At 68.1% G+C, this 57,671-nt stretch carries 46 protein-coding genes and 3 pseudogenes (1 of these 49 running past the window's edge); 14 read left to right on the top strand and 35 right to left on the bottom strand.

Annotation, left to right across the window (positions count from 1 at the left end; genetic code table 11):
* The 4 genes and pseudogenes from ACFYMM_RS39955 to ACFYMM_RS39940 form a co-directional block, all read right to left on the bottom strand.
* Positions 1–733 carry the 5' portion of a serine/threonine-protein kinase gene (locus ACFYMM_RS39955; RefSeq protein ID WP_388396587.1) on the bottom strand. Its footprint begins 1,016 nt before the window's first position, so only the first 733 of its 1,749 coding nucleotides appear in the window; it begins with the start codon at positions 731–733; its stop codon lies beyond the left edge, outside the window.
* A 23-nt stretch (positions 734–756) separates the two neighbouring features.
* Positions 757–1,104, bottom strand: coding sequence for a WYL domain-containing protein (locus ACFYMM_RS39950; RefSeq protein ID WP_388396584.1), 348 nt, complete (start codon positions 1,102–1,104; stop codon positions 757–759).
* A gap of 86 nt (positions 1,105–1,190) precedes the next feature.
* Positions 1,191–1,427 carry an HTH domain-containing protein gene (locus ACFYMM_RS39945; protein ID WP_388396581.1) on the bottom strand — a complete coding sequence of 79 codons (237 nt, stop codon included), beginning with the start codon at positions 1,425–1,427 and terminating at the stop codon, positions 1,191–1,193.
* Positions 1,428–1,600: 173 nt separating this feature from the next.
* Positions 1,601–1,859, bottom strand: a pseudogene (locus ACFYMM_RS39940) (IS5/IS1182 family transposase); the annotation flags it as partial.
* A gap of 310 nt (positions 1,860–2,169) precedes the next feature.
* Between ACFYMM_RS39940 and ACFYMM_RS39935 the strand changes: the two are divergent.
* Positions 2,170–3,353 (top strand): annotated as a pseudogene (locus ACFYMM_RS39935) (IS110 family transposase).
* A gap of 133 nt (positions 3,354–3,486) precedes the next feature.
* Here the strand turns inward: ACFYMM_RS39935 and ACFYMM_RS39930 are convergent.
* Positions 3,487–3,657, bottom strand: a complete 171-nt coding sequence (locus tag ACFYMM_RS39930) for a hydrophobic protein (RefSeq protein WP_388396580.1) — start codon at positions 3,655–3,657, stop codon at positions 3,487–3,489.
* Between the two features lie 138 nt (positions 3,658–3,795).
* Here ACFYMM_RS39930 and ACFYMM_RS39925 point away from each other — a divergent pair, with 138 nt between their 5' ends.
* Positions 3,796–3,969, top strand: a complete 174-nt coding sequence (locus ACFYMM_RS39925) for a CsbD family protein (RefSeq protein WP_388396577.1) — start codon at positions 3,796–3,798, stop codon at positions 3,967–3,969.
* Between the two features lie 510 nt (positions 3,970–4,479).
* Here ACFYMM_RS39925 and ACFYMM_RS39920 read toward each other — a convergent pair.
* Positions 4,480–5,583 (bottom strand): hypothetical protein, encoded by a 1,104-nt coding sequence (locus ACFYMM_RS39920; protein WP_388396574.1) that lies wholly within the window; start codon positions 5,581–5,583, stop codon positions 4,480–4,482.
* Between the two features lie 585 nt (positions 5,584–6,168).
* Positions 6,169–6,666 (bottom strand): transposase, encoded by a 498-nt coding sequence (locus tag ACFYMM_RS39915; protein WP_388396571.1) that lies wholly within the window; start codon positions 6,664–6,666, stop codon positions 6,169–6,171.
* A gap of 477 nt (positions 6,667–7,143) precedes the next feature.
* Between ACFYMM_RS39915 and ACFYMM_RS39910 the strand changes: the two genes are divergently transcribed.
* Positions 7,144–8,355, top strand: coding sequence for an alpha/beta hydrolase family protein (locus ACFYMM_RS39910; protein WP_388396568.1), 1,212 nt, complete (start codon positions 7,144–7,146; stop codon positions 8,353–8,355).
* A gap of 319 nt (positions 8,356–8,674) precedes the next feature.
* Here ACFYMM_RS39910 and ACFYMM_RS39905 read toward each other — a convergent pair whose 3' ends face one another.
* Both ACFYMM_RS39905 and ACFYMM_RS39900 read right to left on the bottom strand, forming a co-directional pair.
* A complete protein-coding gene (locus ACFYMM_RS39905; protein ID WP_388396565.1) occupies positions 8,675–9,886 on the bottom strand; it encodes a hypothetical protein in 1,212 nt (403 codons plus the stop codon).
* A gap of 951 nt (positions 9,887–10,837) precedes the next feature.
* The gene (locus tag ACFYMM_RS39900; protein ID WP_388396562.1) at positions 10,838–11,779 is read right to left on the bottom strand and encodes a helix-turn-helix domain-containing protein; all 942 of its coding nucleotides are present in this window, start codon (positions 11,777–11,779) and stop codon (positions 10,838–10,840) included.
* Positions 11,780–12,210: 431 nt separating this feature from the next.
* Between ACFYMM_RS39900 and ACFYMM_RS39895 the strand changes: the two genes are divergently transcribed.
* The gene (locus tag ACFYMM_RS39895; RefSeq protein ID WP_388396558.1) at positions 12,211–13,176 is read left to right on the top strand and encodes a LysR family transcriptional regulator; all 966 of its coding nucleotides are present in this window, start codon (positions 12,211–12,213) and stop codon (positions 13,174–13,176) included.
* Here the strand turns inward: ACFYMM_RS39895 and ACFYMM_RS39890 are convergent.
* From ACFYMM_RS39890 to ACFYMM_RS39850, 9 genes are all read right to left on the bottom strand, one after another.
* Positions 13,155–14,246 carry a class I SAM-dependent methyltransferase gene (locus ACFYMM_RS39890; protein WP_388396556.1) on the bottom strand — a complete coding sequence of 364 codons (1,092 nt, stop codon included), beginning with the start codon at positions 14,244–14,246 and terminating at the stop codon, positions 13,155–13,157. The two genes, ACFYMM_RS39895 and ACFYMM_RS39890, sit on opposite strands and share 22 nt — an antisense overlap.
* Positions 14,247–14,340: 94 nt before the next feature.
* Positions 14,341–15,033 (bottom strand): iron-containing redox enzyme family protein, encoded by a 693-nt coding sequence (locus ACFYMM_RS39885; RefSeq protein ID WP_388396553.1) that lies wholly within the window; start codon positions 15,031–15,033, stop codon positions 14,341–14,343.
* Between the two features lie 68 nt (positions 15,034–15,101).
* Complete coding sequence (locus tag ACFYMM_RS39880; protein ID WP_388396603.1) at positions 15,102–16,319, bottom strand: cytochrome P450; 1,218 nt, start codon at positions 16,317–16,319, stop codon at positions 15,102–15,104.
* Between the two features lie 5 nt (positions 16,320–16,324).
* Entirely contained in the window at positions 16,325–17,353 is a 1,029-nt protein-coding gene (locus ACFYMM_RS39875) for a methyltransferase (RefSeq protein WP_388396550.1), read from the bottom strand.
* On the bottom strand, positions 17,350–18,693 hold the full coding sequence (locus ACFYMM_RS39870) for a PLP-dependent aminotransferase family protein (RefSeq protein WP_388396548.1): 1,344 nt from the start codon (positions 18,691–18,693) through the stop codon (positions 17,350–17,352). The genes ACFYMM_RS39875 and ACFYMM_RS39870 overlap by 4 nt, the downstream gene beginning before the upstream one ends.
* On the bottom strand, positions 18,663–20,009 hold the full coding sequence (dpgC, locus tag ACFYMM_RS39865) for a (3,5-dihydroxyphenyl)acetyl-CoA 1,2-dioxygenase DpgC (protein WP_388396545.1): 1,347 nt from the start codon (positions 20,007–20,009) through the stop codon (positions 18,663–18,665). Before dpgC ends, ACFYMM_RS39870 begins: the two co-directional genes overlap by 31 nt.
* On the bottom strand, positions 20,006–20,743 hold the full coding sequence (gene dpgB, locus ACFYMM_RS39860; protein WP_388396543.1) for an enoyl-CoA-hydratase DpgB: 738 nt from the start codon (positions 20,741–20,743) through the stop codon (positions 20,006–20,008). Before dpgB ends, dpgC begins: the two co-directional genes overlap by 4 nt.
* 46 nt (positions 20,744–20,789) lie before the next feature.
* A complete protein-coding gene (dpgA, locus tag ACFYMM_RS39855) occupies positions 20,790–21,854 on the bottom strand; it encodes a 3,5-dihydroxyphenylacetyl-CoA synthase DpgA (RefSeq protein WP_388396540.1) in 1,065 nt (354 codons plus the stop codon).
* On the bottom strand, positions 21,835–22,971 hold the full coding sequence (locus ACFYMM_RS39850; RefSeq protein ID WP_388396537.1) for a glycine amidinotransferase: 1,137 nt from the start codon (positions 22,969–22,971) through the stop codon (positions 21,835–21,837). The genes dpgA and ACFYMM_RS39850 overlap by 20 nt, the downstream gene beginning before the upstream one ends.
* A gap of 183 nt (positions 22,972–23,154) precedes the next feature.
* Here ACFYMM_RS39850 and ACFYMM_RS39845 point away from each other — a divergent pair, with 183 nt between their 5' ends.
* The 6 genes from ACFYMM_RS39845 to ACFYMM_RS39820 all read left to right on the top strand — a co-directional run bounded on the left by ACFYMM_RS39845 (position 23,155) and on the right by ACFYMM_RS39820 (position 29,409).
* A complete protein-coding gene (locus ACFYMM_RS39845; protein ID WP_388396534.1) occupies positions 23,155–23,484 on the top strand; it encodes a thiovarsolin family RiPP in 330 nt (109 codons plus the stop codon).
* Positions 23,485–23,616: 132 nt separating this feature from the next.
* Entirely contained in the window at positions 23,617–24,957 is a 1,341-nt protein-coding gene (locus ACFYMM_RS39840; protein ID WP_388396531.1) for a YcaO-like family protein, read from the top strand.
* A gap of 103 nt (positions 24,958–25,060) precedes the next feature.
* A complete protein-coding gene (locus tag ACFYMM_RS39835) occupies positions 25,061–25,729 on the top strand; it encodes a TfuA-like protein (protein ID WP_388396528.1) in 669 nt (222 codons plus the stop codon).
* Positions 25,726–26,970, top strand: a complete 1,245-nt coding sequence (locus ACFYMM_RS39830) for an MFS transporter (protein ID WP_388396526.1) — start codon at positions 25,726–25,728, stop codon at positions 26,968–26,970. Before ACFYMM_RS39835 ends, ACFYMM_RS39830 begins: the two co-directional genes overlap by 4 nt.
* Positions 26,967–28,271 carry a peptide ligase PGM1-related protein gene (locus ACFYMM_RS39825; protein ID WP_388396524.1) on the top strand — a complete coding sequence of 435 codons (1,305 nt, stop codon included), beginning with the start codon at positions 26,967–26,969 and terminating at the stop codon, positions 28,269–28,271. Before ACFYMM_RS39830 ends, ACFYMM_RS39825 begins: the two co-directional genes overlap by 4 nt.
* Before the next feature lie 79 nt (positions 28,272–28,350).
* Positions 28,351–29,409, top strand: coding sequence for a methyltransferase (locus tag ACFYMM_RS39820; RefSeq protein ID WP_388396521.1), 1,059 nt, complete (start codon positions 28,351–28,353; stop codon positions 29,407–29,409).
* A 1,132-nt stretch (positions 29,410–30,541) separates the two neighbouring features.
* Here ACFYMM_RS39820 and ACFYMM_RS39815 read toward each other — a convergent pair.
* The 8 genes from ACFYMM_RS39815 to solA form a co-directional block, all read right to left on the bottom strand.
* Positions 30,542–31,525 (bottom strand): D-2-hydroxyacid dehydrogenase, encoded by a 984-nt coding sequence (locus ACFYMM_RS39815; protein WP_388396519.1) that lies wholly within the window; start codon positions 31,523–31,525, stop codon positions 30,542–30,544.
* A gap of 1 nt (position 31,526) precedes the next feature.
* Positions 31,527–32,978 (bottom strand): NAD-dependent succinate-semialdehyde dehydrogenase, encoded by a 1,452-nt coding sequence (locus ACFYMM_RS39810; RefSeq protein ID WP_388396517.1) that lies wholly within the window; start codon positions 32,976–32,978, stop codon positions 31,527–31,529.
* Positions 32,979–33,019: 41 nt separating this feature from the next.
* On the bottom strand, positions 33,020–34,300 hold the full coding sequence (locus ACFYMM_RS39805; protein WP_388396515.1) for an NAD(P)/FAD-dependent oxidoreductase: 1,281 nt from the start codon (positions 34,298–34,300) through the stop codon (positions 33,020–33,022).
* A 338-nt stretch (positions 34,301–34,638) separates the two neighbouring features.
* Complete coding sequence (locus ACFYMM_RS39800) at positions 34,639–35,406, bottom strand: amino acid ABC transporter ATP-binding protein (protein WP_388396513.1); 768 nt, start codon at positions 35,404–35,406, stop codon at positions 34,639–34,641.
* Positions 35,403–36,338 carry an amino acid ABC transporter permease gene (locus ACFYMM_RS39795; protein WP_388396510.1) on the bottom strand — a complete coding sequence of 312 codons (936 nt, stop codon included), beginning with the start codon at positions 36,336–36,338 and terminating at the stop codon, positions 35,403–35,405. The genes ACFYMM_RS39800 and ACFYMM_RS39795 overlap by 4 nt, the downstream gene beginning before the upstream one ends.
* Before the next feature lie 25 nt (positions 36,339–36,363).
* Entirely contained in the window at positions 36,364–37,302 is a 939-nt protein-coding gene (locus ACFYMM_RS39790) for an ABC transporter substrate-binding protein (RefSeq protein WP_388396507.1), read from the bottom strand.
* A gap of 123 nt (positions 37,303–37,425) precedes the next feature.
* Positions 37,426–38,106, bottom strand: a complete 681-nt coding sequence (locus tag ACFYMM_RS39785; RefSeq protein WP_388396505.1) for a haloacid dehalogenase type II — start codon at positions 38,104–38,106, stop codon at positions 37,426–37,428.
* Positions 38,107–38,221: 115 nt separating this feature from the next.
* Positions 38,222–39,358 carry an N-methyl-L-tryptophan oxidase gene (gene solA / locus ACFYMM_RS39780; RefSeq protein WP_388396502.1) on the bottom strand — a complete coding sequence of 379 codons (1,137 nt, stop codon included), beginning with the start codon at positions 39,356–39,358 and terminating at the stop codon, positions 38,222–38,224.
* Positions 39,359–39,633: 275 nt separating this feature from the next.
* Between solA and ACFYMM_RS39775 the strand changes: the two genes are divergently transcribed.
* Complete coding sequence (locus ACFYMM_RS39775) at positions 39,634–41,256, top strand: PucR family transcriptional regulator (RefSeq protein WP_388396500.1); 1,623 nt, start codon at positions 39,634–39,636, stop codon at positions 41,254–41,256.
* Between the two features lie 113 nt (positions 41,257–41,369).
* Here the strand turns inward: ACFYMM_RS39775 and ACFYMM_RS39770 are convergent, their stop codons facing one another.
* The 3 genes from ACFYMM_RS39770 to ACFYMM_RS39760 all read right to left on the bottom strand — a co-directional run bounded on the left by ACFYMM_RS39770 (position 41,370) and on the right by ACFYMM_RS39760 (position 44,611).
* Positions 41,370–42,428: a tartrate dehydrogenase gene (locus ACFYMM_RS39770; protein WP_388396498.1), complete on the bottom strand. Its 1,059-nt coding sequence runs from the start codon at positions 42,426–42,428 to the stop codon at positions 41,370–41,372.
* Positions 42,429–42,501: 73 nt separating this feature from the next.
* On the bottom strand, positions 42,502–43,386 hold the full coding sequence (locus ACFYMM_RS39765; RefSeq protein ID WP_388396495.1) for a LysR substrate-binding domain-containing protein: 885 nt from the start codon (positions 43,384–43,386) through the stop codon (positions 42,502–42,504).
* Between the two features lie 541 nt (positions 43,387–43,927).
* Complete coding sequence (locus ACFYMM_RS39760; RefSeq protein ID WP_388396492.1) at positions 43,928–44,611, bottom strand: lytic transglycosylase domain-containing protein; 684 nt, start codon at positions 44,609–44,611, stop codon at positions 43,928–43,930.
* 411 nt (positions 44,612–45,022) lie between these two features.
* On the opposite strand from ACFYMM_RS39760, the gene ACFYMM_RS39755 reads away from it, so the two are divergent.
* Positions 45,023–46,747: an LCP family protein gene (locus ACFYMM_RS39755; protein WP_388396490.1), complete on the top strand. Its 1,725-nt coding sequence runs from the start codon at positions 45,023–45,025 to the stop codon at positions 46,745–46,747.
* Here ACFYMM_RS39755 and mgtA read toward each other — a convergent pair.
* The 4 genes from mgtA to rodA form a co-directional block, all read right to left on the bottom strand.
* Positions 46,744–49,395 carry a magnesium-translocating P-type ATPase gene (gene mgtA / locus ACFYMM_RS39750; protein WP_388396487.1) on the bottom strand — a complete coding sequence of 884 codons (2,652 nt, stop codon included), beginning with the start codon at positions 49,393–49,395 and terminating at the stop codon, positions 46,744–46,746. The genes ACFYMM_RS39755 and mgtA overlap by 4 nt on opposite strands.
* A complete protein-coding gene (locus ACFYMM_RS39745) occupies positions 49,388–49,750 on the bottom strand; it encodes an ArsR/SmtB family transcription factor (RefSeq protein WP_388396485.1) in 363 nt (120 codons plus the stop codon). Before ACFYMM_RS39745 ends, mgtA begins: the two co-directional genes overlap by 8 nt.
* A gap of 135 nt (positions 49,751–49,885) precedes the next feature.
* On the bottom strand, positions 49,886–50,986 hold the full coding sequence (locus ACFYMM_RS39740) for a TerD family protein (RefSeq protein WP_388396484.1): 1,101 nt from the start codon (positions 50,984–50,986) through the stop codon (positions 49,886–49,888).
* Positions 50,987–51,433: 447 nt separating this feature from the next.
* Entirely contained in the window at positions 51,434–52,630 is a 1,197-nt protein-coding gene (gene rodA / locus ACFYMM_RS39735) for a rod shape-determining protein RodA (RefSeq protein ID WP_388396600.1), read from the bottom strand.
* 1,289 nt (positions 52,631–53,919) lie between these two features.
* On the opposite strand from rodA, the gene ACFYMM_RS39730 reads away from it, so the two are divergent.
* Entirely contained in the window at positions 53,920–55,344 is a 1,425-nt protein-coding gene (locus tag ACFYMM_RS39730) for an FtsW/RodA/SpoVE family cell cycle protein (protein WP_388396481.1), read from the top strand.
* Between the two features lie 189 nt (positions 55,345–55,533).
* Here the strand turns inward: ACFYMM_RS39730 and ACFYMM_RS39725 are convergent, their stop codons facing one another.
* Positions 55,534–56,313, bottom strand: coding sequence for a hypothetical protein (locus tag ACFYMM_RS39725; protein ID WP_388396478.1), 780 nt, complete (start codon positions 56,311–56,313; stop codon positions 55,534–55,536).
* A 282-nt stretch (positions 56,314–56,595) separates the two neighbouring features.
* Here ACFYMM_RS39725 and ACFYMM_RS39720 point away from each other — a divergent pair.
* Positions 56,596–56,923, top strand: a pseudogene (locus ACFYMM_RS39720) (transposase family protein); the annotation flags it as partial.
* Positions 56,924–57,128: 205 nt separating this feature from the next.
* On the opposite strand, the gene ACFYMM_RS39715 reads toward ACFYMM_RS39720, so the two are convergent.
* Positions 57,129–57,599: a transposase gene (locus ACFYMM_RS39715; RefSeq protein WP_388396476.1), complete on the bottom strand. Its 471-nt coding sequence runs from the start codon at positions 57,597–57,599 to the stop codon at positions 57,129–57,131.
* Positions 57,600–57,671: the final 72 nt, after the last annotated feature.

Below are 57,671 nucleotides of genomic sequence, written 5' to 3'. Positions count from 1 at the left end.
GCACGAGCTTGGGCGGGACTCCGTGGAGCGTCGGCTCCTCGTGCACGATCCGGTAGAGCAGCTGTGCCGCCGAGGGATTCTCGCCCGGGTGCAGGAAGGGACCGTTGCCGGTAGCGGCGTACACCAGCGTCGCTCCCAGGGAGAAGACGTCGCCGGGCTCACCCGAGATCCCGGCCGCCGCCTGCTCCGGTGCCATGTATCCGGGCGAGCCGATGACACCGCCGGTTCTGGTGTGCCGGGTGTCGTCAGCGGCACGGGCGATGCCGAAGTCGATGAGCAGGGGGTGCCGACGGGCCAGCAGGACGTTGGACGGCTTCACGTCACGGTGGGCAAGCCCCGCCCGGTGTACGGCCCGCAGCCCCTCCGCCAGCTCCGCGGCGAGCGCCCGGACGGCGGGCTCGGGCAACGGGCCGTTGCGCTCAACCCAGTCCGCGAGGGACGGCGCGGCGACGTACTCGGTGGCCAGCCACTGGGGCCGCTGCCCCGCGGCGCTGTAGTCGACAACCGGCACCGTCCAGGCGGATCGCACCTGATCGCTGCTGGCGATCTCGCGGGCGAACCGCTCCTCGAAACCCTGGTCCAGCCCGAACTCGGTCCGCAACGTCTTCAGCGCCAGCAGCCGCCCGGAAGCCGTACGGGAAAGGAACACCCGCCCCATGCCCCCGGATCCAAGCACCGCAAGCAGCGCATAGCCGCCTATCGCTGACGGATCCCCGGGATCCAGTCTCCTCATGTTCTCTCCGGGCGGGACTCGGGTCACAGCAGGGCGGGACACTGCGGGCCGGTAGCACGTGGCTCCGCCCGGCGTTCGCGTGAGCTCAATCTACACATGACACGTTCACATCGGTTCACAAGGGGCTCGCCCAGCAGTCCTGCGACGCCGAGTAGCAGTTCGGCCAGCTCATGGGGCTGCGCTTGCTCACCCGTTGGAGCCGCTGCTGCGATCCGGTCCGGCCGGAAGCCTCGGCCGGCCCGCCGTGTGCGGCACCAGGCGATGAGATCCCAGCGGCCGTCGGCTGTGAGCAGTCCGGCGGTTGCGCTACGCGGTCGCTTTCGTGTCCTGTCCCGTCGTTGTAGGACAGCCGCAGCACCATGGTGTGACATCCGTGTGGCCAGTTCCCGGGCCGCCCCGGAGTGGGGGGGGGGCGGAGGCGTCGGCCGCGGCCAGAGCGGCGGCCAACGCCGAGGCTTCATCGGCGGTGAAGTGGATCGGGGGCAGCGTCGTCGCCGGGTCGATCGTCCCCGTCGCGTTCCGGTGTGGTGCGCACCGGGACACCGGATTCCATCAGCGCCTGCAGGTCACGCTGCACCGTGCGTGTGCTGACCTCGAACCGTGCGGCGAGCGCGCGCGAATGCCAACGGCCGCGGCGCTGCCGCGCGCGACTCTTCCACCAGCGCATGGAGCCGAGCCGGGCAGTGTGGTTCATCAGGCCGACGTTACCGTCCCGCCGTCGCCAGGAACTCCCGCTCACGCTCCTGTTCCCGCTCGGTGATGGGCAGCGGGAACAGAGTGAAGCCGTGCGTCGCACCGGCGACGACGCCGAGCTGCGCACGGGCGTACCGCCGCCAACCATCGCTGGGCCAGAAACAGTGAGGTGTTTCAGCGCTGCCGCTCCAGGGTGAGGATGGCCGTGGCGATCGACGACATTCAATGTGGTGATTGACGACATGCAATTCGGACTACACCGCGACGTGCGGAAGATCCGCCAGGACTTTTGCTGGGGCGGCGTGAGGTCACGGTCCGGCGGGCGTCTGATGGGTGTCGTCACCCAGGGGCCGGTTCCCATGTACGCGCGGTCGGCGAGGATGGGAGCGCCCTGGTGCTCGCAGATCTGGATGATCCGGTGGGTGCGGGTGGACGGCACCCTCGTGGAGTGCGACATCTCACCCCACGGCACGGGAGTCTCGTGCGTTGCGGGTACTGATCCCGTCACCCGATCCCTACGTTTTCCTGTGGGAGGCGGTGAGCCCTTCGTACGGTTCACCCACCCAGGAGTGCCGGGTGTGGCTGTCACCTGATAGCCGATGACGTGGCTCCCACTGATTGGCCGCCCGGCACTCCACGACGACTCGGCTGCCAATCAGGAAATGCGAATGATCGCCGAGTAGGGAACCGACAGCGAGGTCGTCCGTGGGAGGGATCAGTACTACACCGCACGGACGCACCACATGATCGCCATCTGGGCCGGCATCGACGCAGGGAAGACCCATCACCACTGCGTCGTGATCGATGAGAGCGGCCATCGGCTGCTGTCACGTCGCGTCGCCAACGACGAGCCCGAACTGCTCCAACTCCTCGCCGACGTCCTGGCTCTGGGCGATGAGGTGGCCTGAGGCATCGACCAGGCCGACGGTGGAGCCGCCCTGGCCATCGCGCTCCGCCTCCATCACGACCAGCCGGTGCACTACCTCTCCGGCCGGGCCATCCATCGCGCCTCCGAGAACTATCGCGGCGAAGGCAAGACCGACGCCAAGGACGCCGCCGTCATCGCCGACCAGGTCCGCCGCCGACGCGACCTGCACCCCGTACGCACCAGCGAAGACACGATCACCGACCTCAAGCTCCTCACTGGCCGCCGCCTGGACCTGGTCGCCGACCGCACCCGCACCGTCAACCGCCTCGGCGCTCACCTCACAGGCATCTTCCCCGGCCTGGAACGGGCGTTGGATCTAACCAACACCGGCCCGCTCACCTTACTGACGGGCTACCAGACCCCGGCCGCCCTTCGCCGCCTCGGCGTAAAACGCCTGGCCACCTGGCTCCGCAACCGCAAGTTCCTGCGTGCCAGCCAACTCGCCAAGACTGCCCTGCTGGCCGCCGAACGCCGGCACACCAGCCTTCCCGGCGAGAAGCTGACCGCCGAGCTGGTACGCACGCTGGCGATGGAGGTGATCAGCCTTACCCAGCAGATCGCCGAGCTCGACAAGGCCATCGAAGCCCGGTTTCGACAGCACCACACCTTCGACGTGGTCACCAGCATGCCGAGCCTGGGTGTCATCCTCGGCGCCGAGTTCCTGGCCGCCACCGGCGGCGACATGACCGTCTTCGGCACCGCCGACCGCCTCGCCGGCTTCGGCGGCGTCGCCCCGGTTCCCCGCGACTCCGGGAAGATCAGCGGCAACCTGCGCCGACCGCGGCGCTACAACCGCAGACTCCAGCGTGTCTTCTCCATCTCGGCGCTGTGCAGCATCCGGTACTGCGAGAACTTCCGCCGGTTCTACGACCGCAAACGTGCCGAGGGCCACATCCAAGCCGTCCTCGCCCTCGCCCGCCGCCGCGTCAACGTTCTCCGGGCCCTCCTACGCGACGGACGTGCTACGAACCGACACCTCCACCGCTACTTGTGGCTTGACAGACAGCATGAGGAATCCCTACCCGTGACAGCAAGTACCCCCATGCGCGAGTGGGGCCCGGTCATCCCGACCGGGCCCCACTTCAACCTCCGCTACGAACAGCGCCCCTCACCGCACGCCCAAGGCCCGTGCCTACCAGCGATACCAGCGGCCCTTACGGCCAGCACCGTCCGCGGACCGTACGACGAAGCCCAGCAGCCAAACGACCAGCACGATCACCGCAACCCACCACAGCGCCTTCAGCGCGAAACCCGCACCGAAAAGGATCAGGGCAAGCAAGAGAACCAGAAGCAGGGGAACCATCGTTATCAACCTCCTGGCCCACCGACTGCCCTGCGATTCGGCGTGTATTCCTCAACCCAGCCTTTGTTTACGAGGAGACCCCAGGGGCACGAGGGAGTACCACGACAGTGACACAGATGGTCTGAGGAGGCCCCTTTTATGACTGCCAGCGAGAAGGCCAAGGCGAAGACCGAGCAGGCCAAGGGCAAGACCAAGGAGACGGTGGGCAGCGCCATCGGCAACGACCGAATGGCCGCCGAGGGACAGGCCGAGAAGAGCACGGGCGACGCCCGCGAAGCCAAGGAAAAGACCAAGGACGCCTTCAAGCACTGACATCCCCCTCCCCCCAGCCGAAAGGGGCCTCCCCAATTGGGGAGGCCCCTTTCGGCGCGGCAAGAAGTACTGACAGGTGAGCCGACACTTCACATGCCGGACAGGAACGGAAAATTTACACCGTTCGGGCACGTATATAGGCGGGAGCGGGTGGCACCCGGGAAGTGATCGGCGAGAAGTACCCGGGCGTCGCAGGTGGAAGAGTCCATTGAGGTCAAGGCTCCTCTCCGTACCGCCTACAACCAGTGGAGCCGGTGGGTGACCGGGCCCTGGAGGATGCGTGCGGTGGTGTGCTTGCCTACTTCATCGCTCAGGACGCGCACCCGGTCGCGTACGGCGTCAACCCGGGTGCCGCGTTCTGCCGGCAGTGACCTCGGACAGACCATCCCCTGCGACAACGTCATCGAGGACCACGGCCGCACACTCAGCGAGGCCGGCCGTCCTGGGGCCGCCTGATCGCCCTACTGCCTTCGGAGTACGTCTGACTCCGGGTAAGCCTTCTCGGTCGCCTCAGAGGGGCTGATGGGCGACGAGCACGATATACGCGCCGTAGACCAAGGACGCGGCGGCCAGGCTGCCTCCCACCAGTGCGGCGCCTGCCGGTCGTGTGCGCCATGCCCGCACCAGGCCGCAAGCCATGGGCAGCAGCAACGGGAACGCGGGAAGCAGGAAGCGGGGCTTGGATGAGAAGGGGCCGGAGACCACGGTCACCATGGCCAGCAGGACGCCGGCGAAGACGACCAGGGGCAGTGGGGCTCTGTCCAGGCACAGCAGGAAAAACAGCACGAGACTCGCCGAGACGATCACCAGGGCGATCGGTTGTACGGCCCCGCCGCCGCGCAGGAGCAGCGCCTTGAGGAACTCCAGCGTGCCGGTGCCAAAGTCGAGGCGGGAGTCCCAGGCGCTTTGGACCTGGAAGTACCCGTGCAGCAGATCACCGGTGTACTGCCCGACCCACAGCACATAACCGGCCCAGCCCAACGGCGCGAGAAGAGCTCCTGCCCAAAGCCCGGGAGGGACGCGGCCGCGCTGTCGCACCGCCTCGTACCCGGCCGCGGCGACGACGGCCACTGCCGCCGCGATGCCGCTCGGCCGGGTCAGACCCGCCAGCGCAGCAAGTGCGCCAGCCGCCGTCCAGCGGCCCTTGAGCACGCAATTCAGGGACCATGCAGCGAGGGCACTGAACAGCGGCTCGGTGTAGGCCAGGCAGAGGACGACCGAATGCGGCAGAGCGGCCCAGATCGCGACCATGACCGTGGCCACCGCGCGCCCGTGGAGCCGAAGGCCGATCACGTAGATGCCGTATGCGGCCATACCTGCCGCGAACCAGGCGATCAGCAGCGCCGCCGCCCCTGGGCTCACATGCGGGAAGCGGTTGAGCGCCCTAATGAGCACCGGGTACAGCGGGAAGAATGCCCAGTCCGTCTGGAGCGCCCCCGTTGCGGAAATGTGGATGCGGGTTCCGTAGCCGTGCTCGGCGATGTGCAGGTACCAGACCGAGTCCCAGGAGTGCGCCAGGCTCTTCAGCGGGGGCCGTCCGATGAGCGTGCTCACGGCGACCAGCGCCATGACGCCAGCAAGGCGGATGGCCGCGAAGAGTGCCAGGGCCGCCATGACACCCGGTGGCCGCGCGCCGAGCCAGGTGCGCTCTGGGGAGGCCGCCGTGTTGCGTCCGAGGACCGGCCCCGGGGTCTTGTAAGAGGAGGTACTCACTCTCTGACGGTGAGCGAAGCGGCCCACGTCCGCAAAAGGAACCTCTCGCCATCGGTGTTCGGGCACCGCTGTGGCCCTGCTTCATCTGCCGCCGCCCAACCCTCGCCGGAGCCATGGTGGACGCGTTGACAGCCGCGCCGGACCTGCCACCATCGACCGCCGCCGCGCTGTCCCACGAGCCCGCCCTGTCCGGCGGCGGGGCGGGTCGCCTTCCTCACGACGCACCGGCCGGCCCTGTTCAGACCGACCTTCGGGGGTGGCCCCGAGACAGCGACGGACCTCGACGGGGCCAGCCCGCGCTTCGTCGTCCGCCTGAACGAGCGGCTCGCGTCCGGAGGGCTGATGCGCCTACTCCGATCGATCGGCCATCCGCCGACTACCGCTCATCGGCCTGGGCGCGCAAGCAGGTGAACGACTTCACGCCGGGCGGATGGTCCGGGAGGGCTCATGACCCCGGTCGGCGCATGGGCGGCCCAGAACGGTAGTTCATTGGATCCGGAGGTAGAGGTGGAGGCCGTGTCCGGTGGTGACCGCGTCGATCAGGGCCTGGAGCTCGGAGGGTGGGTCCGCGTCCGTCCAGGCTCGCCACCAAACTGTTGCGGGTGACGGCTGGTGTCTGGTGGCGGCGGATGGCACGGTCGGAGCGGTACCAGTCGTCGCTCCCGAGTAGGCGCAGTCGGCGACCACCGCCCGGCAGCCGGAGCCCGCCTCCTTCCCGCGGGCCGCGAGGAATGCGGCCGGCTGCGGTTTCGTACGGACGGCCGGATACAAGTTCGTACGGGAGGCCGAATACCAGCGGCCGCGGGCGAAGGGATGGGCGGGGGTGCAGGAAGACGCGTGCAGCGGCCAGTAGACGCGGCCGTCGGTCGAGCCCGCGGTCACCGTGACGATGCCGTTGTCCGTCTTGCCCAGCCGGGCCGGCCACTGCCGGCCCCCATGCGCCATCCCCGTGCCGTCCTTGCGGTCCCCGGAATCGTGGATCACGATGACCCGCCGTCGTGCTGAGCCGTCGCCGACTGATCGCGCAGCAGCTCAAGGCGCCGGTCGTTGACCAGCTCGACCTTCCCTCGCCGCTGGGCCAGGCCGAAGAAGAGGTCGTCGAACCGGCCGGTAGTCCTCCAACGGCCCCGGCCCCGGCGCAGGCGGACACGGACGGCCAGCGGTCATCTTCAGCCCCGGCAAGGCAGTTGACTCTACCCACCGGCCTACGACCAACCCACCCTGGCGTCACCCCGTACCGCCACCCGAATCAACGAGCTACCGGTAAGCAGCACCAGCTGCGCGGCGTCGCACCCCAACGGCGTCCTGGGTGCGACCCGAGGTTGTGGATGTCAAGGTGATCATAGTCAGCGGCTGCGAAGGGACGGTCACGTGAGCACGTCAAGCGAACTCCATGCCCGGTTGCGCTGTTCGGCTGCGCGGGCGGTGCACCGTGCCGGGCCGCTTCTCACGGCGGCGGTCATGGTCGTGCTCGTGATGGCGGCAGGCGGCTGTGCCGGGGAGCCGTCGGGGCGCGCCACGGACGCGGTCGCCAGTCCGGCCCTGCCTCAGGTCTCGGTGGTCGACCACACCTACCGGGTGCCGCGGCCGCTGCCCGATCGCCCGCCGGGCACGCTGATTGCCGCAACCGACCACGGAAGTGACACGCGCTTCGGTGGCGCCCGGCGCTGGACCGTGCTCTACCACTCGGTGAACGCCCGCCGGGCCGACGTCCCCGTCAGCGGCACGGTCCTTCTCCCACCGGGCGCACCGCCTCGCGGCGGGTGGCCTGTGGTGTCCTGGGCCCATGGCACCACGGGCGTCGCCGACTCCTGTGCGCCCTCGCAGCTGGCGAACCTGGGGTCCGACGCCTACGCCAAGGAAGTGCGCGCACTGCTGCAGGCGGGTTACGCGGTGACCGCTTCGGACTATCCGGGCCTGGGCACCCCCGGCATGCACACTTACCTGGTCGGCGCGGACGAGGGCAACGCGGTCGCCGACATCGTCACCGCCGCCCACCACCTCCTGCCCGACCTCGGAAACCTCTGGTTCGCCGTCGGGCACTCCCAGGGCGGGCAGGCGGCGTTGTTCGCCGCCCAGGCTCCCGGCCGAACGGGAGCCACCCGCCTGGCCGGTACGGTCGCCATCGCCCCGGCCAGCCACCTGGAAGCAATGCTGCCCGGCGTCAAAGCCTCGCACGTGCCCAGCGAGCTGTCCTTCGCCTTCTACGCGCTGGCCGGTCTGAGTGCCGCCGACCCCTCCCACACTCTGCGGTCACTGCTCGGGGTCCCGGCGGCAGACCTCGCCGTCCAGCTCCTCGCCCAGTGCCAGGCGGACGGCTATCGGTCGCTCAGCCACCTCGACACGGAGCAGGCCCTTCCGCTGAGCACCGGCCAGCTAGCCCGGATTGGTGAACAGATGGGCGCCTACGGAGACCCTGACCGAGCCGCCGTCCCCACACCGGTCCTGGTCGTCCAGGGTCAGGACGACCACGACGTGCCGCCCGCGTGGACCGCTGCCGTGGTCCAGAACCTGCGCCGCCTCGGCTCGCCCGCGACCACCGCCCGCACCTATCCCCGCGCGGGCCACGACCAGGTCCTCGGCGAGTCCATCTGCGACCTCCTGACCTTCCTCGACACACACGCAGGGCACACGCCCACCCCCTGCGCCCCCTTCCGCACCGACCGCGGCTGAGGTACGACAGGCAAGGGATGTCCACTGCTGCTGCACGGCCGGGGCGTCACGATCGACCGCAACAAGGTGTTATGACTCACCCCTCCGGTGATCTCTTGGATTCTGCCCGCACGGCCCGGCTGGCTGGCTGGCTGGCTGACGGACGCTGACGACACGACATGCACGCAACGGCGTGCACTCCTCCAAACTCGTCCGCCTCGCCTCCATCGCCGCGAGCCGACTGAGCAGCGATGCGCACCCGGAAAGGGGCCACCGTTCGGTATCCGAACCGGCCTGCAGCGGAAGGCGCCGATGAGGCGCGGGCAGCAGCTGGCCCCAGCTACTGGTCGGCACGTCCGGCCGACACCGTCTCGAGCCGCTTCGGGAGCCTATGGACGTCACCGAAGACCATTGCCGGGTCTGCGATCGCGTCGGCAGCGGCCCCTGGCAGTACCTCCTGCGCGCACCAGCACTGCGGGAGGAGCAGTACGCCGGCCGCGAGCAGCAGCACCGTCCACAGCCGCAGGGTCCCGAGCAGGGACGCGTCGCCGATGACGCCCGGCGCCAGATGCAGGCCCATGAAGGCGGCCAGAGACCATATGGGGACGGGGCGCTGCAGGCCCAGGAGTTCCCAGCACAGCGCGCCGAGGAGCAGGCCGGCGGTGTAGTAGTCGTAGACGCCCGGGTCCAGCACGATCCGGGCGCCGACCCCCAGCAGCAGCACCGCCTGCCAGCGGCGTCGCACGACCGCGAGCACGCCCAGGCCGCAGCCCAGGCCGAGCTGAGCCATGCGGTCCCACGAGGGTGTCCCGGCCGTGGCGACGCCGAGCGCGCGCAGGGCGGAGGAGGGCTCGTTGACGATGGTGTACTGCGCGGCGGTGAGCGTGCCCGGGTCGGCGATCACGAAGGGCAGCCAGGCGAGCAGGATGGTGGCGGCCGCGTAGACGGCGACGTGCCGCCGCCGAAGCCGTGGCACGGCCAGGACCAGCGGCAGGAAGGCCAGTGCCCAGGGCTTGGAATCGGCGGCCAGGCCCAGGCAGAGCCCCGCCAGCGCAGGGTTGTCCGCAATGAGGGCCCTGACGGCGAGCGCGGCGAAGAGCAGCGCCAGCACGTCGTCGAGGTGGCCGTAGTGCACGGACAGCGACTCCCATACGACGAGGAACACGCCCCCGCCCAGGAGCATGACCCGCTTGACGGCGGCCGGGCGTCGCGTCAGGTCCGGGCGTGCGAGCACCGCGCAGCGCTCCAGGGTGTGCAGCACCAGTAGGCCGGCGACCGTCATCGCCAGTTGGCCCGCCACCATCCCGTTGTCGGACCCGATCGTGCGCAGCGCCTCGGCGCCGACGAAGGCGACCGGACCTATCTGGAGGCCCGGATAGTTCGCGTAGAGGTGCAGGCCGCCCGTCGGGCTCGCACGGGAACCGTCGAACATCAGCGCACTGCCGTGGGCGAAGTAGTGCCACGAGTAGCCGCCGCCCGGCATGTACACGAGCAGCCACACCAGCGCCCACAGTCCGAGCGCCCACCGATGCCAGGGGCCTCGCAACGGCACGTCCCTCATCCCCACTTCCGCCGATCGTCTGTGTGGACCGCTTCCGAGGGAAGGACGTTCCTCCCGACCTGCCGGGTTCCCATCGATTTGGTGTGGGTTTGCCGTGAACCGAGCCCGCCGGACGCGTGTCGACTGCCGCTTTGTGGGCGGCCAGGACGTGGGGGTGGCCGCCCTTGGTGTGTGTTGCGCCGGCGCAGACAGGCGTGCAGGGCCCAAGGGTCGCCGACGTCTGCTTCTGGCGCATCACATCTGCGCGGGGGGGCGCGGGCGGTCCATCGATGCCGCCGGTGCAGAGCGTCGCGGTGACGGGCGGTAGGCCGCCGAGGAGGTCGTCGAAGGGGGTACAGAAGCCGAACTCGCGGTTGACGTCGGCCAGCGGTCCCACATCATCATCGGCACGGTGATCAACGCGATCGGGAACACGCGCAGCAGAGCCAGGAACGGCCAGCCGGCCGACGCTATCGCCCGGCAGCGGAGAAGTGCTCGACTCCGGTCATGAGTCAGCTGTGGCCGGACGCGCCGGCCTACCTTCCGCCCGTCTACGCGTCGTCGGCTCCTGCCCGCGCCGCTTCCCGGTCTCGCCCGGGGTACGAGGGCACGACCTCGTTGAACACGTTGTCCACGATTACGGCGGTGATCTCGGGAATCCCAACCAGGGCCAGGAACGCCCACGGCGAGCTGCCCCGTCACGTCCGGCGGCGTACGTACGTGCCCTCGCGCGGACACCGGTCGCGGCCACCCAGGTTGACCGTCGGCGGTGTGGGCAGGGGCACGCAGCCGATGCCACGTCCGTCCCGGCCGACCAGGGCCCAAGCCTGGGCTCCGGCCAGCCTTTCACGTCACGGCCTTACCCGGTCTCTCAGACACGCTCCTGCGACCGCCGACCTGGTGCCGACGCCGTAGCGGACAGCCGATCGGACCCCGCGGCCAGGGCGGGTACGGTCGCGCGACCTACCTGCTCCCAGACAGACCGCCCTGCTCGCGGCGCAGATCGCTGAGGGTTTCACCGAACTCGCGTTTCAACGCCCTGCCCAGGTGTTTGCTGTCGTCTATTCCCCATCGTGCTGCGATCGCGGCTGTGGAGACGTCCGCGGAGGCAGGGTCGAGAAGATCCCGGCGGATCCGTAGCAGGCGCTCATGCCGGACCCAGGCGGCGAAGGTCAGGTCGCTTCCTTTGAAGAGCGCATGAAGGTGCCGGACCGAGATGTGGTGGTGACGTGCGACGCGTTCCCCACTGAGGCGAGAGTCGCCGAGGTGGGCCAGAGTATAGGCGCGGATACGGTCGACGAGTGCGCTGGCGACGCAAGCGCGTTCAGGGGTGGTGTCGGCGAAAGCGGCAAGGAGGAGCGCGGTGAGTGCGTCGGCCAGATACGTACGTGCCACACCCTGATGAGGGAGGTCTTCGTTGACCGTCGACAACGCGTGGCTGAGGAGTCTGCCGATCCCATCTCGAGTGGGTACGGGCAGCGCCGTGCGCCGGCTTATGGAGTTCGCGTGCCTGCCGAGACTTGCCCGGGGAACGCAGAGCACGGTCATGTCAATGAGATCGGCACCGATCAGCCGGTAAGGCCGGGTGTTGTCACAGGCAAACAGCTCACCGGGTTTCACCGGCACGGTCCGGTCGTCCTGGGTCGCCGTGACCGGACCGTGGTGGTGCAGATTGAAATGAACCCACTCCATGTCGCTGGAGGTGATGCAGCGGTTGTCCCGCGTCACCGTTGCGGCGGTGGCCTGGATACGAGCGACGACCAGGGGCCCGATGTCCGTGTGGTCGACCACGGCTTCGAACGCCTTCCGGCCCTGGTCGGTCACCCGTAACGGGGCGAACAAGGCCGAGGCAAGCGCCTCGAACGACTCGGTTCCGCTTAATCGGCAATCCTTGCGGTCGGTCATCGCGGTACCTCCAACCCCTGTCCTTGCATAGGCATTTTACTGCCGTGTTATGCCCTGTGCACGAATTGGGGGGCCGCGGTGCGCGCGATGGTGCCCTGGAGCCACGGATCACACCTACGGTCGAGGAGGAGCGATGCACATCCCGAACCAGCAGTGCGTGGACAGAGTTCGGAGCGATCAGGAGGAACACATGCGACGGGGCACCGATCCGGCACTCGGCCCCATGACTGCCCCAGCGAGCAGAGCCGCCGTGGCGATGTCGACCCGGTGGCGTGATCGACCTGTACCAATGCGCCGATTACAAAATTACCGGGTTCGGTGATGGATCGTGGATCGCCGAACGCGAGCATCCGGCCCACAGGGCTTGACTTCATTGATCTCAGAGCTGGCTTTGCTCGTCGTGGACTTGGTCGAGCCGTCCAAGGGGGAACATGGAGTTGCGCGAAGTCCAGACCTTCCTGGCGGTAGCGCAGGAACTGCACTTCGGCAGGGCCGCCACTCGACTACGCGTGAGTCAGGGCCGTGTCAGCCAGACCATCCAGGCCCTGGAACGAGAGGTCGGTGCGGCGCTCTTCGAGCGGAACAGCCGCCGCGTCAGGCTGACCCCGCTCGGTGAGCGCTTCCATGGCGGAGCGCTCCGCGGCTTCGAAGAACTGCACAGGACGCTGACAGACTGCCGGGCCTACGTACGCAACTCCGCCGGACAACTCCGTGTCGCCTACGTCCCCGAGATCGGGCACGCGCGTCTTGGTGAGGTGGCCGCGACCTTCGCGCAGACGCACCCTCACTGCGACCTCACACTCAACTTGACCTGGATCAATCGCTTCTTCGATGCGTCTCTTCTGCTCACCGAGATGGAAGCTGACGTCGCGCTCGTCTGGGCTCCGGGACCCGACGGCAAGGCCGCGGAGAGCGAGGGACTGACGGTCGGCGAAGTGCTGCATTCCGAGGGACGCGGCGTGGTGGTGCCCGTGGGGCACCCACTCACACGGTACGATGCCGTCCGCCTCGATGATCTCAGGCCGTACGAACTGCTGCGGTTGCCGGAGGCCGTGGACCCGGGGTTGCGTGAGAGGTGGACCCCCGAGCGCACACCTGACGGGCAGAGGCTCAGCTACACCCGGGAAGACTTATGTGAGTTGACGGGGCGTGCGGACCTACCGCCTGAGGACATCCTCACACTCGTCCGTCAAGGGCGCGCTCTGCACTTGTCGGTGGCTTCACTGCTGCAGCGACTCAGCTACCCGGGGCTGGCACTTGTCCCGGTCGTAGATCTGTCCGACGCCGTCATCGTTCCTGTGTGGCGGACGACTGCGGAGTCACCTGCCGTACGTGCCTTCGTGGAGGCGACCACCGCAGCGTTCTCTCCTGCTGATCAGGGAAACAGGGTTCGGTAGACAGGGTGGCTCCGAAACGTGTGGCCGTGGTGTGCCGAGATGTGCTCCCCGATGTAGCGGCCGTTCGCCGTACTCAGCGCGCCCGTCACGTGGTAGTCGGGGTGGATCCCGTCATCGCTTGTCTGTGTGACGACTGTCAACGCCAGGCGGTCACCACGCTCGACGGGAATCTCGGAAGGGAACAGTGGAATGTACACGGAGGCCCAACTGGTGTGGTGCGCCAAGGCGTCGAGGGGAGGGCACGAGGGGAGGTGGAACAGCTGAAGCCACAGCAGGACACCGTCGACATGTCCCGCTCGATCGACCTCCAGCTCGACCCGCTGCTCCTGCTCGGTGCGCAGGTCACCGTTGAAGTGGAGTTCCTCGATCGGCGCACTGGTGGTGATCACGCCTCGCGGATCGGGTTCCTTGATGCGCAGCCTGACGTCGAAGAATCCCTGGTTCCAGGCGAAGATCTTGGTGAGGTGGGGCACAGCGGACGGTGAGAACGCGATCTTGTGCCGGTCGAGGACCTTCCGCAGACACACCCCGGCAGCCTGCGTGGTGCAGCGGTCGGGAATGACGACGCCGTCATCCGTCATAAGACGGCGACGCGCATCGCTGAAGATCGCCGCGGCTCCCTCCGCACCGGCTATGGAGCCGATGATCTCGGCGACACACAGGTCTGCCTGCGGCTCTATGGTGAGCTCGCTGGAGTTGCCGTGCAGAAGGGTGATCGAATGATCGAGGTTCCATGCCCGAAGGTTGTGCTCGGCGGCGCGGAAGGTCTCGTCCATGACTTCCATGGCGACGGCATGTTCGGCCCCTGAACGGATGCTCTCCCGAGCCCAGTTGAGGTACTGCCCGGTGCCGATGTCCAGGGCGACCCGCCCTGGTGCCAGTTTCCGCAAGGCCGCTCGAAAGCGCTCATTGCGCAGAGCATCGCTCGACAGGGTGTCGTAGAGAACCTCGTCGTAGATGGGATATTCGCCGACGCTCGGCCACACGGTGGAGCCCTGGCCGGCGTCCGGGTCGATGAGGACACGTGTCGTCGACGAACCGTTCACCGTCAGTTGGTGGTGGATCAGCATGCCTACGTCCTTTCCCGGTTGCGTCGGCGGATCGAAACGGCCGGCCGGGGCACTGTCGGCCCCCGACGATATGGACAGGTGAGGGCCAGCGGTGTCACACCGCGGCGCGTGAGGCGACGGTCTCGTCGAACATCTGGGTGTACAGCTCCGTACCCAGATCGAGGAAGATCGCCAGATCCGCGTAGGCCTTCTCCGCGCTGCCGTAGACCTCGACCGCTTGGGCCGTCGTGGCGAACATCATGTCGTCGTGGCCGTGTGAGTCGTCCAAGTCGATGTGAGCCTGGGCGCCGCGTGTGCACTGCGCCCCGAACTCCCGGGCCGCGGCATCGGTGATGGCCTGCATATAGCGGTCGGACCACCACTCCAAATACCAGTCCCACAGCGCGACCGGCGCCGGGCCTCGCTCGTCCGTGGCGATCCGCAGATACCCCATGGTCTTTGCTGTCGCCGGGTAGACGTCTGTGGCGTTGATCTCTTCCAAGGTCACCCCGAGATGGGCGAGATCCTTGACGAACATGCCCTCGTGTCCGATCTCGTCGGCGAGATACCGCGCGAGCTTCGCCGCAAGGCGGTAATCGCCGTAACTCGCCTTGTACAGGGCGTAGGCGTCCGCGACGTTGTTCAGACGGATCTGCAGAACGACCTCCACCATGTACCGCTTGTAGAACTCCCGGTCCGTCCAGGTGCCTTCATGCCACTCCCGCAGGAGCGGCACCTGGTCGAACTGCTTGTGGGTGAGCTCCAGAGCGAGATTTTCGAGTCGCTCGCGGTCCAGTTTCTCTGCCATGGGCTGCTTTCTCCGATCACCGGGGAGGGGGCGGGAGTGGTGGTCTGCGTCATTCCTGCCGGCCGTCCTCACCAGGTGACCGGCAAGCTGTGGACGCCGTAGAACCCGGACTCATGGGCCAGTCGGACGTCCCGCGCAGGCACGGCCAGGCGCAGTCCGGGCAACTGGTGCAGGAGAGCCGTGTACGCGATCCGTAGCTCCAGGCGGGCCAGGGCATGCCCCAGACATCGGTGCAGTCCGTGTCCGAAAGCCAGGTTCCCGGAGTTCGTACGGTCCAGCTTCATGGTGTGCTCGTGCGCGAACTGCGCGCGATCGTAGTTGGCGGCGGGAAGCGAGACGGTGATGCTGTCGCCCGCCGTGATGGACTCCCCAGCGAGGTGGATGTCCTCCAAAGCGGTTCGTGGCACCCCGAACTGAAAGATCGTGAGGTAGCGAAGCAGTTCTTCGACGGCGGAATCGGCCAGATCGGGATCGCGTTGCAGGGCATTGCGCTGTTCGGTGTGGCACAGGAGGGCGAACACACCCAGAGCGATCATGCTGGACACGGTTTCGTGGCCGGCCGCGAAGAGGAAGACGCCGGTGCCGGCCGCCTCCTCGTCCGACAGATCACTGGCCGTGAGCCGGCTCAGCAGGTCGTCTTCAGGGTGGCGCCGCTTCCCGCGCACGATTTCGGTCATGCGATCGCTCAGTGCCGACATGGCGGCGGCACTTTCCTGCGCACTGGCGGTCAGGCTGAAGACGGTGGCGCTGTGATGCTGGAACGCGGCGTGGAAAAGGGGCGGAATGCCGAGTAGCTCACAGATCACGAGAGAGGGAACGGGGACGGCAAAGGCGGCCACGAGGTCGACCGGGGCACTCGTGTGATGCATCGTCGCTATGTGCGCATCGACGATTTCCTGGACACGGCAGCGCAGCGAGTTCAGTCGGCGGGCGGAGAAGTGCCCGGCCAGCAGCCGACGGAACCGTGTGTGCTGCGGCGGGTCCATGTCCACGAACCAGCCCGGTAGGGCCGGGGTGCCCAGAAAGGGATCCGCTCCCGGCCTCCGGATGGGCAGGCGCCTCGTCTCCGATCTGGCAGTGACGCGTCGATCAGCCAGTACGGACCGGCTCAGGGCATGTCCGGTGACGAGCCACCCCATGTGGCCGTCGGGGTACACGAGGCGGTGCAGAGGCCCTTCCTCGTTGAGCCGGTACAGGTCGACGGGCGGGGTGAAGGGGTCTGTTCGTAAGGTCGGCAGCGCGGTGAGCAACGGGCGACGCCTGCCTTCTGAGGTCGTGGGACGCATCTGGATCACGTCTGTGCCGTCAATTCGACAATGGCGTAGGAGCCGGCGGCGTGCATCCCGGACACCTTGCAGGACGCTTCCTCCGCCAGGGCGCTTATCTCCCGCAGTCCACGCTCCCTCGCCCCGAAGTAAGTGACCATCCGCAGGTCCTCCTCCGTCGTGGCCGATTCACCGTCCGCGCCGATCTTCTCGATGACCAGCACCGTGCCGCCGGGCCCCGCCGCCTGAGCGCAGCGCTCGAGGATCAGGCGCGCGTCGCCGTCGTTCCAGTTGTGCAGGATGGCGGACAGCACGTAGACGCCCTTCCCGGTCGGAAGCGGTGAGAAGAAGTTCCCGGGAACGAACTGCGCTCGGTCCGCCACCCCCGCCTCCGCCAGCGCCTGTCGTGCGGGTCCGGCCGCGGTCGAGACGTCGACGACCGTGCCCCGCAGGCGCGGAAAGCGGTCCAGCAGGGCGATCAGGAGTGTCCCGTTTCCCCCGCCCACGTCCACCACGTGTGCTGCCGACTCCCAGTCGTAGGCGGCTGCGATGTCCTCCGCTATGGTTTCCACTGCCTTGCCCATACGCCGGTGAAAGCCCGCGGCAAGTGCGGGGTCGTCCGCCAGGTGCTCCCAGAAGGAGTGCCCGTAGTGGGCGGGGAAAGCGGCCTGACCGGTACGGACCGCATGCAGAAGGTTCACGAAGGCGAGATCCGCGCTGCCCTCCGCGCCGTTGAGGTCCAGCCGGGCGCACAACCCGCTGGGGTCGCCCGCACGCAGCGGCGCGGCCAGTTCCGTCACCAGGTAGCGGCCTGTCGGCGCAGAACGCAGAAGCCCCAGCGCGCAGAGGTGGCGTAGCAGCCGCTCGAGAGTGGCGCCGTCCGCCTTGACCTCGATTGCCAACTCGGCCGCCGTTTTGGGGGCGTCGGTCAGGCGGTCGGCGATCCTCAGGGTCGCGGCCACCCGTATGGCCATGGGTGTCGCCAGGCTGGCCATCGCTTGCAACGCCGTGTCCTGGCGTGCGGGAACGGTTGCCGGCTGCGTGGTCCGAGTCACGGCTGCTCCCCTGTCGATGCGGTGGCGTGATGCACGAAGGCGGCCAGTCGGCGCGCGCCTTCCCGGATCTCCTGGCTGCTCAGGTAACTGCAGGACAACCGCAGTTCGTTTCCGCCTCCGTCACCGAGGTGGAAATAGGACATGGGTGTCCATAGGACGCCGAACTGCTGGGCGCACTGCTCCAGGAGTGCGACATCGACTGGAACAGGCAGCCTCAACCGCACGAAGAAGCCGCCGCGCGGCCGGTTCCAGCGCACCCCCTCGGGTCTGGTGCCGGAGGGCAACGAGCGGTCCAGTGCGGCCAGGAGCACGGCAAGCCGCTCTCGGTAGTGCGCCGACTTCTCCTGGCCGAGCTGCTTGATGGACCCGTTGTTCCGCAGGAGCATCCCACCGATGATCGCCTGCGAGATGGGAGACGTGTTGACGGTGACGGCGTTCTTGGCGGCGGCCAGGTGGCCGGCGAGAACGCGGTGCGAGCCGTCGGCATCCGCCACCACCTGATCCGCCACAGCGAAGCCCACGCGCGCACCCGGCGTACACACTTTGGCGAAGGTTCCGACCAGGATGACCCGTCCGTCGGTGTCGAGTGCCTTCAACAAGGGCAACTCGTGTCCCGGCGCGGCGGTGAAGCCGTAGGCATTGTCCTCGATGACCAGGAGCTTCTCCCGCTCGGCCACGGACAGGAGCTGGTGCCGAGCCCGCAGGGTCATCACGGATCCCGAGGGATTGGAATGGTCGGGGGCAGCGTACACGGCGCGCACGGTTCGGCCCCGCTGTCGCGCGGCGCGGCACGCCGCGGCCAACGCATCGTGGTCCAGGCCGTGTTCGGTTTCCGCGATCGGGACGATCCCGATGTCCAGTAGTCGCGCCGCGCCCGTGACCCCCGTGAAACACGGATCGGCGACGGCGAGCAGGTCGCGTCCCGGCCGACACAGCACACGCAGCGTGAGCAGCATCGCCTCCTGCGCCCCCACGGTCACGACCACGGAGTCGGGCGACAGGTCCAGGCCGTGATCTTTGCTGAGGGCGTCGGCGATCAGATCATTGATGAGCCCGCGGCTGGGTCCGTACTCCAGCAGACGCCGGTGCTCGTGCGCCTGCGTGGTGCCGCGCAAGACGCTGACGTGTCGTGTGTAGACGTCGATGCAGTCGGAGACGTCGAGGTCTTTCACAAACCGCGGGTGAGGGGCCCCCGGAGCGAACGAGATCGCGTCCGGGTACCTCGTCATGATCTCGTTGAGGAACTCGATCGACTCCAGGGCGGGATCGTCCAGGACGCCGTGCAATTCTGCTTTCGGCAACCGCACCATCAGGCTCCGACCCGCCTGGACGTGGACCATGTACGGCGCAGCTTGTCGAGTACGTCCATGTCGTACAAGCGGTGCGACTGGATGAACGCGAACTCGGCGAGATACCGGCGGAAGGCCTCGGGGGATTCTTCTGCGTGGTTGAGCATGTGGCGGTTGGCCACCACGGCGGGGTTGTCGAGGGCGTCCGCGGCCCGTTCGACGGCTGCGTCGACCTCTTCCGGTTCCACCACCTCGTCGCACACGAGCGCGGCTTCCCTGTCCAGGGCCCGTATGCGCCGGCCACCGAGGATGAGGCGGCGAGCCAGCCGGCTTCCGGTGAAGCGGGTGAGGCGGAGGTTGGCGGCTCCCGGCACGATGCCCTCTTGCGCGGCAGGCAGACTGAAATAGGTGTCCGAGGCCGCGATGACCCAGTCGAAGACGAGCAGCAGCTGCATCCCGCCTCCGATGGCGAACGAGTCGACTGCCGCAGCCCAGGGCTTGTGGGCGGGAAGGACGTATCCGACGGGGTCCTCCTGTTCGGCGGTCGTCAACCCCCATACGATCTTGCCGATGCAAGCCAGTTCACGGCGCATCAGGAACTCGAGGAAGGAGATTTCGCCCGAGTCGAGTGCGGCGAGGTTGATGCCGGCGCTGAACACGCGGCGGCCCCGGTAGCGGGGATGCGTCATCACCCCGCCACGCAACACGCCGACACGGATCCGGTCGTCCAGGAGGACGAGGTCGATGGCGGTCTCCAGATCGTCGACGAGTCGGTTGTCCTCGGCGTTGAGGCACTGAAGGTTGTGCAACGTCACGTGCGCGGCCGCGCCCCGCCGCTCCACCACCACGGTCTCCAGTTCGACGCGGTCGCCGCGCGTGAACTGTTCCCGTAGCGCTGTCGCCCGCTGGGTCGGCTGCAGCATGACGTTCATGAGATGCCGCCCGGCGAGTTCGTCGTTCAGGACCGCACGCAGGAAGATGCCCTGCGCGATCTCCAGACCGTCCTTGTCGGCTTGTGGCCGTTTGCCCTCCGCTGCCATGTGCGCTCGATCCGGGACAAGCCCGGGAAACACCTCCGACACGGTGAACAGCAGCTCCGTAAGGCGGAGTGATCGAGTGCGGGACTCGGTGACGGCGTCGTAGACGCTTCCGGCGTGCGCCGTGAGGAACTGCGTGCGTAGGCGGTTGCACAGCGTGAGAACGTCTGTTGCCGCCCGCTGCTGGGCCGCGTCTCGTCGCGGCTTGGTCGGTAGTCTCCCGAGCAGCGTCTCTCCCCGTTGGACGGACTGGGTCAACGCGTCGGCATCCTCTGTGAGTGTGCCGCGGAAAAGGGGGGCGGCATCCTTCGGTTCGTGCGTGCCCGTCATCGTTCAGTGCGCTCCCTGTCCTTCGGCCCCTCTTCTGCGCTGTCCTGTCCGCGTCGCCTGATTTCCCGGTCGCAGGCGGCGAGATGGACGCCCAGGGCTTCCTCATAGGTGCTGGTCGGCGCCTCCAGGATCAGCTGGCGCAGAACGGCGAGGTCACGACCGGCCGCTCTGCCCAGCAGCAGGGCCGCCGACCGAACCGCCTCCGAAGGGGCCGTGGTGATCTCGTCGACCAGATTCAGTTGCTGGGCGCGCCGCGCGGTCAACTCCGCGCCCCACATCAGCAGCTGCCTGCCCGCGGTCACGCCCACCTGGTTCACCAGGCGGTGCACCCCCATCCCGGGCCACAGGCGGCCTTCGCTGACCGGCAGCAGCAGCCTGACGTCAGGGGTGGCGATGCGGTAGTCGCTCGCCAGAAGGAGGTCGAGTGCCGGTCCACCGCAGGTGCTCTCGGCTACGGCCACACTCACAGTCGTCAGGCGCTCCAGCCGACAAACCGCTTTCTCCCATCGACTGACCTGCTGAGTCTCCACGCCGACGGGCCAGCACCGGTCGTCCGGCGGGATGGTTCCGAGCCCGATCACCACGACGCCGGCCCCGCGTTGTGGGTCTTCTTCGGCTCGGTCGCATATCGCGTTCAACGACGCGGTCAACTCCCCCAGTGGTGCCTTGGGGTCGACACGTAAGGTCAACTCGAACGAATCTGTGAGATCCGGTTCGCCGCGTCGCGCGCTCATGCTGCCCCCTGCCGCTTAGTATGTTCCGGGTCCCGCAGTACTTCCCTCACCACTGCAGCAGTGCCATCTCGATCGTCGCCCCGGGCCCCATGGTCATCAGGACGCCGTGGTCACCCGGCTGTGCGATGTCTTCGTCGAGCAGCCGCTCATACGCGAAGAGGAACGCCCCGCTGGAGACATTCCCGAAGTCGCGCAGTACGGCGGTGGTGTGACGTGTGTCGTAGCGGCTCAGTCCGAGGTTTACGCGAACCGAATCGATCACCTTCTTCCCGCCGGAGTGAATGACCCAGTGGGCTATGTCGCTGCGGCACAGTCCGGTGCCGTCCAGCAGGTTCCGCAGGACCGCCTCAGCATGCGCGCCCACGACATAGGGCACCTGTGGGTCCAGGTAGAAGCTGAACCGCCCGTGATCGTCGTCCCAGTCGTAGCGCATGGCGTCGATCGCCTGAGGAATGATCTTGCTGGAGAACTTGAGAACCGCCGGTGAGCCGGTGGGGCTGCCGCTGTCGGCCATGACAGTGATCGCCGCCGCTCCGTCTCCGAAGAGGCTGTTGACCACCGCGGTCCGCATGCTCGAATCGAAGGCGTAGGCAGCAGAACAGGCCTCTATGCACACCATTAGTGCCGTCTCTCCCGGGTGGGCGGTCGACCAGGCCGTTACGGCCGACAAGGCGTTGAGTCCTGCGTTGCACCCCATCCCGACGACGTCGAGACGGCCGGTTTCGTGCGGAATCCCCAGCTCTTCTATGAGCAGGGCACTGAAGCCGGGCGTGATGAATCCGGTCGAGGAAACGCAGCACAGGAAGCGCACGTGCTCAGGTTCGGCGCCGGATCGCTTCAGACAGTTCTCCACCGCGTCCCGGGCCATGGCAATTCCTGAGCGAACGTGCTTGCGCAGCAATTCACCCTGCGACTCGGTCCGAGGTCGGCCGTCCTCGTCGGCGGGAGGCAGGGTCAGATGCCTCCGATCGATCGCGCTGTTGAGGAACAGGGACCGGATGCGCGAGTCCTCTACAGCGAAAATGCGCAGCAGTTCATGCTGCGTGTAGGAGTCCGGTGGAGTCCCGGTCCCGGCCGCAGTGATCCTCGCCCTAGCCGTTGAGGTAGTCATCGGGCCCGCCGTCCCGGACGGTGTCCAGGGTGAAGCAGTGGAAGCCGCCGCCGAACAGCCGCCGGTGCCGATGCCGTACCGGTACGACCGTGAAGCCGTGCTTTTCGAGGGTGCGCATCAGTTCCGGACACGCATCGTTCACCAGCACGGTGTCAGGGCTCACGGAGAACACGTTCAGATCGATGAAGGGGCTGGTGAGAATCAGATCGTCGTCGTCATACTGGGGGAAATTGTTCGTCTCAGGGGCCGGCGGTACGATCGCCTCCCACGAGCGCAGCGGTGTGGGGAGTTGCTCCATCACGGCCGGCGAGCGCACCAGCAGAGTTCCGGGCCGAAGCGCCAGGACCATGCTGTCGATGTGGCTGTCGCTGAGCCGATGCACGCGGTGGATTCGGAAGCGTCCTTCGAGGTGGCGTTCCAGCCAGTCGACAGCCAGAGCGTGGTTGGCCGTGGACACGTTCGCCACGATGTCGCGCCCCAGACGCAGGCACTGAGCGCCGTCGAACATCATCTCGAAGCCGACGTCGTACGCCGAGGGCTGCGGATCATTGATCGGCTCCGTCGGGCCGCCGGCCGAGCTGTTGGCGTATGACGGATCGAAGGACGCGTCGGTCATCACAGGACGAGGCATCACCGTCCAGCGGGCGCCTTTGCTGAAATACTCCGCGAAGACGGCTGTGAGGAGTTGGGTCTCGAAGTAGCGAGAGCGGATCATCGGCGGCGTCTCGATGATTTCGTCGCCGAGAATGAGCGTGTTGTCGCGAATGTTCAAGGGTGGTACGACCGCAGCCGACCAGGCCGGCGTCTGCACTTGAGTCGTATCAGCCGACAGATCCATGGGCCGCAGCACCTTGACGGACATTGATTCCAGAGTGTCGACGATCCCCTCGATATCCTCGTTGAGCTCGTCCACATACCGCTGCTTGATCGGCGAACGGGCGGTCTTGGTTTCTCCCGGCACGGACAGCCTCGGGTAGTACCACTCCGAACGCGTGATGTTCTCGTGAAAGAACAGGTCAAAAGACAACTCACGCTCGTGCGAGCTGTAGTTCAGCGCCGAGCCCACAACGACTTCTCGCAGCGGTGACCACTCGTCGAAACTGTTCAGTGACGCCACTCGGTAACCTCCTTCAGCGGAGAAAGACAGCCTGCCCACCGGTTGGCCGCATTCGACTATGCCAGCCGGTGCGCCCCGCAGACAACGCCGTATTCCTAATCGCTCGATTAACTCTGCTAATCGTTCGAATCATGCACGGTCCGCACTGCGCCATCGCGGGACTCTTGACCCTTCAAGGTGGCCATGCCAGCCTTGGCAATGAATCTGCCGGCGGTGCACCATTCAGGTGTCCAGTCGCCCCACTGGCGTGCGGCGAAACAGCGGATTCGCATTTGTGCGGACCTGCATCGACAGAAAAGGATCGCGTCTATGAGTGCCGTTCAAGGCCGAAATCAGATAATTTCCCAACTCGCGGAGCTCAGCCCCGCGCAACTCCAGGAATTCCTGGAGGGGAATTCCCGGACGGATGTCAGTGGCACCGGGGAGTCCTTCTTCACGGGTCCTCGGGCGCAGAGTGTCCGCGGTACGGGTGAGTCGTTCTTCACCGGACCCCGCGCACAGACCGTTCGGTGACTACGGATTCTCCCCTGATTCACCTGCGCGGCAGAACCACGTGGGTGTGACTCTGAGGTGAATGCCGGTCCAGGAGCACCGCAGTCGTGCTCCTGGACTCACTGCCGCACGCATCGGAGGAAGTTGACGTACATGAAGCTACGGGCGCGGGTCAGGAAAATCGGCCGGACCGGGGTGCACCGCGAGTACAGCGCCGAGGAGACCTGGCAGCGCATCTCCCCGCATCTGCGGCGGGCGGGCATCACCCGCATGGCGGACATCACGCATCTCGACCACATCGGCATCCCGGTGTACAGCGCCATCATCCCGCGGTCCAACGACAGCATCTCCGTCTACAGCGGAAAGGGCACGCGCCCCCTCGACGCCAAGGTCAGTGCCGCGATGGAAGCGATCGAGCGCTACTCGGCATGGCTGCCCGTCCGTCCGGACCTCGTTGCTTCCTACGTGGAACTCACCGCCGCCGGCGAGAACGTGCTCCACCCCGGCGCCTGCAACCTCGAACTCACCCGCGACTACCGGGATGACAACCCCGTCTCCTGGCTCCGGGGCTGGGACCTGCTCAACGAGGAACACGTCCTCGTGCCCCAGGACGCGGCCGTGTACCAGGCGCGCCTGCACGAGCAGCCCTGTTACCGCATCACCACCACCAACGGTCTGGCCTCCGGCAACAGCCTTGAAGAAGCGATCTGCCACGCCCTGTGCGAACTGATCGAACGCGACTCGATGACGCTGGCAGAGCTGGTCAGCGGTTACCTGTCCCAGGTCCTGCACCACCACCTGGACCCGCTTGCGTACGAGCCGGAAACCGTTGACAGGCTGCGCGGTCTGCACCCCCATCTTCGGATGGAGTCACTCTCTCCCCGGGCGCAGGCGATGGCAGACATGTTCACATCAGCCGGCGTCGACGTGCGGGCGATCGATGTGACGGGTGACCTGGGCATCCCGAGCTTCTTCGCCGCGACCAGTCAAGACATCGGATTCGCAGCTTCGCAGGGGCACTGCGGGTTCGGTACGCATCCCGATGCCGAGGTCGCTCTGCTGCGCGCGCTGAGCGAGTGCGCGCAGGCTCGCGCCGTCGACGTCCAGGCGATGCGCGAGGACATCAGCCTCCCGGGTCAGGAGGTCACCAAGTATGAGCTGCACGTGCGGCGCTCCGCGTCCGTCGACAAGCACTCATGGGCCTGGGAGCCGGCCAGCCGCACCGTAGCCTTGTCCGACGTGCCGACATACCCGAGCGACGACGTCCGCACGGACATCGACCTCATGCTCGAAAGGCTTCGTGCGGTCGGGATACCCCAGGCCATCGTGGTGGACCTGTCGCCACCTCAGATCCCGGTCCACACGGTCCGTGTGATGGTCCCTCACCTCGAGTCCTGGGCGACCGACTACTGCCGAATCGGTCACCGCGGCGCGAACGTCTGGAAGCAGGCCCTGCAATCCCTCACGGACACCGGGCCGAGGACCAAGGCCTGACGATGCCGGTGACGCGTCGCCGTACGTTCGCAACGGCTACCGCGGCTGGACAACGCCGAGTTCCCCTGCCGCCTGCCTGTATGCCTTTCACTAGGAGTTCCGCATGCGACCCGCCGTCTTCCTCGGGCCGAGCGTCGACCGCGAGTCGGCAGCCCGCGAACTCGACGCCGAATACCTGCCCCCCATCGCCCGAGGCGACATAGAAAAACTATTGGACCGCAGCACTCCTCCCAACGCCATCGGCATCGTGGACGGCCGGTTCCTCGACAGCCTGTCCATATCACCCAAGGAAGTACTGCGCGCCGTGGATTTCGGGATCCCCGTCTATGGATCATCCAGCATGGGAGCCCTGCGGGCAGTGGAGTGCGCACCGTTCGGCATGGTCGGAGTCGGCCGAATCTACGAGGCCTATGCGACGGGTGCCGTCGAGGCCGACGACGAAGTCGCCATCGTCTATCACCCGCAGTCCCTCCGTCCTCAGTCCGAACCCCTGATCAACCTGCGATTCGCAGTGGAGGACGGTGTCGAGCGGGCGGTGATCGAACCGCAAGCCGCTCAAAGATTCCTGGAGGTCGCAAAATCCCTGTATTTTCCGGACCGGACGGTCGCGGCTGTTCTGAGGGTACTCCGAAAGGAGATCGGAGACGCGGCCACCGAACGCCTCGCCGACTTCTTCGCCAACAACGCACCTGACACCAAAAGGGACGACGCCCTGGAACTTCTCGCCTGCATCCGCCGGCAGGTGGAGCAGCCGGGGACGGTCGCCGAGTGACCCGGTCCTATCGGCAACTGTTCACCATACCGGGTGCGCGGCTCCTTTCAGTGACGGCGTTCGTCGCAAGGTTTCCGATCGCCATGCTCGGCCTCGGCATCATCCTCCTCACAGCCGCTTCCGGCTCCTACCAACAGGCAGGTACCACCGCGGCAGCCGTGATGCTCGGGTACGCCGTCGCGGCGCCCGCCGCCGGCCGTCTCACCGACCGATACGGGCATGCGCGCATCCTGCTCGGGTCGGCGGCGCTGCACGGGGTTGCGCTTGCCACACTGATCGCTCTCGCGACTGCTCGGGCACCCCTGGGCCTGATGCTTCCGGCTGCCGGCGTCGCAGGTGCTTCCCGCCCCCCGGCCGGGACACTGGTGCGCAGCCGGTGGGTCACCCTACTCGGTGACACGCGTCGTAATCCGCGGGGCGTGAAACTCGCAACAGCGCTGTCCTACGAGGCAGTTCTCGATGAAGTCATCTTCATCGCCGGCCCTGTGGTCGTCACGGGTCTCGCCGCTGTCGTTCATCCGGCCGCGGGACTCGTCTGCTGCCTTCTCATGACCTGCGGTGGGGCGACGGCACTCGCCCTTCAGCGCGAAACCGACCCTGGGCCGCAAGGAGGCCCGACCGCGACGGAGGCGTCCCCGGCGACGAGGACAGCGCTGGGCAGCCCGGGTGTCGTGGTGATCACCGTCGTCGCGGTCTTCCTGGGAGTCATCATCGGCGCGTTCGACGTGATCGTGGTGGCCCGTGCGCAGACCCTGGGCTCGGCTTATCTGGCCGGACCGGCCCTGGCCTGCCTCGGCATTGCGAGCCTGATCAGCGGCCTGTGGTATGGAGCGCGCACCTGGAGGGCCCGGCCGGAGGCGCTATGGATTCGCTGCCTTGCCGCGCAGTTCGTAGGCGCACTGACCTTGTTGCTCGCAAACCGTCCCTGGTCGCTCGTCCTGAGCGTATTCATCGCGGGCCTGGCCATTGCTCCGTTGGGGATTTCCGGTGTGCTCCTCCTGGAGAGGAATCTGCCCGGCGCACAGCTCAACGAAGGTATGAGCATCGAGTCGACGGCCATGGCCCTGGGAATCGCCGGCGGAGGATGGCTCACCGGAACCCTCGTGGACGCGGCGGGGTCGTACTACGTCCTTGGTCTCCCCGCCGCGGCGGCTCTCGTTGCCCTCGTGACCGCAGTCACCTGCGCACGCTGGATCAGGACGCCAGTGCCCGACACCCATCGAGTAGAGGAGCACGCATGACGCGGCTGCTGGTCGGCAACGACTTCATCGAAGAGCTCGACGACGCCGACGAAGACCGCCGGGCCACAGCACGGTGGTACGCCAAACGCACGCTGTTCTACGCGTGCCAAGGAGACGTTCTCGTTCTCCCGGAACGTCCCGCGGAAGCGTTCCTCACCTACGTCACCTCGCTCACCGGCACGGACGCGTCGACTCTGCGTATTGTGGCCCCGCCCGGCGGCCTGTTGTCGGCAGACGTCCTGCGCTCCGCAGAGCTTCGCGCAGCCGTGCGAGCGGCCCTGGCCGGTAGGCCTGTCAGCAGCGTCGTCATGCTGCACCCCGACCCGGCAGTAGTAGACCTCGCCCGCGCTCTCGACCTGATCGATGCCGTACCGGGCCACGACTTCATCAGTCAGGGCGGCGGTGCGCTGGTCAACAGCAAAGCCGTGTTCCGGGCGCTCGCTGCCGGGTGCGGAGCTCCGATTCCCGAAGGGGCGGTGTGCAATGATCCCGGTTCCGCGGTTCGGGTCATCAGCGGGCTCTTCGAGCGGGGCTGGCCGGTCATCGTCAAGCACGAATACCGGCAAGCCACCAAGGGCAATGAGATCCTCGCCCCCTCGGACATCTGGTTCACGCCCCGCGGAGCGCCCCGAAGCGTGACTCTCACCGACCGGGCCGGCATCACGAACCACCTGGAAAAGCACTGGGAACGACTGACCACATGCGGTCGCTACCGCTTGGTTGTCGAGCGTTACGTCCCCGAGTCGGACACGGTGTTCGCCGAGTACCGCATCACGGACGCCGGTGTGGAAGTGACCGGTGAGGGCGAGCTGGTGTACGCACCGACCCCCAGCAAGCAGATCATGCCCTCACAGAGACTCACGCACGACCAGCTCCAGAATCTGCTCACTCACAGTCGACGACTCAGCGAGCAGCTGCACGCGATGGGATATCGCGGCATGGTCGGTCACGACGCCGTCCTGACACCTGACGGTGAGATCCTCTTCACCGAGTTCAACTGCCGGACCACAGGTACGACACACCTCTACTCCATTATCGGTGAACGTATAGTCGGCACGGACTATCCCGAACACCGTGTCATTCTGGAACACGTGGGATGGAAGGTCCCGTCCTTCGAGGCCGCGGTCTCTCGGCTCAACGCGGCGGGGCTGGCATACGACCCCCGGCGTCGCGTAGGGGTCGTCATGAGTGAGGACTTCGATCCGGCACATGGAGACGTCTTCTTCTGTGCCATTGCCGAAGACCTCGACGCGGCCGCCGCATGTGAGAGTCGGGTGCTGAGTCTATTTCCCGACAGCTGAGCGGCGTACCCACCAACCCGAGAGCACAGGTGAGAGGGAATCGATGACAAACGTATCAAGCAACGAACTCCCGAGTCCCGTGAACACCACGGCCGCCACGGCAGACAGAGTAATGGAGCGCTTCCTCCTGATCGCCAACGGGCCTGCGTTGTTCAACGCGATCGTGACCGGCCTCGAAATGGACATCTTCGCCCGTCTTTCTGTACCGGGTGGTGCGACCTTCGAGGAACTCGTGGCCCATACGAAGATTCCATGTCACAACTTGCGGATCCTGATGCTGGCGCTGTGTTCAACCGAACTCGTCGTGAAGCAGTCGGATCGCTACACCAACTCGTCGGTGGCCGAGGACCTCCTTGCTTCCGATGCGCCGGACAGCTGGCGGCACATCATGATCGGTTGGCAGCGCATTTACTACCCGGCGTTCGCCCATATGACTTCGGCCCTGCGATCCGGCACGAACCATGCGGCACTCGCCCAGCACGCCGGGACCGAGGAATCGCTCTACCAACGGCTCGCTCATGACCCCACGCTGGAGGAGATCTTCCACCGGGCCATGTCCGCGTTCACCTTGCGGACCATGAGCTCCCTCACAAGCAACAAGGAATTTTCCCAGGTTCGACACCTGCTCGACGTCGGGGGTGGAAGCGGTACAACTGCCAGGGCGATCGCCGAGGTGCATCCCCAGATGAGGGTGACGATCTTCGACCTCCCCAGCGTGGCGAACAGGGCGATCGAGGCGATACCTGCCCCGCTGAAGGAACGGGTGCTGGCGCAGGGAGGTGATCTGTTCGAAGATGATTTCCCCGGGAACGGGGATGCGATTCTTTTCAGCCATGTGCTGGAGGTGTTTGACCCGGGCAGGATCATTTACCTGCTGTCCAAGGCATACAAGGCGCTGCCGGCTGGCGGAAAAGTCTTCATCTACGGATTCAACTCCCAGGCGGACGAACAAGGTGGAGTAAGCGCCGCGCGGTTGTCTCTCTATCTGAATATCCTGGCGAGCGGCCAGGGAATGGCGTATCCAGCTGCCGACTACGAGGAATGGTTGAGGCAGGCGGGATTCGAAGAGGTCGAGACGCGCCAGCAATTGCCGTACGAGCACGGTCTCCACATCGCGACGAAGGGCCGCCCAGCTTGATTTCCCATGCCGTGCACGTGCGTCTCCGCCGGCGCCGCATCGGGTGAACCGGAACCCTCGGACAAGTTGTCAGGGACCGCAGCGGCGACGCCGACCAAGGCGTACGTGGTCTTGGACCGGACGCTCCTGCCGATCGACGGAATCGTTGTCGAGCACCCCTTCTGCTCGGGCAGAGACAAGAAGCATGTCGCTGCAGGCGCCGAGGCGTGGCTGGGGGCAGCGAGTACTGCTGCTCGGTCGCGCCGTATGCCGACGGCCAGGTTGCGGGGTTCTCGTTGTCCGTCGAGTCGGGCGTCGGCGATCCAGACGTCGGGGCCAGGGTGCTCGCTGCGGCGTTCGCGCGCCATCGTGGTCAGTCGCTCGTCGCCGGGCGTATTCGGTTGCTGTGGCAGCGGAGCGTCCGTCGGGATTGCCCTGGTGCGGTAGGGCCGCAGGTGGCGGCGGACGGTGTTGACGTCGCCGCGGTAGCCCAGCTGCTGGATCTATCAGGTAAGGCGCACTTCGCGGGCAATTGCTCGCGGGCTGTCGCCACGTTCGTCCGACAATGCGCTCTACGGCCTCGGCGAGGTTGTGAGCAGGTGCCAGGCAATGGCTTGCCGGGCCGGGAGGAACCGGAAAAGTCGCGGCAGATGTGCTCGCAAGAGCGGAGGGCAGGGTCGGCGCGGGGGAGCCCGCACCGGTCACGCGATTCTGGTGGGGCTGCCTCGAATGGCGCTCCACCAGGCACGGCAACAGATCCTCGACATCGAAGTGCGGACCCGTCCGGCCCGGTACGTCCTCGGACCCAAGAAGAACCCCAAGCACCCGCAGCCCGCGCTCGTCCACCTCGCCGACTATGCCCATTGTCAGTGTCCCGTCGGCTTCGTGGAAAATCCACGCGCGGCTGTCGGTGTACTTGAGATCGGCAGGGACGTCGGACATGGCAAGGGCTCCTCTTGGGCGCGCTCACCAGATGACACATTGTCAGTTCCGGCGCAAGGTCTGCCTGGGCGTTTCATAGGCCCGGCTCAGTGATGGGGATGAGGCGATGGGACCAGGCGGCTAGCGCCCGGTCCCATCCGTATTGCTGCAGAGAAGCAGCAGGTCAGCCGGTTCACAGAGATGTCTGATCCAGCCAGCGTGGCACTCGCCTTCAGGCGCGTTGCGTGTCGTGGACCACGTATCCGCGCTGCTTGTCCACCACGTTGCGCAGCGGCCGTCCCGCGAGGTGGCGGGTGAAGTTGTCGAGGAACACCTCGACGAGGGCCTCCCGCTCGCTGGTGGTCTCGCCCGCCGTGTGCGGGGAGATCATCACACCGGGCATGTTCCACAGAGGTGATTCGGCAGGCAGCGGTTCCCGGGCGAACACGTCGAGGGCCGCGCCGGCGAGCCGTCCGGCGGCGAGGTGGTCGACCAGCGCCTCCTCGTCGACGAGTCCGCCCCGGCCTACGTTGATCAGCCGCGCCCCCGGCTTCATGGCGGCGAGTACGGGAGCGTCGACCATGCCCCGGGTGCCCTGGGTGAGGGGGGCGGCGAGGACGACGTAGTCCGCATCCGTCAGGGCGGAGCGCAGGGTCGTCGCGCCGTGGACCGTGCCGAAGTCGGGGTCGTCCGTGCGGGACTTGCGGCCGGCACCGCTCACCCGCATCCCGACGGCGCGCAACAGCCGGGCGATGGCCCGGCCGATCGGCCCCGTCCCCCAGACCAGCACGGTGCGTCCGGTGATGCCGTCACTGGGGCGCGGACGCCACTCGCGGCGCCGCTGGTGCTCCCACGTGCCGGGGAAGTCCTTGGCGAGGGCGAGGATCAGGCCCAGGACGTACTCGGCGGTCGGCTGCTCGTAGACCCCTCGGGCGTTGGTCAGGACGACGTGCGGATCGTCCACCAGGGCGGGGAACAGGAAGGAGTCCACGCCCGCGGAGGACGCGTGGACCCAGCGGGGCGCCTTCTGCGGATCGTCGGGCCATGCCTCCCGGATGGCCGGGGTGATGGTCACCCAGGCCAGGAGGACGTCGGCGCCGGAAAGGAGGTAGGGCAGTTCCTCCTCTGTGGCGTAGACGGTGTCCGCGAGGCTTTCGATGCGCGCGGTGGCGGGGGGCCGGTTGCCGCGGTAGAGGACGACGAGTCGGTCGCGCATGTCAGGCTCCGACGGGGACAGCCAGGTACTTGTACTCCAGGAACTCGTCGATGCCGACGCGTCCGCCTTCGCGGCCCAGGCCGGACTGCTTGACGCCGCCGAAGGGCGCGGCGGGGTTGGAGACCAGTCCGGTGTTGAGGCCGACCATGCCGCTTTCGAGGCGTTCGGCGACCCGCAGGGCACGGTCGAGGTTCTGTGTGAACAGGTAGGCGGCCAGACCGAATTCGGTGTCGTTGGCGGCGGCGACGGCCTCGTCCTCGGTCTCGAAGGTGCGGATCGCGGCGACGGGGCCGAAGATCTCGGTGTCGATGATCGCGGATTCGGGGGCGATACCGGTGAGGACGGTCGGCGGGTAGAAGCAGCCCGGCCCTTCGGGGAGTTCACCGCCGGTCAGGACGGTGGCACCGCGTTTGACGGCGTCCCGCACCAGGTCGTGGGCCTTGCTGCGGCCGGCGAGGTCGATGAGGGGACCGACATCGGTGCCGGTTTCCGTGCCGGGTCCGACCGTGAGGGCGGCCATGCGGGCGGCGAGGCGGGAGGCGAACTCCTCGGCGACGGAGGTGTGGACGAAGATGCGGTTGGCGGCGCAGCAGGACTCGCCCATGTTGCGCATCTTGGCGACCATGGTGCCTTCGACGGCCACGTCGAGGTCGGCGTCGTCGAAGACGATGAGGGGGGCGTTGCCTCCCAGTTCCATGGAGGTGCGGATGACGGTGTCGGCGCACTGGGCCAGCAGGATCCGGCCGACCTGGGTGGAGCCGGTGAAGGAGAGCTTGCGGATCTTCCCTCCGCGCAGGAGGGGTTCGACGACGCCTGCGGCGTCGGAGGTGGTGACGATGTTCAGCACGCCGGAAGGCAGACCCGCTTCGGTGAGGATCTCCGCCAGTGCAAGGCTGGAAAGGGGGGTCTGGGGGGCGGGTTTGAGGACGATGGCGCAGCCGGCGGCGATGGCGGGGCCGATCTTGCGGGTGCCCATCGCCAGGGGGAAGTTCCAGGGAGTGATGAGCAGACAGGGGCCGACGGGCTGTCGGGTGACCAGCAGCCGGTTCCTGCCGTCGGGGGCGGTCATCATGCCGCCGTCGACACGGACGGCTTCCTCGGAGAACCAGCGGAAGAACTCCGCGCCGTAGGCGACCTCGGCACGTGCCTCGGCCAGGGGCTTGCCCATCTCCAAGGTCATCAGCAGCGCGAGGTCCTCGGTGCGCGCGATGATGATGTCGTAGGCGCGGCGCAGGATCTCGCTGCGCACGCGCGGCGGGGTGGCGGCCCAGGCGGCCTGCGCGGCGACCGCCGCCTCGACGGCGCGCCGGCCGTCGGCGGGTGAGGCGTCGGCGACCTGGCACAGTTCCTCGCCGGTGGCCGGGTTGTCCACGGACAGGGTCCGGCCGGACTCGGCGTCCTGCCAATCGCCGCCGATGAACAGCTGCTTGGGAACATCACGGACGACAGTCATGGTGGGTGTCTCCTTGGGTGTGCAGAGGGGCTGCCGACCGGTCAGCGGATGCGGTCGAGCGTCTTGTAGTAGGCGCCCGCGAAGGGCAGGAACCAGGCAGTGCCGTTGTAGAGGGGAATGCGGGGTGGGGTGATGTCGCGGACGGGGCTGACCTCGGGGTGGCCGTCCATCACCTCGGCCATGACCTGGCCCATGTGGGTGGCCATCTGCACGCCGTGGCCGGCGTATCCCATGGAGTAGTAGAGGCCGTCCTCGGTCTGCCCGGCGTGCACGATGCGGTCCATGGCGAAGCCGACGGAGCCGCCCCACACGTACTCGATCCTGGTGCGGGAGAGCTGGGGGAAGGTCGCGCACATCTCACGGAACAGGACGGCCCCGCTCTTCTTGTCCGAGGTGGGGTCGGACGGTGCGAAGCGGGCGCGGCCGCCGAACAGCAGCCGGTTGTCCGGGGTGAGCCGGAAGTAGTGGCAGACCTGGTTGGAGTCGACGATGAGGCGGGCCTTGGGGATGATGTCCTGGGCGAGCTCCTCGCCGAGCGGCTCGGTGACGATGATGAAGCTGCCCACGCAGACCTGCTGGCGGCGCAGCCACGGGAAGTTCTTGTCGGTGTAGGCGTCGGTGGCCAGCATGACCTGCCCGGCACGGATCACACCGCGCTCGGTGCTGACCTCGAACCGGCCGGCGGCGGTACGCCGCACGCCGATGGCCGCGTTGCGCTCGTGGATCTCGACACCGGTGCGCTCGCACGCCTCGGCCATGCCGCGCACGAAGCGGCCGACGTGCAGGGCGGCGCTGAACGGGTCGAGCAGGCCGCCGTGGTAGGCGTCGGATCCGATCTCGGACCGCAGCTCGGCCTTGCCGATCAGAGTGGTCTCGTGCCCGAAGTACCTGGCCAGGTCGCGCTGTTGGGTCTTCTTGCTCTCGAAGTGGGCGGGGCGGGAGGTGACGCCCAGGCGTCCGACGCGGCGGAACTGGCAGTCGATGGTCTCCTCGTTCACGAGCCGCTCGACGGTGTCCACGGCCTCGCCGTAGGAGTTGTAGATCTCACGGGCCCGTTCGAGTCCGTACCGGCGGACGGACTGGCCCACGCCGATGGTGAAGCCCAGGTTGGCCATGCCGCCGTTGCGGGCGGAGGCACCGGAGCCGATCTGGCCCTTCTCGACGAGGGTGACGCGGGCGCCCTTGCGGGCGGAGTGCAGGGCGGTGGACAGACCCGTCAGGCCGGCGCCGACGACCACCAGGTCGGCGTCCTCGGTCAGCGGCTTGCCGGACCGGTCGGGAAACGTCCCGGCGGTCTCTATCCAGTAGGGAATCGTCTTCATTTCGGGTCCTTGGCGGGGAGTTTCGAAGTGTGGGGCGGCCGGGCACCACCAGGGGGCCGGCCGGCGGCGCGATCAGCGCTGGCGCGGCCCGTCCCGGCACAAGGCTCGGGCGAGGGGCTCTACGGGTGGGAAGTTCTGACCGTCCCGTTGGGCGCCGAGTTCGCGGACGGGGGCGACCGGGGCGATGAGCAGCGCGCTGACGACGGTGAGGGTTGGTTCGACGTCGGGCTGGGGGGCGTTGGAGACCAGGACCGGCAGGGTGCGGAAGTTACGTCCACCGCAGTCGGCCGGCGTCTCCGGACTCGCTGCCGGAGCCGCTTCCTGTGTCCGGGCCGCTTCTACAGCACCCTTTCGAGGAAGGCCTGGGTTCGTCTCTCGCGTGGGTTGGCCAGCACTTCGCGTGCGTCGCCGCGTTCGACCGCGATGCCTTCGTCCATGAACAGCACCTCGTCGGCGACCTCGCGGGCGAAGCCCATCTCGTGGGTGACGAGCAGCATGGTCATTCCGTTGCCGGCGAGGTCGCGCATGACGGCGAGGACTTCTCCCACGCGTTCGGGGTCCAGCGCGCTGGTGGGTTCGTCGAACAGCATGATGGTGGGTTCCATCGCCAGCGCGCGGGCGATGGCCACGCGCTGCTGCTGGCCGCCGGAGAGTTGGGCGGGGTACTTGTGGCCGCACCCCTCCAGGCCGACCTTGGCCAGCAGCTCTTGTGCCCGCTCCCGGCAGGTGGCGCGGTCCTTCTTCTGCACCAGCACCGGTCCGGCCATGACATTGCTCTCGGCGGTCATGTTGGGGAACAGGTTGAACTGCTGGAACACCATGCCGATACGGGCGCGCTGCTCGGCCAGCTGTTTCGGGCGGAGGGCGTGGTAGGCGTCGTCCTTCTCGAGGTAGCCGAAGTCCTCCCCGTTGACCTTCAGGACACCGCTGTCGACGGTCTCCAGCCCGTTGATGCACCGCAGCAAGGTTGATTTGCCGGATCCGCTGGGCCCGATGATGCAGGAGATCTCCCCGGCCGCGACGGTCAGGTCGATGTCACGCAGGACCTGGTGACGTCCGAAGCTCTTGCGCAGCTTGCGGGCGACGATCGTTCCGTCGGCGTTCACAGCAGGGACTCCCTCGCGGTGGGAACGGGCCGGCCGGCCCCGGGCTCGGCCGAGGTGGCGGCCGGGGTCAGCCGTGCCCGGGTCGAGCGGGAGAAACGGCGCTCGATCATGGACTGCGGCACGCTCAGCACCAGCGTCATGATCAGGTACCAGAGGCTGGCCACGATCAGCAGCGGAATCGTCTGGTAGGTGCGGGCGTAGATGGTCTGCGCGCTCTGCAGCAGGTCGGCGACGCCGAGCACGCTCACCAGCGAGGTCTCCTTGAGCATCCCGATCACCTGGTTGCCGGTGGCCGGAATGATCGCCGGCATGGTCTGCGGGATGATCACATGCCGCAGCTTGGTGAACCCCGACATACCCAGGGACTCCGCGGCCTCGTGCTGCCCGCGGCTGACCGATGCGAACCCGCCGCGGATGATCTCGGACATGTACGCGGCCTGGTTCAGCGTCAGCCCCACGATGGCCGCGGTCATCGGTGTCATGATCGCGTTCACGTTCACCGGGGTGGAGATGTCGGTGAACGGGACGCCGACCGACAGGTGCGGGTACAGCGCCGCGATGTTGAACCAGAAGACCAGCTGCACGAGCACCGGGGTGCCGCGGAAGAAGGTGATGTAGAGCTGGGCCAGCCCGGAGATGGGCCGCTGGTGCGACATCCGCATCACCGCCAGCACCAGCCCCAGCAGCGTGCCCAGACCCATGCTCGCCACGGTCAGAAGCAGCGTGACCAGCAGGCCGTTGAGGATGGTCTGAGTGGTGAAGTAGCTGAACACCACCGGCCAGCGATAGTTCTCGTTGGTCACCGCGGTCCACACCAGACCGGCGACGATCGCGATCGCGACGGCCCAGGCGACATAGTCGCGCGGACGCCTCGGCGTGATCCGCTTCTTTTCTTCGGCCAGTAGTTGGGGCACCGGTCGGCTCCTGATCATCGTATCGATCGCATCCATCGGTATGTCAGTCCTGCGGGATGCCCATGGCCGCGGTCTTGACCCCGAGATCCTTGAAACCCCAGCGGCCCAGCGCCTGGTCGTACTTGGGACTGTCGATGATCGACTGGATGGCGGCCTGCACCGCGGGAGTCAGCGGTGAGCCCTTCTTCAGGGCGACGGTCACGGGCTTGGTGGTCACCAGCGGCTTGAGGACGTCGAACGTGCTGGGCTGCTGCGTGGCCGCCCACTCGAGCGCGATGAAGTCGTACATCACCGCGTCGATCCGCTTGGAGACCAGCTGGGTCAGAGCGTCGTTCACGCTGGGCAGGTTCACCGCCTCGATCGCCGGCTTGCCCTTGCTCGTACAGTCCTGCTTGGACAGCTGGGGCAGCCACTGCAGCTGCTGGGTGGTGCCGGACGTGACTCCGACGCGGTGCCCGCACAGCGTGTGGGTGCCCAGCTTCTGCGGATTCCCGTAGGGGACGGACACTCCGGTCCCGGAGTTGACGTAGTCGACCATGTCGAGCACCTTCAGCCGGTCCTTCGTGGCGCCCATGGTGGAGGCGGTGAAGTCGTACCGATCGGCCTGCAGTCCGGTGATGATGGTGTCGAACTTGATGTTGTTGATCTGCAGCTTCAGGCCGAGCTTGGCGGCGATCAGCCGAGCCATGTCCGGGTTGAACCCGATCGGGGTCTTGTTGTCCGATGCCATGAACATGGTGGGCGGGTACGACAGGTCCATGGCCACCGAGAGCGTGCCCTTGGTCTTCACTGCCGCGGGCAGCAGCTTCACCGCGTTCCGGTCCGGCGTCACCCCGACCGAGATGTCGTCGGTGTGCTCGGCGGACGGGCCGGATCCTCCGCCCCGCGCCGTGCTCTTCGCCCCCATGTTCTGCCCGGCGCCGCTCGCCCCGCACGCGGCGAGCGCGAGGGCCAGAGCGGTCGTGACGATCGGGATGCTCAAGTGTCTGTTGACCTGCATGGCGGCGGCCACAGCGCCTGCGGTGCGGAATACGGTTGTGCGGCCTGTCCGGTTGCTTTCCATGGCGGTGCCTCCTGGAGAACGCTGGGGATACGGGGGGACGCGTCAGATGCCGAGCATCTGGTTGAGTTCGTTGAGGGACTTGACGGTCACGTAGTCGTAGCCGTGGGTGACCGGGTCGTAGCCGCGGTCCAGGAGGACGAGGTTGCGGAAGCCCATGTCGTGCATCGGCATCAGGTCGTAGCGGGTGTGCGAGGAGACGTGCACGAAGTCCTCGGGGGACGCGTCGAGTTGGTCGAGCATGTACTCGAACGCTGCGTACCGGGGCTTGTAGTAGCCGGCCTGCTCCGCGGTGAAGATCGCGTGGAAGTCCGCCCCGAGCCGGGGCACGCTCTCCTCGAGGAAGGCGTCGCCTGCGTTGGAGAGGATCACCAGCTTGTAGTTCTCGCCCATCTTCTTCAGCGGTTCCGGCACATCCGCGTGCGGGCCCCAGCTGCGCACGCCGTCGGCGAGCCGCTTGCCTGCGTCCGGGGCGGCCTTCACGCCCCACTTGCGGCAGACCCCCTCGAAGGCGTCCTGCAGAGTCTGCTCGTAGGGGTAGTACCTGCCGAGGACCGAGTCGTAGCGGTAGCCGCGGAACTCCTTGACGAACTGGTCCCAGTGCTCGGCCGGGATCTGGTCGCCGACGAGTTCACGCGTGATGGGGGTCATCGGCCACTCGATCAACGTGCCGTAGCAGTCGAACGAGACGTACTTCGGGCGGAACTGGAACGAGGGAATGGGCATGGAAGTACTCCACTTTCTTGCTTCGGAAACTGGTCAGGTCCGGCGCGGACCTTTTGGTCATGCTCCTGACAGGGATGTCGGCAGTGGGGGTGATGACGTCGGCGATCGCCGGGGATCAGGCGGCGCCGACTCCTGCCGGAGCGAGGAAGTCGACCGGGTGCTGCGTGTTGCCGTCGAGCGCCAGGTCGGCGGCGATCTCTCCCATCGCGGGCGAGATCTTGAAGCCACTGCCGGAGAACCCGGCCATCACGATGATGTCGTCCTCGCCGGGGAGATGACCGACGAGCGGGTTTCCGGACTGCGTGTAGCCCTCCATGTAGGCCGACATCCGGATGGGGTCGGGGTTCAGGTCGGGCATGAGTTCACCGATGAGCTCGCGGAAGACGCCGAGTTCCTCGGGGCGGACCGTACGGTCGAGCCGTTCGGGCTCGGGCACCGGCGCATGGTGTTTGAAGGAGAGACCGAGCTTGACGGAGATGCCGTCGGGCGACGGGATTCCGAAGCAGTCGTGGGGTGCGGCGCGCACGAAGGGAGGGGCACCGCCCGCGAACCAGTCGTGGCGGGTGGGCAGGTGCCAGGAGCAGACCACCCGGCGGACGTCGATGGTCCGTGGGAGGTCCGGGAGCAAGGTGTTGATCCAGGGGCCCATGGTCACCACGGCGGCGTCCACGTGGTCCGTGCCCTGGTTGGTGACGACCCGCACTCCGCCGCCCGCCGCGGGGACGACCTCGCGCACCGTGGTGTAGCGGTGCAGCCGGGCGCCCAGCTGCTCGGCACGGCCGGCGGCGGCCTGGATCGACGCCTCCGGTCTGATGACGGCGCCCAACCGGTCGAGGACGGCGGTGTGTCCGTCCGGGAGCCGGTGCTGCGGGTAGCGGCGGGCGAGTTCCTCCCGGTCCAGTACCTCGTGATCCAGCCCCTGGGCTGCGCTGGTGGAGAGGAGGAGGCTCATGGACCGTGAGGAGGCCTCCCCCATCACCAGGCTGCCGCTGCGCCGACGCAGCGGCAGGCCTGTCTCCGTCTGGAGCTGCTCCCACAACCGGTCCGCGAGCCGCAGCAGAGGAATGTACGCGGGCTCGCCGAGGTGGGCGGCTCGGTAGATGCGGCTCTCGCCCCCGGCCGCGCCGCGGTCGTGACCCGGTGCGTACCGGTCGTAGCCGATGACCTCGGCTCCCCGGACGGCCAGCCGCCACATGGCCTGGCTGCCCATGCTGCCGGCACCGATCACGGCGACGCGCTTCGGGATGCGCATGAGGTCGCTCCTCTCGACGGTGGGTGAGTGGCAGTCGGGCCCAGCACGGTGTGGACACCCTGCGGACCTTTCCGGTCCGGGCCCTGCTGGGGATGGCGTTCACTTTCCGCCCGGGGGAACCCGCAGGTCAACCCACACTGTGTTCCGCCATGGGGCCTTCTCGAGACGGTCTGTCACTGCGGACGGCCGCACTGCACCAATGCCGGCCCGCCTCTTGTCACGATGAGTGGCCGGTGCGAAGGTGAGCCCGGTTCCCTCGGATGAAAGCACCCCCTATGCCGCCCAGACCTCCCGCAACCGGGCACTTCCCCACGGTCAGGGAGGTACTGCGCCTGCCCGTGCTCGCCGAAGGGATGCCGCGTGTGCTGGCCGGCGAGTCACAGCTGGACAGCCCGGTGCGCTGGGTGCATGTCACCGAGCTGCTCAACCCCGCCGATTTCCTGGAGGGCGGCGAGCTGGTGCTGACGACCGGCATGCCGCATCCCGAGGACGCCTCCCAGCTGTCCGGCTACGTCGACCAGCTCGCCGACGTCGGCGCGGCCGGCCTCGTCGTGGAGCTCGGTTACCGGTATCAGAAGGTGCCCCACGAGCTGGTGGCGGCGTGCCGCGCCCGTGACGTGCCACTGGTCGAGCTGGCCCGTGGCGTCCGGTTCATCGACGTCACGCAGACGGTGCACGCGCTCATCCTCGACGCCCAGGGTGCCCTGCTGCGCCGCGGACGGGACATCCAGGACATCTTCACCGCCCTGACGCTGCGGGGCGCGGAGCCCGAGGAGCTGGTGCACACCACCGCGGAGCTCACCGGAGCCCCCGTGGTGCTGGAGGATCTCACTCACCGGGTCCTGATGTGCGAGCTGCTCGGCCGACCGTACGAGCCGGTGGTGTCGGCCTGGTCTCGGCGTTCCCGGGCGACCCCGACGCCGGACGGGATCACACCGAGCGGCCCGGAGGGGTGGCTGATCGCGCCGGTGCAGGACCAGCACGGCCCGTGGGGGCGGCTGGTCCTGCTGGAGGACCGGCTGAACGCCGAACCCGACCCGGAACACGCCCTCGTCCTGGAGCGAGCGGCGGTCGCGCTGACCATGGCACGCCTGGCCGGGCAGGCCCGGTGGGAGCGCCGGGCCCACCGCTCGGTACTGCGGGACCTGTACCAACGGCGCTTCCGCTCCCCCGCCGACGCGCGCGCCCGCGCCGAGGCACTAGGACTGCCCACCCTCGGACACCGACTCTTCGCCGTGGTCATCCGCCACCCGTGCGCCGGCACCGCGGATGAGCACCTCGACGAACGGATCGCGAAGGCGCTGACGCACACGGGCGTGCGCGCCCTGGTCGGCGAGACGGCCCCTGGCCGCATCGGCGTACTCATGGCACTGGCACAGGCGAGCGCCTGGCAGCCGGTCGCCGAGCGGATAGGCCGTCTGACCCGGGAGGAGCTCGGACCGCGGGCCGTCGTCGCCGTCGGCCCCGGGATGACCGACCTCGGCGGGATCGCCCGGTCGTGGCAGGAGGCGGAGCAGACGGCCGAGGCCATCACACCGGCCTCCCCGGAGCGGTGGTTCTACGTCCCCGCCGACGTCCGGCTGCCGGAGTTGCTGGGCGTCCTGCGGGAGGACACCCGTCTTCAGCGGTACGCGGAACGTCAACTGACCCGCCTCATCGAGCACGACGACCGCAACAGCGGCGATCTGCTCCCGGCGCTGCGCGCCTATCTGGCAGCGGCCGGGAACGTGTCGGTCGCGGCGAAACACGCCGGCATGTCACGTCAGGCGTACTACCAGCGCCTGCACACCATCGAACGACTCCTCGGCTGCGACCTGGAATCAGGTCTGCAGCGCACCTCCCTGCACGTCGCGGTGCTGGTCATGGACGCGGGTGAAGCAGCCGTTCCCGACGCATGACGGGTCACGTCGGCCGTCACGCGCGTGGCCTTGCGGCCGCCGAAGCCGGAGCTGGATGCCTTGTGGTGAGCGGTGGGCGGCGGCGTTCCTGCCGCCCACCGAGGGGAGATGGCTCAGAGGAGCTCGATCAGCTTGTCGGTGAACTCGGCGGTGGTCGCGGTTCCGCCCAGGTCGCGGGTGCGGGTATCGCTCTTGGCCAGGACCGACGCGATCGCGTCCGTGATGTCCCTGGCCGCGGCGGGATGGCCGAGGTGGTCGAGCATCATGGCCGCGGACCAGATCGCGCCCAGCGGGTTGGCGATGCCCTGGCCCGCGATGTCGGGCGCGGAGCCGTGCACCGGCTCGAACATCGAGGGGAAGTCCCGCTCGGGGTTGAGGTTGGCCGCCGGGGCGATACCGATGGATCCGGCGACCGCGGCCGCGAGGTCGCTGAGGATGTCGCCGAAGAGGTTGGAGGCGACGACAACGTCGAAGCGGGCGGGGTCGAGGACGAACTTGGCCGCCAGCGCGTCGATGTGCTCCTGGTCCCAGGTGACGCCGGGGTGCTCGGCGGCCCGCTCGGCGATCAGCTCGTCCCAGAACGGCATGGTGTGGATGATGCCGTTGGACTTGGTGGCGGAGGTGAGCCTCCCCCGGCGGCGGGCGGCGAGCGAGAACGCGTAGTCGGCGATCCGGGTGACCCCGGCCCGGGTGAACACCGATTCCTGGACGGCCAGTTCCTCGGGCGTGCCCCGGTTCAGCCGTCCGCCGATCTCGCTGTACTCGCCCTCGGCGTTCTCCCGCACGACGACGATGTCCACCTCGCCCGGACGTGCACCGCGCACCGGGGTGTCGATGCCTTCGAAGACACGGATGGGCCGGAGGTTGACGTACTGGCGGAAGCTGCGCCGGATCGGGATCAGCAGTCCCCACAGCGAGACGTGGTCGGGCACCCCCGGGTATCCCACGGCGCCCAGCAGGATCGCGTCCTTGTCGCGCAGCTGGTCGATCCCGTCGGCGGGCATCATGGCGCCCTCCCGCAGGTACCGCTCGCACGACCAGTCGTACGACGTGCAGGACAGGCTGAAGCCGTGGCGGCGGCCGAGAACGTCGAGTACCTGCTGTGCTGGGGGCAGTACCTCGGCGCCGATGCCGTCTCCGGGGATCAGGGCGATGCGGTGGTTTGTCGTCATGGCGTCGATTGCAGCAAGGCGGTCCGTGGGGCGTCCAAGACGCAAAGCGGATATCCCTTATAAGCGGTGCCTATCAGCTGCCGGCGGCCGAGGTGGCGGCCGTGACGAACGCGGCGGCTGCCGGCGACAGGCTGCCGCGGCGGCTGACGAGAGCGATGTACAGGCTGGTCTCCGGCTCGATGTCCAGGACACGGGCGCCCAGCCGCCGGGCGAGGTCCCGCCAGGAATCCATGACTACCGCGAGCCCTACGCCGGCCAGTACCAGGGGCATGAGCGACACCCGGTGCTCCGTCTCGGCCGCGATGGTGAAGTCGATGCCCTGCTCCCGCAGCGCGTCGACGTAGGCGCGCATCCCGGTACCCGGCTGCCCGACGATCAGCCGCTGCCCTGCAAGCTCCCGGCACTCCACCGCCGTCCGATCAGCGAACGGGCCGTCGGCCGGCACCATCAGCACGAAGCGCTGCCGCTCCAGCGCATAGGAGACGACCTCCTTGTCGGAGAACGGCCCGGCGGACGCCAGAAGCCCCAGTTCCACGGCGCCCGTGCGCACCATGTCGATCACATCACGCGCGGTGAACGCCGCCTTGATGGCCACGGAGACGCCGGGGTACCGGTGGCTGAAGGCACTCACCAAACTCGTCAGCGGCTCCACCGCCTGCGACGGCACGGATGCCACGTCCAGGCGTCCCTCACGTAGCTCGTGCACCGCCGCGACGCTCGCCCGCGCCGTCTGCAGACTCCGCACGGCCTCCCGGGCAGGCTCGATCAAGGCTCTTCCGGCCTCCGTCAGCACCGCCCTGCGCCCGATGCGATGGAACAGCTCGGAGCCCAGATCACGCTCCAGTGTCCGCACGGCCTGCGACAGCGACGGCTGCGACACATACAGAGCCGAGGCCGCACGGTTGAACCCACCACGGTCAACAATCGCAAGGAAGTACTCCAACTGCCGAATGTCCATACGCGTCCTCTGCCCCTGGAAGAAATAAAGGGACGTCTCGATCCCTGAGCTGGATTGGCCGTCGTGGTCTGCCAGGTGCCAGGGCAGTCATGGAGGGGGTCGTTGCCGGCCTGCTGGACGCGGCCGACAGGTGGCCGGGCGGCGGGCGTGGACCCCTACTCGCGGTCAGGGCCGGCCGACCTCAGCGATCGTTCCTCCCGTACCTCGCGATGATCCACGCGGCGCCACGCTCGGCCAGGGCCCGTCGTCGCCCCCGGCGCGAGCGCTGTACGTCAAGGGTCCGAGTCTTCGTCGGCACGGCCGCCACGGCCGCGAGACGGCGGGCGGCGCGCGCCAGCTCTGCCTGCAGCCCCTGACGCCGTTCGGAGGTACCGGCTCTCAGTAACGCCGCATACAGCCCTTCGACCTCGGCCAGGGCAGCACCCAGCCGCAGATTCGCATCACGTACTCGCCGAATGTCACCGCGCGGCATGGACACCCTTCCTCCCCCGATCACGGGGCCTCACCCCCGCCGGATGTCATTATTGCGCAACTCTGCAAATCAGCCTGCGTTGACGGCCCTTCCTGCCTTCGCCCAGTTCTCGTGCAGCCGGTCCAGGTAGGACCGCGCCTGACTGCCCAGGGCGGCGCCACGGGCGAAGGCGAGCATGTTGCCCGAACCCGCGTTGTACCCGAGCGCCAGGAGTTCGTTCTTCGTGTAGGAAGCAGGCCAGCGCGCGGGAAGTCGGGCAGCCAGATCGTGCAGGTACCAGGCTTCGGCCTCGATCGCGAGGTCGCGATCGTCGGGCAGGTCCTCCCAGCGGCGGCCTGCGAAATCCCGGCCTTTCTTGACCTCGTCGAAGGCGGCATGGTGCATGTTGGCGATACCGAAGGCCGCGTCGGGCTTGTACCTCTGCCAGGCCCGCTCGAAGGACGCGTCGTGCGGTTTGTAGGACTCGTTGTAGAGGATCGTCATCACCAACTGTGCGCTGACGCCCGCCTGGTGGGCTCGCGCGCGAACCTGCGAGGCATAGTCGGCGGGGTCGTACGAAGAGACGGCCGTCGCCGCCGGGGAGGGGGCGGACGAGCCGGCCGACGGGGTCGGTCGGGAAGACGACGCCTTGACCGGAGGACTGGTGGCGTCGCCTTGCGGGGAGCCGGCGGCGCGGATGACGACGTACAGCACCAAGGCGAAGACCGCCAAAGGCAGCCACCTCATCCGCCTCGGCGCCCTCGATTCGGACATGTCCGCCCTCCTGCCCGCTTCGTCGGCCAGCGCCTTTGTACAGCAGGAGATCTAAGCCCGACGTGAGCCGAGACTCCGCCCTCACTCCTTGCAGCGCAACGCTCACGCCGAGGACGGCGACGGGCTTTGACGGAACGTGGCGTCGCGTGGATCATGGAGAGGTACGGAAGGAAGGATCACTCAGGTCGGGCCGGAACTGCCCGGCTGCAGGGGGGTGTTCACCTGCCTTCCCATGAGATCCCTCACCTGTGAAATGTGCCAGCGGCTGCGCTAGTCGGGCCACGGCTTTGTTAGATTGCGCAATCACGCAACTGAGGCGGAGCCCGACTCCGCCTGTTCACATCGCCGCGTATGGCCGGCCGTATCCCGACGGCCCGGCCTGACGGGCCCGACCGTTCATGGGAGTGGGAGATGAGCGAGCGCTGGGAGGGCCGGGGCGGTCAGGCCACGCGTGGCGGTGGCGCCCGTGTGCCGGGGCAGCGTGCGGCCGAGGCGGAGGGCGTGCGTCCGCCGGGCGGGCGTGCCGCAGCCCGGGCGACCTCCCGGTCCCGGGGCAGTACCCGGTCGCGGCGGCGGGCGCAGCAGACGGGACGCGGCAGGCGAGCGCTGAAGATGGTCGCGATCACCCTGTCCGGCCTCGTCCTGGTCACCGCGGGCGCGGGCTGGTGGTTCTACGAACACCTGAACGGCAACATCCACAGCGTCTCGCTCGACGGCAAGGGCGGCACCGAGAAGGCCGACGCCTTCGGCCGTACCCCGATCAACGTCTTGCTGATGGGTTCGGACAGCCGTAACAGCGCGGCGGACTGCAAGCTGGGAGGCGCCTGCCAGTCGGGCGGCGGGGAGCGGGCCGACGTGGAGATGGTGGTGCACATATCCGCCGACCGCTCCAATGCCACGGTGATGAGCGTTCCGCGCGACCTGGTCACCAGCCTGCCGCCCTGCACCGACAAGGAGACCGGCCAGAGCGTCGGCGCCCGCACTGACATGATCAACAGCGCTCTGTCCTACGGTCCGGCTTGTCAGGTGGCCGCGGTGCACCACCTCACCAACATACCGATCGACCACTTCATGAAGGTGGACTTCGCCGGCGTCGTCTCGATATCGGACGCTGTGGGCGGCGTGGGCATCTGCGTGGACAAGAACGTCTACGACCCGTCATCCCACCTGAAGCTGTCGGCGGGCCAGCACACCCTCAAGGGCGTCGCCGCCCTCGAATTCCTCCGTACCCGGCACGGCTTCACCGGTGGCAGTGACAACGTCGGCCGCACCAGCGGCCAGCATGCCTTCCTCGGCGCGGCGATAGCGAAGCTGAAGAGTGCGGGCACACTCACCGATCCCGCCGCGGTCTACGGCCTGGCGGACGCGGCCACCAAGGCGCTGACCGTGGACGACGGCTTGGGCAGCGTGAAGAAGCTGATCTCGCTCGCGTCGGACCTGAACAAGGTGCCGAGCAAACAGATCACCTTCGTCACCATGCAGAACGTCCCCGACCCGACGAACCGGGGTCGTGTGGTCCAAGGCCCGGGCGCGGCAGCCCTGTTCCAGACCATCGCCAACGACCAGTCGCTGACCACTGCCACCGGCAAGAAGTCCGCCGGCTCTTCGGCGACCTCCACGACGCAGCCGGTCGACAAAAGCTCCGTCACCGTCCACGTCGAGAACGGCACGAGCACCGCCAGCCGGGCAAGCGCGATCCTCCAGGAACTGACCGGCGCCGGATTCAGCTCCGCCTCCACCGCCGGCAACGCGAGCGCTCAGGCCACGACGACCACGCTGACCTATCCGCAAGGCGCGTCCGCTCAGGCCAAGGCCGTAGCCTCCGCGCTGGGCCTTCCTGCCTCCCACGTGAAGCAGGGCAGCGGCACTCAGATCGTCCTCCTGATCGGCAGTGACTGGACGACCGGCACGACCTACCCGGGCAGCCACCCCTCCGCGGCTCCGGCCGACACCCACAAGGCGCTGTCCGGTGCCCTGGCGCGAAACGGCGGCGACTCGGCGTGCGTCCATGTGAGCACCGACCGCACCATAAGCGTGACCGCCGACGGCACACCGACCACGGCCGTGACCAGGTGGGGTGTCACCCCCACCACGGCGTACACGCGCAGCCCCAACGTGAAGGACTCAGCGCCCTAGTAGGTTCGCTCGTGGCGTGTCCTGGCCATCAGGAGGGCGGCGGTGTAGAGGGCCAGGACCACGCTGAGCAGCAGGTAGTAGCCGGTCGGCAGTGCGGCGAGGCCGAGCGGTGGGCCGAGCGGTGAGGGCGGCAGCGCCAGGCCGATCACGGACAGCGCGATCGCGGCCCAGCCGACCGCGCCTGGCCTGCGGCTCTGCGCTCCCAAGCGGCCTGCTCGAAGCAGCACCATCACCAGGGCCTGGGTGATCAGGTTCTCGGTGAACCAGCCCGAGTGGAACACCGCCTCGTCGTCACCCCTGCCGAGCCCGTGCAGGGTGAAGGCGAGCACGGCGAAGGTGGCGATGTCAGCCACGGCGTTGAGCAGCCCGAACCCTGTGATGAAGCGCAGGAGGTCGCGGGGGCGCAGCACGGTCGGCCGGCGCAGTACCGACGGGTGCGGGCTGTCGTGGGCCAAGGTGAGCTGGGCTGCGTCGAAGCAGAGGTTCTGGGTGAGGACCTGGGCGGGGAGCATCGGCAGGAAGGGCAGCAGCAGGCCCGCGGAGAGCATCGCGATCACGTTGCCGAGGTTGGAGGACAGCGTGATGCGCAGGTAGGTGGCGATGTTGCCGCCCGCGTGCCGGCCCACGTCGATGGCATGTGCGATGGCGGTGAGGTCCTTCTCGGCGAGCACCACGTCCGCACCTTCCCGGGCCACGTCGGCGGCGCCCTGCGGAGTGATGCCGACATCGGCGGCGTGCAGGGCGGGCAGGTCGTTGACCCCGTCGCCGAGGAAGCCGACCGTGTGCCCAGCGCCGCGCAGTGCCTGGGTGATCCGGGCCTTGTGGTCGGGGGTGCAGCGGGCGAAGACGGTCGTACGGCGAGTCACGTCGGACAGTTCGTCGTCCGTAAGGACGTCGATGGCGTCTGCGGTCAGGACAGCATCCTCCGGGACCCGGATGCCCAGGTCACGGCAGGCCCGGGCGGCCGTGCCGGGGTGGTCGCCGGTGAGGACCTTGACGACGACTCCCTGCCCGGTGAGAACCTCCAGCGCCTCGGCGGCGGTGGGCGCGAGGGCGTCCCGCAGGGTGATCAGGCCGCGGAAGGTCAGGCCGCGTTCGTCGGCCTGTGTGTAGTCGCGGGTGCGTGCCGGGCGGTCGGCCGTGGCGACGGCCATGACGCGCAGTCCGTCCTCGGCCTGTCGGGCGGCGAGGTCGCGCAGGCGCGCGTGTTCCTCGTCCGAGAGGACGCAGCGGTCCAGGACGGCTTCGGTGTCTCCCTTGACGACCAAGGTGTGCATACCGAGGCGGCCGGGCGTACGGACGACTGCGGTGGCGAGGCGGCGGGACGGGTCGAACGGGACGGCGGCGATGCCGTCGTACGCGAGGAGGTCGTCCTCGTCGACCGCATCCAGGATCGCCTCGTCCAGGGCGTCGGGCTCGGGCAGGTCGGCGAGTTGCAGGGTCCACCAGGCGTTGACGGCGGCCCAGCGCAGGACGTCGGGGCCGTCCCGGCCGTCCGGGCCGAGGCTGCGGTCGACGACGGGCTGGTCCTGGGTGAGCGTGCCGGTCTTGTCCAGGCACAGCACATCAGCGGCGCCGATGTCGTACAGAGCGGGGAGCCGCCTGACGATCACTCCGTGGGTGCGGGCCAGCATCGAGGCCCCCCGAGCAAGCGAGGTGGTGACCAGGACCGGCAGCATCTCCGGGGTCAGCCCTACTGTCACCGCCACCGCGAACGGCAGTGTCTCCAGGCCGCGTCCGCGCAGCGCCGCGTTGGCCATCAGCACGAGCGGCGGCGTCAGCAGCATGAAGCGGATCAGGATCCAGGAGACGCCGTGGACGGAACGGTCGAAGGCGCTCGGATCCGGTCGGCCTGCCGTACGGCCGTGCGCGGTGGCGAACCGAGTCCGCGCACCGGTCTCGGTGACGATCGCCGTGGCACTGCCGGAGGCGATGCTGCTGCCCTGGAAACACCACTGCGGCTGATCGAACAGTCCGCTCCCGGTATTGGGAGGCGTGTCGTTGGTGTGCTTCGGGACGGGGGCCGACTCTCCCGTCAGCGCCGACTGGTGCACGGTCAGTCCGCTCGCGCGCAGCAGGCGTACGTCCGCCGGTACGAGGTCACCTGGCCCGAGGCGGATCACGTCGCCGACGACGAGGTCGTCCACGGGAATCTCACGAGCGGCGGGTACCGCGTCCTCGTCGGCGCGCCGCGACACGGTGACCGTTGTGGCGACCAGCTGGCGCAGTGCGGCCGTGGACCGGTCAGCCCGGTGCTCGCCGGTCGCGCGCAGCACGCAGCTCACCACGACGAGGGAGAGGATCACCGAGGCGGTGCCCCAGGCGAAGACGGCCGCCGAGACAAGCCCGAGGCAGAGCAGGACCGCGGTGAAGGGATCGCGCATGCTGCGGACGAACAGTCGGGGCCAGGACGCCGCGTCGCGAGCCGGAACGGTGTTCCCGCCGAAGCGGGCCAGGCGGGCCTCGGCCTCAGCCTCCGTCAGTCCGCGCGGACCGCTGTCCAGTCGGCGCAGCACCTCCAGCAGCGTCGGCGCGAAGGATCCCCGGCTCGGCGCCCCAAGAACTCCGGATTCTGCCCCAACCGCCGGTACGGCCACCGGAGCGGGCGGGTCTGCGTCCGGTTCCGGGGCCGCGGTGGTCTCAGCCACTGGTCCCGTGCAGGACTCGTACCGGCGCGGCAGCCTGGTGGGAACGTGCCGTCAGCTGCCCGATCATCACTCGCACGAGCGTCACGACGTCCGGGTCGTCGATGTAATAGACCTGCCGCCTGCCTTCACGGCGAGAGCGCACCAGCCCGGCGAGCTTCAGTTTGGCCAGGTGCTGGCTCACCGCGGGCAGCGCGCCGCCCACCCGGTCGGCGAGGTGCGTGACGTCGCTCTCCCCCTGCGACAGCGCCCACATCAGGTGGAGTCTGACGGACGAGGCGAGGAGCCCGAAGGCACCGGCAGCAGCGGCCAGCACATCGGCCGACGGGTCCTCGAAGCCCCCGACGTTGTCCGTCACAGTCCCGTCCCCTCCCGCCCTCACTTCACAGCCGACGTACATGCGCCCACACAGTGTAGGCGTCGGGTCCAGGCGGCTCCGTGATCAAGACGCCCGGCCGGACAGCTGCCGGCCGGGCTCACACGGCTCGTCGGGTCAGTCCTCGTAGTAGTTGTTGACGACGACGTCCGGCTCGTCGTCGTCGAACGCCTCGTTCAGCAGGGCACCGCCGACAAGGCCCGCCGCACCGGCACCGATGAGAGCACCCGCACCGAAGCGCCGACCGCCGCCCTGCTGCTGGTCATGGTGGTCGTAATGGTCCGGATACGGCTGTCCGTACCCCTGCTGGGGGTAACCCTGGGGAGCGGGCTGCGGATAGCCCTGCTGGGGCGGGGTGTAGAACGGCGGCGGCGTGGTCTGCACGCGCTGGGCGCAGCCGCCGCACGCCTGCACGAGCCGCGGGACACCCCACTGCGGAGACCAGGTCACGGTGGTCATGCCGGGGCCGTGGTTGGGGTCGAAGAAACAGGTCATGGAGGAACCCCCTGTGGATTGCGGTGATGTGGCGAACGTCTGGGCGGGTGGCGAGGAGACGAACGTCGGTGCCGGCGGAGCAGGGGTGGGCGACACGTAGGTGCCACTGCCCGTGCTCGCCTGCGGAGAGGTGGCAGGAGCCGGGCTCGGGGTCCGTTCCCGAAGCACGTCCACGCCGTAGTCCGTGGCGATGCCGGCCAGCCCGGAGGCGTAGCCCTGGCCGACCGCGCGGAACTTCCACTCCGCGCCGTGCCGGTACAGCTCGCCGAAGACCAAGGCCGTCTCGTGCGACAGGCCGCCGGACGCCAGGTTGTACCGGGCCAGTTCGGTGCCACTGTCCTGGTCGAGGACCCGGATGTGGGCCCGGTGCACCTGCCCGAAACTCTGGCCCCGGCTCCCGGCCTCGTAGAGCGACACCAGGAAGACGATCTTCTCGACGCCGGACGGCACCCGGGCGAGTTCGACCTGGATCTGCTGGTCGTCCTCGCCGACCGGGCGACCGCCGCCGGAGTGGCGGACCGAGCCGTCGGGACTGGTGAGGTTGTTGAAGAAGACGAAGTGCTCGTCGGACAGCACCTTGCCGGACTGGTCACAGAGCAGCGCGCTGGCGTCCAGTTCGTACCCGGTGTTCGCCTGCCAGCCCAGCCCGACCGTGACGGCAGTCAGACCGGGGGCCTGCTTGCTCAGCGACACATTGCCGCCCTTGGTCAGGGACACACCCATCGACGTCCTCCGTAGCTGCTTTCGCTTCCCGTCTTCATCGCGATCAACGTGAGCCTAACCCCTCCCAGTTCCCGTCTTGCGCAATCAAGCAATGAACGGCGTCTGCGCCTGGCGTCTTCGCCGGTGCCGACCGGCTGGGGGACAACGCCGTGGGCATCGTCGGCTCGTTCGTCCTCGGCCTGTTCACCGGAGGCATCGCGAAGACCCTGCCGCCCGGCCGCGACCCCGGGCGGTCCGATCGGCACCACCCTGATCGGCATCACGGGATCGTTCGGCCCAGCGCGCCGCCGCCGTCGACCGCGCCCTCGCCGCCGCCGAGCACCGCGCAGCGCAGATGGCCGAGCCCACTCAGGAATGACCGCGCGGCACGCGAGCTTTCCGTAGCACTCCCCACCCGGCGGCGGCCCATCAACGGCTGCGCGGCCGCCGGCGGGTGTATCTGCGGTGTCACGGCCTCGTTTGCTGCACTCGGACGGACTGCAGCAGACCGACCGCGGCCCAGACCGCGAACATCGACGAACCGCCGTAAGAGACGAAAGGCAGCGGGATGCCCGCCACCGGCATGATGCCGAGGGACATGCCGATGTTTTCGAAGGACTGGAAGGAGAACCAGGCCACCACGCCGGCGGCGATGACCGTGCCGTACAGCTCGGTTGTCTCGCGGGCGATACGGCAGGCGCGCCACAGGATCACGCCCATCAGGGCGATGATCAGCATCCCGCCCAGGAAGCCCAGTTCCTCCCCGGCGACCGTGAATACGAAGTCGGTCTGCTGCTCCGGGACGAACTGACCGGTTGTCTGCGCGCCGTGAAACAGGCCTTCGCCCGTCAGACCGCCGGATCCGATGGCGATGCGGGCCTGGTTGGTGTTGTAGCCGACTCCGGACGGGTCCAGACTCGGGTCGGCGAAGGCAGCGAAGCGGTTGATCTGGTACTGGTCGAGAAGATGCAACTGCCACACGGTGACGGCACCGAGGACACCGGCGCCGAGCAGGCCGAAGATCCATCGGTTGGAGGCGCCGGAAGCGAGCAGTACCCCCAGGACGGTGACCGTCATGACCATCGTCGAGCCGAGGTCAGGCATCAGCATGACGACCATCATCGGCACGGCTGCCAGCCCGAGGGCCTGGAGCACGGTGCGGCTGTCCGGGTACTTCTTGTCACTCGCGTCGACTTGAGCCGCCAGGACCAGCGCCATGCCCAGGATGATGGTGACCTTCACGAACTCCGAGGGCTGCAGCGAGAACCCGCCGCCCAGGACGATCCAGTTGCGGTTGCCGTTGATAGTGGCGCCGAGCGGGGTGAGGACCAGCAGCACCCCCAAGACTGAAAGGCCGTAGAGAATCGGCACCGCATGACGCAGGGAGCGGTGTCCCAGCCAGATCGTGCCGGTCATCAGGACGAACCCGATGCCGAGGTTCATCAGATGCCGGACGAGGAAGAAGTACGGGTCGCCCTGGTTGATCGTGGTGCGGTTGCGGGTTGCGGAGTACACCAGGAGTGAGCCGATGAACGACAGGGCAAGGGCCGCGAGCAGTATCGGCCAGTCGAGCCGACGGATCACGGAGTCGCGCGCGAGGAGCCGCGTCCGGATCGGGCGCTCGGGACCGTAACCCGAGACGGTGAAGCTGTTGGCACCGGTCATGGGAGCGTCCTCCGGCTTCCCGCGCCAACGCGTTCGCCTGCGGGTCGTACGGTCGGCTCGCTGTCGACGATCATAGATGCATTGTTGCGCAATAGAGCAACAAAAACGCGAAGGGCGCCGCGTGAACTGCGCGCAGCTGTTGCGGTTCCGCCCGCTCGCGGCGTGGCCCGTGCGGCCACCGGGGGATTCGCCCGGCAAGAATGGGGCTCGGGCTCCGCGGGCCTGGCCCACCCTGACGGTCACCGCCGAGGACTCCGCCGACGTGGGCGGGACGTGCGTCCAGCCGCGGTCCGATGCCCCACTGCTCCACGTACGGTTGTCGAACGTGACCGAGGTGGCGTGCAGCGTGCCGGCATGACAGACCAGCCAAAGAGCGAGGGACCAGCCCGTAGCCGTCTCGGAGACCGGATAGCCGACGCTGTCACCGGTCGCGGGGACGGCGGCCGGCACTTTGCCGAACTCCCGCCGGACCGCCGCAGCGACACCACCGACGTCGTGGCCACCCTCGCGCACGACACCCGCCGCACCACTGCCCCGGTCCGCCCGGATGTCGTCGCCACCCCTCCCCCCGTCGGCTCGGACGGCATTCGCATCGCCCTTGCCCACCCCGCTCACCGTGCAGCTCAGCGCGGGCCCGTCCCGTCCCGTCAGCACGTCGGCCAGCGTCGCCGCCATGGTCTCGTGTCGCGCGTAAGCCTGCGGGTAGCCACTGTGCTGGACATCCTGCGCGGCGACGGTGACCGGCAGGTCGACGTAGTCCGGTACCTTGGCCAGCGCGTCGAAGAACCTGCCCGACGCGTAGGCGGGGTCGCGGATCTGGGCGGGAGTGCCCCAGCCCTGGGACGGGCGTTGCTGGAACAGGCCCAGGGAATCTCGGTCCCCGTTCGCGAGATTGCGCAGTTTCGACTCCTGCAGCGCGGTTGCGAGGGCGATGGTGACGGCCCGCTCGGGCAGGCCTCGCGCGTGGGCCACCGCCGCGATGGTCGAGGCGTGGGATGCCTGGTCCAGATCGAGCGTGACGGTCGTACCGTCCGTGCCGTGCGCCGTGCATTCGTCGGACGTCGCCGAGCGGACGAACCGAACGGCCAGATAGCCCACCAGTGCGAGGATCAGGCCCACCCCGATCACCACCGGCCACCGACTGCGGCTCCCCCGCCTGCGTGCTGCCGCCACGCCGATCCTCCTCTTACCCGCCCTCGGCTACAGTTCAGTTGCCTTGTTGCGCAACCATATAACTGTCTCCGCCGGGACCCAGACGCCGGCGGGCAGACCCGATCGAAGGGGAAAGAATGACTGGTCGGCGGAGACCGGCGAGGCTGCCAGTGCGGCCGGGCCGGCCAGGACGCCTGAGCGACCGGAACCTGGAGCTGCTCCTGCTCCTCGGCGCCGTCGTCATCTGCCTGTACGGCTACGCCGAGACGGCCCTCGCCGTCACTGGCAGGTTCCCGGCCGGCATGGCGACGACGTGCGCGGTCGGTGCCGTGCTTCCCCTGGTGTGCCATGGCGTCGTACGCCGGTTCGCGCCTCACTCCGATCCGCTGATCCTGCCGCTCGCCACCCTGCTCAGCGGCCTCGGTCTCGTCCTCATCCACCGCCTCGACCTCGCCTACCGGAGTCACTACCACTCGGCGCCCTCGGCGCCGGGGCAGTTGATGTGGTGCGGCATTGCCGTGACGGGGTTCGCGGCGTCGGTGGCGTTGCTCAAGGACCATCGCAGGCTCCAGCGCTATCCGTACCTCACGATCACCGTGGGCCTGGTCCTGCTGATGGCGCCGGCCTTCTATCCCGGCGACGTCTACGGCGCCAAGCGGTGGATCTTCATCGGGCCGCTGTCCTTCCAGCCGGGCGAGTTCGTGAAGATCGTCATCGTGGTGTTCTTCGCCGGATACCTGACGCTGCGCAGGGACGCCCTCGCGCTGGCCGGGCGGCGTCTCATGGGGATGTATCTCCCACGGGGACGCCAGCTGGGGCCGGTCGCGGCCGTGTGGATCCTCAGCCTGCTCGTGCTGGTCTTCGAGCGGGACCTCGGCACCTCGCTGATCTTCTTCGGCCTGTTCGTGATCATGCTGTACGTCGCCACCGAGCGCACCAGCTGGGTGGCGTTCGGCGTCGTCATGTTCGCCGTCGGGGCCTTTGTCGTCGGCTCCTTCGAACCACACGTCCACGGCCGCGTCGTCGCCTGGCTGCACCCCATGGACATCTTCCTGCCGCCCGACAAGCGCCCGCCGGGACTTGTCTCGGACCAGGCCGCCCAGGCCCTGTTCAGTTTCGGTTCGGGCGGCGTCCTGGGCACCGGTCTCGGCCAGGGCCACCCGGAACTCATCGGCTTCGCCGGGCGCAGCGACTTCATCCTCACCACCGTCGGCGAGGAACTGGGACTGACCGGCGTGACCGTTGTCATCCTCCTGTATGCCCTGCTCGCCGCACGTGGCCTGCGCACGGCCCTGACCGTCACCGACCCGTTCGGCAAGCTGCTCGCCGCCGGTCTCGCCGCGGCGCTCGTGCTGCAGGTCTTCGTCGTCGCGGGCGGGGTCACCGGGCTCATCCCGCTCACCGGAAAGGCCCTGCCGTTCCTCGCCCAGGGCGGCTCGTCCATGGTGGCCAACTGGCTGCTGGTCGCCGTCCTGATCAAGGTCAGCGACACCGCCCGCCGACCCCCGCCCGTCCCGGCCGTGGACGTCAGCGCCGCCGAGACCCAGCTCGTACGGCCGTGAGCGCGCCGTCCATTCCTGCGGAAACGAGAACCCGCTGATGCTTTTAGACGTGGGCCCCCTTCCGAGAGGGCCGCTACGGCAGGGCCGCCACATCACGCGATCATGAAGTACGCAAGGCTTCCGTCCCGACCTCCGAGCATCCTGATGCCGGGAATCTCGACGTGCCGGGACCAACCATGCACGAGGTCGCTAGTCGTTGACGCCCAGGATGGTGCGCGCGTGGTTGATGAACTCGGTCATCGCCTCGTTGTGCTCCTGCCAGCACTGGTCAATCAGCGGCCCTATCTCGGGCTTCACGCAGTCGTTGAGCAGAGCCGATCGCTGCTCCTGGGTCAGGCCGGGGATCCGCGCGAGGGCCTCAGATGCCTCGTTGTGCGGATCCATCATGTTGTCGGCGCCGGATTCATACGCGGCACGGAAAGCAAGCAAGGCGGACGCCGCCAGGCTGGAATCCTCGTACTCGGGCAGGTAGCCAGGGATCCCGGTCACTTGCCTCCAGGCTCGGTATGCCTCACCTCGTCTGCGAGCAAGGCGCTCGAAGTTCGCGGCCGTCTCAATAACGCGGGCGCAGGCGGCAGTGAGGGCGGTGGGGGCGACAAGCTCAACGACTCCCCGGGCCTGGATGAGCTCGCTGTAAGCGTTCTCGGCGGCTCCCGTGTCGGGCGCTCTGAAGAGCGCGTGCACAGCTCGGGTGAACTCTCTGACGGTGCGGAGCAGGTTTGTTATCGCGATGGTTCGCTGATCGTGCAGGGCAGCGGCGTGGGTGGCAGCCGCCGCGTGGTCGGCCTGCTCCCGGACTGCTCGGAGGGTTGCTGCCGCAGCCGTTTCGGCCGCTTCTTTTGCGGCTCTGGCCTGTGCGACACCCCCGTTGGCTTGGACCTTGGCACCGAGCCACGTGCCTGCGAAGGCGACCACTACAGTGAAGAGAGCGAGCAACGTCGTTGCGTGGTCTTTGAGGAAATCCATCACGCTCCTGATCCTGCCTTGCGGTACACCGCCTTCGAGAGGGTTTACATCCTGGTGACGGTGGCGAGGTGGACGGCCGCGTGTCGGTGGGCATGGGCGATGGTGGAGTCGACAGCTACGCACCAGTCAGGACTGCCCTCAGCGTCGGCTTGAGCGGGCGACGCTCAGCCCCGCCGATGTGGTCGGGTCTGTCAGACGAACGGCTCTGTCCGGTAATCGGTGGTAACGAAGGGTGACACCCATCGTTGGTTTGGTGCGTGCGATGTCAACGAGCCCGCGCATGTGGTGCTTTCGGGTCTGCTGCCCCTCATCGTCGAAATGGACACGGACGAATGCGAAGTCATCCGGGTGCCGGCGCGGACACGGGACGGTCTGGTGCCCTGCCCGGTGTGCGGGCAGCCGACGAGGCGAGTGCACGGCGTCCACGGGCGGGTGGTCGCGGACGTACCGGTGGACGGCGGCGGGTCGTGGCGTCGGTGCCGGTCCGACGTCTGTCCGCCCGGTGCTCAGCTGCCCGCGGCAGACGTTCCGCGAGCAGGTTCTCGGCGTCGTGGAGCGCTACCAACGTCGCTCCAACCACCTCTCCGACCAAATCGGCCGCGTGGTACTGGAGCCCTATCGGGCGACAGTGGCCACGCTCATCATCGATGACCTCGACGATGCTGGGCGCTGCTCAACCAGACCGGGGCGCAGATCGTGCGCGGTCCGCAGGCCATTCCCACCGGGAGGAACCTGACTGCCAAGCTGTCAGGTGGCCTCCAGATCGAATACGTGGAACGGGACGCGGCTCAGTGGGAACGTGCCGGAGGCCGACCAGCCTAGGAACTCTTCCTAGGTCCGGTACCGACGCGGCATCCGTCGACGAGAGCGGGCCGGTACTGGATCTGCCGGAGCCCTTGTCGACGGGTGCGCATCTGGTGGTCGGGTTCGGCGAAGGCGGTGTGGGCCCGGCAGCGGCGGCGTGGCAGGGACAAGATGCCTTCGACTGGGTTGAGCCGCGGCGCGTAGAGCGGCAGGTAGTGGATGGTGATCCAGTCCTGGGCGTCGATGAACGCACGTAAGCGGTGGCCGCGGTAGTCGTTCCACGCGAAGCCGCGGCGCCCGCCTGTCTTGTGGGCGGATGGACGATCGGGCGGTAGATCAACGGGAGCGTTCGCGTGCTTCGGGCAGGACAGGGCCGCGATGAAGATGCGGCGCTGGGAGCGGGCGCGGACTCCGCACGAGGAAGTACCCGCATGCGCGAGTGGGGGCCGGGCCTCCCCCCCCGGCCCCCCCCCAACCCCCCCCACAAAACCCCCCCCCCACCCCCCCCCCCACCCCCCCGCCCCCCCGCGAAACCACCCGCCCCTACCGCCCCCCCC

The organism is Streptomyces sp. NPDC006739, from assembly GCF_042869815.1.
Lineage (GTDB): Bacteria > Actinomycetota > Actinomycetes > Streptomycetales > Streptomycetaceae > Streptomyces.
Note: the sequence above shows the minus strand (reverse complement) of the source record. Positions and strands in the feature narration are given on the sequence as shown.

What these genes read in the sequence shown, in the direction of transcription:
- ACFYMM_RS39880 (WP_388396603.1), bottom strand. Translation starts at nt 16,319, where the DNA reads ATGCGTCCCACGACCTCAGAAGGCAGGCGTCGCCCGTTGCTCACCGCG.
- ACFYMM_RS39795 (WP_388396510.1), bottom strand. Translation starts at nt 36,338, where the DNA reads ATGATCAGGAGCCGACCGGTGCCCCAACTACTGGCCGAAGAAAAGAAG.
- ACFYMM_RS39840 (WP_388396531.1), top strand. Translation starts at nt 23,617, where the DNA reads ATGAAGCTACGGGCGCGGGTCAGGAAAATCGGCCGGACCGGGGTGCAC.
- ACFYMM_RS39950 (WP_388396584.1), bottom strand. Translation starts at nt 1,104, where the DNA reads ATGTCACACCATGGTGCTGCGGCTGTCCTACAACGACGGGACAGGACA.
- ACFYMM_RS39765 (WP_388396495.1), bottom strand. Translation starts at nt 43,386, where the DNA reads ATGGACATTCGGCAGTTGGAGTACTTCCTTGCGATTGTTGACCGTGGT.
- ACFYMM_RS39885 (WP_388396553.1), bottom strand. Translation starts at nt 15,033, where the DNA reads ATGGCAGAGAAACTGGACCGCGAGCGACTCGAAAATCTCGCTCTGGAG.
- ACFYMM_RS39920 (WP_388396574.1), bottom strand. Translation starts at nt 5,583, where the DNA reads ATGGCGGCCCTGGCACTCTTCGCGGCCATCCGCCTTGCTGGCGTCATG.
- ACFYMM_RS39945 (WP_388396581.1), bottom strand. Translation starts at nt 1,427, where the DNA reads ATGAACCACACTGCCCGGCTCGGCTCCATGCGCTGGTGGAAGAGTCGC.
- solA (WP_388396502.1), bottom strand. Translation starts at nt 39,358, where the DNA reads ATGCGCATCCCGAAGCGCGTCGCCGTGATCGGTGCCGGCAGCATGGGC.
- ACFYMM_RS39815 (WP_388396519.1), bottom strand. Translation starts at nt 31,525, where the DNA reads ATGCGCGACCGACTCGTCGTCCTCTACCGCGGCAACCGGCCCCCCGCC.
- ACFYMM_RS39810 (WP_388396517.1), bottom strand. Translation starts at nt 32,978, where the DNA reads ATGACTGTCGTCCGTGATGTTCCCAAGCAGCTGTTCATCGGCGGCGAT.
- ACFYMM_RS39825 (WP_388396524.1), top strand. Translation starts at nt 26,967, where the DNA reads ATGACGCGGCTGCTGGTCGGCAACGACTTCATCGAAGAGCTCGACGAC.
- ACFYMM_RS39900 (WP_388396562.1), bottom strand. Translation starts at nt 11,779, where the DNA reads ATGACCGACCGCAAGGATTGCCGATTAAGCGGAACCGAGTCGTTCGAG.
- ACFYMM_RS39785 (WP_388396505.1), bottom strand. Translation starts at nt 38,106, where the DNA reads ATGCCCATTCCCTCGTTCCAGTTCCGCCCGAAGTACGTCTCGTTCGAC.
- ACFYMM_RS39925 (WP_388396577.1), top strand. Translation starts at nt 3,796, where the DNA reads ATGACTGCCAGCGAGAAGGCCAAGGCGAAGACCGAGCAGGCCAAGGGC.
- ACFYMM_RS39775 (WP_388396500.1), top strand. Translation starts at nt 39,634, where the DNA reads ATGCCGCCCAGACCTCCCGCAACCGGGCACTTCCCCACGGTCAGGGAG.
- ACFYMM_RS39740 (WP_388396484.1), bottom strand. Translation starts at nt 50,986, where the DNA reads ATGGGTGTGTCCCTGACCAAGGGCGGCAATGTGTCGCTGAGCAAGCAG.
- ACFYMM_RS39835 (WP_388396528.1), top strand. Translation starts at nt 25,061, where the DNA reads ATGCGACCCGCCGTCTTCCTCGGGCCGAGCGTCGACCGCGAGTCGGCA.
- ACFYMM_RS39805 (WP_388396515.1), bottom strand. Translation starts at nt 34,300, where the DNA reads ATGAAGACGATTCCCTACTGGATAGAGACCGCCGGGACGTTTCCCGAC.
- ACFYMM_RS39845 (WP_388396534.1), top strand. Translation starts at nt 23,155, where the DNA reads ATGCCAGCCTTGGCAATGAATCTGCCGGCGGTGCACCATTCAGGTGTC.
- ACFYMM_RS39870 (WP_388396548.1), bottom strand. Translation starts at nt 18,693, where the DNA reads ATGGTCCACGTCCAGGCGGGTCGGAGCCTGATGGTGCGGTTGCCGAAA.
- ACFYMM_RS39755 (WP_388396490.1), top strand. Translation starts at nt 45,023, where the DNA reads ATGAGCGAGCGCTGGGAGGGCCGGGGCGGTCAGGCCACGCGTGGCGGT.
- ACFYMM_RS39895 (WP_388396558.1), top strand. Translation starts at nt 12,211, where the DNA reads ATGGAGTTGCGCGAAGTCCAGACCTTCCTGGCGGTAGCGCAGGAACTG.
- ACFYMM_RS39890 (WP_388396556.1), bottom strand. Translation starts at nt 14,246, where the DNA reads ATGCTGATCCACCACCAACTGACGGTGAACGGTTCGTCGACGACACGT.
- ACFYMM_RS39760 (WP_388396492.1), bottom strand. Translation starts at nt 44,611, where the DNA reads ATGTCCGAATCGAGGGCGCCGAGGCGGATGAGGTGGCTGCCTTTGGCG.
- ACFYMM_RS39730 (WP_388396481.1), top strand. Translation starts at nt 53,920, where the DNA reads ATGACTGGTCGGCGGAGACCGGCGAGGCTGCCAGTGCGGCCGGGCCGG.
- ACFYMM_RS39910 (WP_388396568.1), top strand. Translation starts at nt 7,144, where the DNA reads ATGGTCGTGCTCGTGATGGCGGCAGGCGGCTGTGCCGGGGAGCCGTCG.
- dpgA (WP_388396540.1), bottom strand. Translation starts at nt 21,854, where the DNA reads ATGACTACCTCAACGGCTAGGGCGAGGATCACTGCGGCCGGGACCGGG.
- ACFYMM_RS39770 (WP_388396498.1), bottom strand. Translation starts at nt 42,428, where the DNA reads ATGACGACAAACCACCGCATCGCCCTGATCCCCGGAGACGGCATCGGC.
- ACFYMM_RS39930 (WP_388396580.1), bottom strand. Translation starts at nt 3,657, where the DNA reads ATGGTTCCCCTGCTTCTGGTTCTCTTGCTTGCCCTGATCCTTTTCGGT.
- dpgC (WP_388396545.1), bottom strand. Translation starts at nt 20,009, where the DNA reads ATGACGGGCACGCACGAACCGAAGGATGCCGCCCCCCTTTTCCGCGGC.
- rodA (WP_388396600.1), bottom strand. Translation starts at nt 52,630, where the DNA reads ATGACCGGTGCCAACAGCTTCACCGTCTCGGGTTACGGTCCCGAGCGC.
- dpgB (WP_388396543.1), bottom strand. Translation starts at nt 20,743, where the DNA reads ATGAGCGCGCGACGCGGCGAACCGGATCTCACAGATTCGTTCGAGTTG.